The organism is Coriobacteriia bacterium, assembly GCA_034370385.1.
In the GTDB taxonomy this organism is placed as follows: Bacteria; Actinomycetota; Coriobacteriia; order Anaerosomatales; family PHET01; genus JAXMKZ01.
On record JAXMKZ010000005.1, the window covers coordinates 54,850 to 111,187 of the forward strand.

General features: G+C 66.2%; 55 protein-coding genes and 1 pseudogene (2 of these 56 running past the window's edge). 17 read left to right on the plus strand and 39 right to left on the minus strand.

What is annotated here, in order from left to right; genetic code table 11:
* Positions 1-96: the 5' portion of a hypothetical protein gene (locus U1E26_01275; protein ID MDZ4168274.1), read on the minus strand. 558 nt of this gene lie to the left of the window's left edge; 96 of the gene's 654 nt are visible here — the first part of the coding sequence; the start codon lies at positions 94-96; the stop codon falls past the left edge of the window.
* 302 nt (positions 97-398) lie between these two features.
* Here U1E26_01275 and U1E26_01280 point away from each other — a divergent pair, with 302 nt between their 5' ends.
* Both U1E26_01280 and U1E26_01285 read left to right on the plus strand, forming a co-directional pair.
* Positions 399-1,592, plus strand: coding sequence for a radical SAM protein (locus U1E26_01280; protein MDZ4168275.1), 1,194 nt, complete (start codon positions 399-401; stop codon positions 1,590-1,592).
* Between the two features lie 145 nt (positions 1,593-1,737).
* The gene (locus U1E26_01285; protein ID MDZ4168276.1) at positions 1,738-2,145 is read left to right on the plus strand and encodes a hypothetical protein; all 408 of its coding nucleotides are present in this window, start codon (positions 1,738-1,740) and stop codon (positions 2,143-2,145) included.
* Positions 2,146-2,224: 79 nt separating this feature from the next.
* On the opposite strand, the gene U1E26_01290 is transcribed toward U1E26_01285, so the two are convergent.
* Positions 2,225-2,752: a flavodoxin domain-containing protein gene (locus tag U1E26_01290; protein MDZ4168277.1), complete on the minus strand. Its 528-nt coding sequence runs from the start codon at positions 2,750-2,752 to the stop codon at positions 2,225-2,227.
* Positions 2,753-3,080: 328 nt separating this feature from the next.
* Between U1E26_01290 and U1E26_01295 the strand changes: the two genes are divergently transcribed.
* The 3 genes from U1E26_01295 (at position 3,081) to U1E26_01305 (ending at position 8,229) form a co-directional block, all read left to right on the plus strand.
* Positions 3,081-6,611, plus strand: coding sequence for a cell wall-binding repeat-containing protein (locus tag U1E26_01295; protein MDZ4168278.1), 3,531 nt, complete (start codon positions 3,081-3,083; stop codon positions 6,609-6,611).
* Positions 6,612-7,018: 407 nt separating this feature from the next.
* Positions 7,019-7,381, plus strand: coding sequence for a tautomerase family protein (locus U1E26_01300; protein ID MDZ4168279.1), 363 nt, complete (start codon positions 7,019-7,021; stop codon positions 7,379-7,381).
* Positions 7,378-8,229 carry an MBL fold metallo-hydrolase gene (locus U1E26_01305; GenBank protein MDZ4168280.1) on the plus strand — a complete coding sequence of 284 codons (852 nt, stop codon included), beginning with the start codon at positions 7,378-7,380 and terminating at the stop codon, positions 8,227-8,229. Before U1E26_01300 ends, U1E26_01305 begins: the two co-directional genes overlap by 4 nt.
* A 59-nt stretch (positions 8,230-8,288) precedes the next feature.
* Here the strand turns inward: U1E26_01305 and U1E26_01310 are convergent, their stop codons facing one another.
* Both U1E26_01310 and U1E26_01315 read right to left on the minus strand, forming a co-directional pair.
* Positions 8,289-12,275, minus strand: coding sequence for a hypothetical protein (locus U1E26_01310; protein ID MDZ4168281.1), 3,987 nt, complete (start codon positions 12,273-12,275; stop codon positions 8,289-8,291).
* The gene (locus U1E26_01315) at positions 12,272-12,919 is read right to left on the minus strand and encodes a hypothetical protein (protein MDZ4168282.1); all 648 of its coding nucleotides are present in this window, start codon (positions 12,917-12,919) and stop codon (positions 12,272-12,274) included. Before U1E26_01315 ends, U1E26_01310 begins: the two co-directional genes overlap by 4 nt.
* 143 nt (positions 12,920-13,062) lie before the next feature.
* On the opposite strand from U1E26_01315, the gene U1E26_01320 reads away from it, so the two are divergent.
* Complete coding sequence (locus U1E26_01320; GenBank protein ID MDZ4168283.1) at positions 13,063-13,686, plus strand: hypothetical protein; 624 nt, start codon at positions 13,063-13,065, stop codon at positions 13,684-13,686.
* Here the strand turns inward: U1E26_01320 and U1E26_01325 are convergent.
* From U1E26_01325 to U1E26_01370, 10 genes are all read right to left on the minus strand, one after another.
* Positions 13,683-14,306 carry a zinc ribbon domain-containing protein gene (locus U1E26_01325; GenBank protein ID MDZ4168284.1) on the minus strand — a complete coding sequence of 208 codons (624 nt, stop codon included), beginning with the start codon at positions 14,304-14,306 and terminating at the stop codon, positions 13,683-13,685. The genes U1E26_01320 and U1E26_01325 overlap by 4 nt on opposite strands.
* A 16-nt stretch (positions 14,307-14,322) precedes the next feature.
* Positions 14,323-15,426, minus strand: a complete 1,104-nt coding sequence (locus U1E26_01330; protein ID MDZ4168285.1) for an RDD family protein — start codon at positions 15,424-15,426, stop codon at positions 14,323-14,325.
* Positions 15,427-15,714: 288 nt separating this feature from the next.
* Positions 15,715-16,404 (minus strand): CDGSH iron-sulfur domain-containing protein, encoded by a 690-nt coding sequence (locus tag U1E26_01335; protein MDZ4168286.1) that lies wholly within the window; start codon positions 16,402-16,404, stop codon positions 15,715-15,717.
* Between the two features lie 114 nt (positions 16,405-16,518).
* On the minus strand, positions 16,519-16,875 hold the full coding sequence (locus U1E26_01340; GenBank protein ID MDZ4168287.1) for a hypothetical protein: 357 nt from the start codon (positions 16,873-16,875) through the stop codon (positions 16,519-16,521).
* Between the two features lie 31 nt (positions 16,876-16,906).
* Positions 16,907-18,097 (minus strand): ABC transporter permease, encoded by a 1,191-nt coding sequence (locus U1E26_01345; protein MDZ4168288.1) that lies wholly within the window; start codon positions 18,095-18,097, stop codon positions 16,907-16,909.
* A 2-nt stretch (positions 18,098-18,099) separates the two neighbouring features.
* Positions 18,100-18,780, minus strand: a complete 681-nt coding sequence (locus U1E26_01350) for an ABC transporter ATP-binding protein (GenBank protein MDZ4168289.1) — start codon at positions 18,778-18,780, stop codon at positions 18,100-18,102.
* A complete protein-coding gene (locus tag U1E26_01355; protein ID MDZ4168290.1) occupies positions 18,780-20,252 on the minus strand; it encodes an HlyD family efflux transporter periplasmic adaptor subunit in 1,473 nt (490 codons plus the stop codon). Before U1E26_01355 ends, U1E26_01350 begins: the two co-directional genes overlap by 1 nt.
* Before the next feature lie 130 nt (positions 20,253-20,382).
* Complete coding sequence (locus tag U1E26_01360) at positions 20,383-21,054, minus strand: response regulator transcription factor (protein MDZ4168291.1); 672 nt, start codon at positions 21,052-21,054, stop codon at positions 20,383-20,385.
* A gap of 11 nt (positions 21,055-21,065) precedes the next feature.
* Positions 21,066-22,304, minus strand: a complete 1,239-nt coding sequence (locus U1E26_01365) for a sensor histidine kinase (protein MDZ4168292.1) — start codon at positions 22,302-22,304, stop codon at positions 21,066-21,068.
* A gap of 76 nt (positions 22,305-22,380) precedes the next feature.
* Positions 22,381-24,402 carry a CocE/NonD family hydrolase gene (locus U1E26_01370; protein ID MDZ4168293.1) on the minus strand — a complete coding sequence of 674 codons (2,022 nt, stop codon included), beginning with the start codon at positions 24,400-24,402 and terminating at the stop codon, positions 22,381-22,383.
* 98 nt (positions 24,403-24,500) lie between these two features.
* Between U1E26_01370 and U1E26_01375 the strand changes: the two genes are divergently transcribed.
* On the plus strand, positions 24,501-26,726 hold the full coding sequence (locus U1E26_01375; protein ID MDZ4168294.1) for a hypothetical protein: 2,226 nt from the start codon (positions 24,501-24,503) through the stop codon (positions 26,724-26,726).
* Positions 26,727-26,841: 115 nt separating this feature from the next.
* A complete protein-coding gene (locus U1E26_01380) occupies positions 26,842-28,275 on the plus strand; it encodes a DUF2252 domain-containing protein (GenBank protein MDZ4168295.1) in 1,434 nt (477 codons plus the stop codon).
* A gap of 36 nt (positions 28,276-28,311) precedes the next feature.
* On the opposite strand, the gene typA is transcribed toward U1E26_01380, so the two are convergent.
* Positions 28,312-30,126 (minus strand): translational GTPase TypA, encoded by a 1,815-nt coding sequence (gene typA / locus U1E26_01385; GenBank protein ID MDZ4168296.1) that lies wholly within the window; start codon positions 30,124-30,126, stop codon positions 28,312-28,314.
* Between the two features lie 150 nt (positions 30,127-30,276).
* On the opposite strand from typA, the gene U1E26_01390 reads away from it, so the two are divergent.
* The gene (locus U1E26_01390) at positions 30,277-30,600 is read left to right on the plus strand and encodes a hypothetical protein (GenBank protein ID MDZ4168297.1); all 324 of its coding nucleotides are present in this window, start codon (positions 30,277-30,279) and stop codon (positions 30,598-30,600) included.
* A gap of 57 nt (positions 30,601-30,657) precedes the next feature.
* Here the strand turns inward: U1E26_01390 and U1E26_01395 are convergent, their stop codons facing one another.
* The 6 genes from U1E26_01395 to U1E26_01420 all read right to left on the minus strand — a co-directional run bounded on the left by U1E26_01395 (position 30,658) and on the right by U1E26_01420 (position 35,492).
* Positions 30,658-31,494, minus strand: a complete 837-nt coding sequence (locus U1E26_01395; GenBank protein MDZ4168298.1) for a cytochrome b/b6 domain-containing protein — start codon at positions 31,492-31,494, stop codon at positions 30,658-30,660.
* An 83-nt stretch (positions 31,495-31,577) separates the two neighbouring features.
* Complete coding sequence (locus tag U1E26_01400; GenBank protein MDZ4168299.1) at positions 31,578-32,492, minus strand: pseudouridine-5'-phosphate glycosidase; 915 nt, start codon at positions 32,490-32,492, stop codon at positions 31,578-31,580.
* A complete protein-coding gene (locus U1E26_01405) occupies positions 32,489-33,415 on the minus strand; it encodes a carbohydrate kinase family protein (GenBank protein MDZ4168300.1) in 927 nt (308 codons plus the stop codon). Before U1E26_01405 ends, U1E26_01400 begins: the two co-directional genes overlap by 4 nt.
* Before the next feature lie 74 nt (positions 33,416-33,489).
* Entirely contained in the window at positions 33,490-34,548 is a 1,059-nt protein-coding gene (locus U1E26_01410; protein ID MDZ4168301.1) for a methyl-accepting chemotaxis protein, read from the minus strand.
* Entirely contained in the window at positions 34,545-34,754 is a 210-nt protein-coding gene (locus tag U1E26_01415) for a hypothetical protein (protein MDZ4168302.1), read from the minus strand. Before U1E26_01415 ends, U1E26_01410 begins: the two co-directional genes overlap by 4 nt.
* Before the next feature lie 210 nt (positions 34,755-34,964).
* Positions 34,965-35,492, minus strand: coding sequence for an N-acetyltransferase (locus U1E26_01420; GenBank protein ID MDZ4168303.1), 528 nt, complete (start codon positions 35,490-35,492; stop codon positions 34,965-34,967).
* A 60-nt stretch (positions 35,493-35,552) separates the two neighbouring features.
* Here U1E26_01420 and U1E26_01425 point away from each other — a divergent pair, with 60 nt between their 5' ends.
* From U1E26_01425 to U1E26_01435, 3 genes are read left to right on the plus strand one after another with little or no spacing between them, the layout of a single operon-like run.
* Positions 35,553-36,728 carry a glycosyltransferase family 2 protein gene (locus U1E26_01425; protein ID MDZ4168304.1) on the plus strand — a complete coding sequence of 392 codons (1,176 nt, stop codon included), beginning with the start codon at positions 35,553-35,555 and terminating at the stop codon, positions 36,726-36,728.
* 53 nt (positions 36,729-36,781) lie between these two features.
* Positions 36,782-37,615: a methylated-DNA--[protein]-cysteine S-methyltransferase gene (locus U1E26_01430; GenBank protein MDZ4168305.1), complete on the plus strand. Its 834-nt coding sequence runs from the start codon at positions 36,782-36,784 to the stop codon at positions 37,613-37,615.
* A 60-nt stretch (positions 37,616-37,675) separates the two neighbouring features.
* Positions 37,676-38,251: a rubrerythrin family protein gene (locus U1E26_01435; protein MDZ4168306.1), complete on the plus strand. Its 576-nt coding sequence runs from the start codon at positions 37,676-37,678 to the stop codon at positions 38,249-38,251.
* A gap of 8 nt (positions 38,252-38,259) precedes the next feature.
* On the opposite strand, the gene U1E26_01440 is transcribed toward U1E26_01435, so the two are convergent.
* The 6 genes and pseudogenes from U1E26_01440 to U1E26_01465 all read right to left on the minus strand — a co-directional run bounded on the left by U1E26_01440 (position 38,260) and on the right by U1E26_01465 (position 41,641).
* The gene (locus U1E26_01440; GenBank protein MDZ4168307.1) at positions 38,260-39,039 is read right to left on the minus strand and encodes an aldo/keto reductase; all 780 of its coding nucleotides are present in this window, start codon (positions 39,037-39,039) and stop codon (positions 38,260-38,262) included.
* Between the two features lie 60 nt (positions 39,040-39,099).
* On the minus strand, positions 39,100-39,810 hold the full coding sequence (locus tag U1E26_01445) for a hypothetical protein (GenBank protein MDZ4168308.1): 711 nt from the start codon (positions 39,808-39,810) through the stop codon (positions 39,100-39,102).
* A gap of 70 nt (positions 39,811-39,880) precedes the next feature.
* On the minus strand, positions 39,881-40,753 hold the full coding sequence (gene hisG / locus U1E26_01450) for an ATP phosphoribosyltransferase (GenBank protein MDZ4168309.1): 873 nt from the start codon (positions 40,751-40,753) through the stop codon (positions 39,881-39,883).
* An 88-nt stretch (positions 40,754-40,841) separates the two neighbouring features.
* Entirely contained in the window at positions 40,842-41,237 is a 396-nt protein-coding gene (locus tag U1E26_01455; protein ID MDZ4168310.1) for a hypothetical protein, read from the minus strand.
* 60 nt (positions 41,238-41,297) lie between these two features.
* Positions 41,298-41,552: a Txe/YoeB family addiction module toxin gene (locus U1E26_01460; GenBank protein ID MDZ4168311.1), complete on the minus strand. Its 255-nt coding sequence runs from the start codon at positions 41,550-41,552 to the stop codon at positions 41,298-41,300.
* Positions 41,549-41,641: pseudogene (locus U1E26_01465) on the minus strand (type II toxin-antitoxin system prevent-host-death family antitoxin). The gene U1E26_01460 and the pseudogene U1E26_01465 overlap by 4 nt, the downstream one beginning before the upstream one ends.
* Before the next feature lie 325 nt (positions 41,642-41,966).
* Between U1E26_01465 and U1E26_01470 the strand changes: the two are divergent.
* Complete coding sequence (locus U1E26_01470; GenBank protein ID MDZ4168312.1) at positions 41,967-42,899, plus strand: LysR substrate-binding domain-containing protein; 933 nt, start codon at positions 41,967-41,969, stop codon at positions 42,897-42,899.
* 43 nt (positions 42,900-42,942) lie between these two features.
* On the opposite strand, the gene U1E26_01475 is transcribed toward U1E26_01470, so the two are convergent.
* From U1E26_01475 to U1E26_01510, 8 genes are all read right to left on the minus strand, one after another.
* Positions 42,943-43,569: an NAD(P)H-binding protein gene (locus tag U1E26_01475; protein ID MDZ4168313.1), complete on the minus strand. Its 627-nt coding sequence runs from the start codon at positions 43,567-43,569 to the stop codon at positions 42,943-42,945.
* Positions 43,570-43,668: 99 nt separating this feature from the next.
* Entirely contained in the window at positions 43,669-44,505 is an 837-nt protein-coding gene (locus tag U1E26_01480) for a hypothetical protein (GenBank protein ID MDZ4168314.1), read from the minus strand.
* Positions 44,506-44,519: 14 nt separating this feature from the next.
* Entirely contained in the window at positions 44,520-47,447 is a 2,928-nt protein-coding gene (locus U1E26_01485) for a heavy metal translocating P-type ATPase (GenBank protein MDZ4168315.1), read from the minus strand.
* Complete coding sequence (locus tag U1E26_01490) at positions 47,437-47,700, minus strand: hypothetical protein (protein ID MDZ4168316.1); 264 nt, start codon at positions 47,698-47,700, stop codon at positions 47,437-47,439. The genes U1E26_01485 and U1E26_01490 overlap by 11 nt, the downstream gene beginning before the upstream one ends.
* 8 nt (positions 47,701-47,708) lie before the next feature.
* Positions 47,709-48,230 (minus strand): cupredoxin domain-containing protein, encoded by a 522-nt coding sequence (locus U1E26_01495; protein MDZ4168317.1) that lies wholly within the window; start codon positions 48,228-48,230, stop codon positions 47,709-47,711.
* Between the two features lie 26 nt (positions 48,231-48,256).
* Entirely contained in the window at positions 48,257-49,579 is a 1,323-nt protein-coding gene (locus U1E26_01500; protein MDZ4168318.1) for a sulfite exporter TauE/SafE family protein, read from the minus strand.
* 108 nt (positions 49,580-49,687) lie between these two features.
* Complete coding sequence (locus U1E26_01505; GenBank protein MDZ4168319.1) at positions 49,688-50,053, minus strand: hypothetical protein; 366 nt, start codon at positions 50,051-50,053, stop codon at positions 49,688-49,690.
* 49 nt (positions 50,054-50,102) lie between these two features.
* Positions 50,103-51,152: an energy-coupling factor ABC transporter permease gene (locus U1E26_01510; protein MDZ4168320.1), complete on the minus strand. Its 1,050-nt coding sequence runs from the start codon at positions 51,150-51,152 to the stop codon at positions 50,103-50,105.
* Positions 51,153-51,365: 213 nt separating this feature from the next.
* On the opposite strand from U1E26_01510, the gene nikR reads away from it, so the two are divergent.
* Genes nikR through U1E26_01525 form a run of 3 tightly spaced genes read left to right on the plus strand, consistent with a single transcriptional unit; the run spans position 51,366 to position 53,361 of the window.
* Positions 51,366-51,785 (plus strand): nickel-responsive transcriptional regulator NikR, encoded by a 420-nt coding sequence (nikR, locus tag U1E26_01515; GenBank protein ID MDZ4168321.1) that lies wholly within the window; start codon positions 51,366-51,368, stop codon positions 51,783-51,785.
* 11 nt (positions 51,786-51,796) lie between these two features.
* Complete coding sequence (gene cbiQ, locus U1E26_01520; GenBank protein MDZ4168322.1) at positions 51,797-52,609, plus strand: cobalt ECF transporter T component CbiQ; 813 nt, start codon at positions 51,797-51,799, stop codon at positions 52,607-52,609.
* On the plus strand, positions 52,606-53,361 hold the full coding sequence (locus tag U1E26_01525; protein ID MDZ4168323.1) for an ABC transporter ATP-binding protein: 756 nt from the start codon (positions 52,606-52,608) through the stop codon (positions 53,359-53,361). The genes cbiQ and U1E26_01525 overlap by 4 nt, the downstream gene beginning before the upstream one ends.
* 13 nt (positions 53,362-53,374) lie before the next feature.
* Here the strand turns inward: U1E26_01525 and U1E26_01530 are convergent, their stop codons facing one another.
* The gene (locus U1E26_01530) at positions 53,375-53,992 is read right to left on the minus strand and encodes a heme-binding protein (GenBank protein ID MDZ4168324.1); all 618 of its coding nucleotides are present in this window, start codon (positions 53,990-53,992) and stop codon (positions 53,375-53,377) included.
* A 46-nt stretch (positions 53,993-54,038) separates the two neighbouring features.
* Positions 54,039-54,458: a peptide-methionine (R)-S-oxide reductase MsrB gene (gene msrB / locus U1E26_01535; protein ID MDZ4168325.1), complete on the minus strand. Its 420-nt coding sequence runs from the start codon at positions 54,456-54,458 to the stop codon at positions 54,039-54,041.
* 134 nt (positions 54,459-54,592) lie between these two features.
* Here msrB and U1E26_01540 point away from each other — a divergent pair, with 134 nt between their 5' ends.
* Positions 54,593-55,927, plus strand: a complete 1,335-nt coding sequence (locus tag U1E26_01540) for an NAD(P)/FAD-dependent oxidoreductase (GenBank protein MDZ4168326.1) — start codon at positions 54,593-54,595, stop codon at positions 55,925-55,927.
* Between the two features lie 10 nt (positions 55,928-55,937).
* On the opposite strand, the gene crcB is transcribed toward U1E26_01540, so the two are convergent.
* Positions 55,938-56,318, minus strand: a complete 381-nt coding sequence (gene crcB, locus U1E26_01545) for a fluoride efflux transporter CrcB (GenBank protein MDZ4168327.1) — start codon at positions 56,316-56,318, stop codon at positions 55,938-55,940.
* A gap of 2 nt (positions 56,319-56,320) precedes the next feature.
* Positions 56,321-56,338 carry the 3' end of a TIGR00300 family protein gene (locus U1E26_01550; protein ID MDZ4168328.1) on the minus strand. It continues 1,212 nt past the right edge of the window, so 18 of the gene's 1,230 nt are visible here — the last part of the coding sequence; its start codon lies beyond the right edge, outside the window; the stop codon is at positions 56,321-56,323.

The following is a 56,338-nucleotide window of genomic DNA, read 5'->3' on the forward strand; positions in this document are numbered from 1 at the left end:
CAGGAACAGCAGCATGAAGGCATACGAAACAGCGTAGGTGTCGAGGACTCGGGGGGCCTCATCGTCTGGCTTCATCGTGACTTCGGTCTCATCCACGGGCATCTCCGCACTGTGCGCGCCGGGCTGTCATGGCACATCATGATGGCGAGGAGCCTGCCTCGAACATGACTTCAGTCAAGTGGCTCAGGTTTCGGCATGCTCGCTCACATGAGCTCACGCCGCCCGCCGAAGCCTGGACCCCATCCCCCGGGGCGAAGCCACTCGCGCGACCGACCGCCGTTCACCGAGCAGCAGGTCATAGTTGTTACATTCGGTTACATTGGCTATCTGCTTGCGTACACTTGACAGTGTGACGCAGTATCCCACCCGGTGGGGCACCCAGCCCAGGAGGCACTCTGATGGCACATGTACGCTCGCTCTTCTTCGACGGTCCCCTCACCGAGGTCGAGGACAAGGCGCAGTTGGCCGTCCAGCTCGGCCGACCCAGTGAGGTCATCTGGAACATCACCAACCGCTGCAACCTGCTGTGCGACCACTGCTACATGGCCGCCACCGGGCACGCGGCGCCTGAGCAGCTCACCGATGAAGAGGCCATCGCGATAGTCGACCAGATGGTCGACTCGGGCGTGCCGGTCCTGTTCATGAGCGGCGGCGAGCCGATGATGCGCAAGAACTTCTGGGAAATCCTCGAGCACGCGCGCGCGGGAAACATGCATGTCGTCGTCTCCACCAACGCCACGCTGATCGATCGCGAGGCGGCCAAGCGGCTCAAGACCCTCGGTGTGGACTGGATCGCGACCTCGCTCTACGGTCCTCCGCCCTTCCACGACAAGATGGTCGGCGTTCCCGGGACCCACGCCAAGGTCGTCGAGGCCATCAAGATCCTGCGCGAGGAAGGCGTCGGCGTCGCGCTCAAGAGCGCCGTCTCGAAAGACACTCTCCCCTTCATCCCCCACATCATCGCCAAGGCCAAGGAGCTCGACTGCGGCCTCATCTACCTGTGCGATCTCATCACGAGCGGACGCAGCGAGGGCGAAGAGGACGCGCGTGTAAGCGTTGCGCAGTGGAAGGTGATCGCCGAGGGAATCGTCGACGACATGATCGACCCTGACGTGACGCTCGAGTACGACATCGGCGCGCTGCCGTCGATGATCCCCTATCTGGCCCAGCGTTTCGAAGCCCGCGGCATGGACGTGACCAAGGGTCTTGAGCGCCTCAAGATCATCTCGGCGTGCCCCGTCGGCAAGGGTCACATGAACATCAACTCCGAGGGCGGCATCATGCCCTGCCAGTTCGCACAGGATTGGGTGATCGGCAACATCCGCGAGATGACACTGGCCGACGCGGTCAAGGAGCTGTTCGTCTTCGACGCAGCGGACGCCAAGGGCTGGTGTTCTGACGATGAGTGCGAGTACTCCCGCATCTGTCGTGGCTGCCGCACGAAGGCGTTCCACGAGTTCGGCGATCCGCTGGGTGTGGACACCACGTGCATCCTGAAGAGCCGCGACTCCGGTGAGGTGGAGGCGCCTCAGGACTTCGATCCCAGCCAGTCACCCGCTTCCCCCTGCTGCGCCCCGGGCGCCTGCGGCTGACGCTCGCCGCCTGTCTGGTGCTCGCGCTCATGGCGGGCGGTTTAGTGGCGTGCGAGTGATGCGGGGATGTCTTTCGCTGACGCCTATCTGCGCACGCGCTACAATGCGCCCGCACCAAGGATTCCCCCGACAAAGGATACTTGCAATGGCGCTTTTCATGCGGACCGATAAGGATCCTGAGGGCACCGCCGTACGAGTTGAGGCAGGCCTCAAGCACAAGGATGGAACGTGCTTCCTCGTGCTGCATCGACTACCGCCGGAGTACGCGAAGCCGCCGACGTTCGTCGTGCGCCTGTCCGGCGAGCGCATGGAGGTGCGCGGCAGCGGCCAGTCGCAGGCCTACTTCAAGGCATTCGCCTACCAGAAGTTCTCTGCGAAGGAGCTCAAGCTTCTAGTCGGAGCGCGCGAGGGGGAAGACCACCTCCCGTTCTTCAACTTCAGCTACCCGACCGTGATCCGCGTCTTGGGGAAGTCGTACTACAAGATGCGGACGGAAGAACTCCGGCCGCTTGTCGAGGAACGGACCTGGAAGCTCGTCGCGACCACGGAGTAGGGCCGCATATCGCGGCAGACTCGCCCTCGAAGATATCTTCCGGTGACCGGTACGGCGCCACCCGATCGCGTAACCACGCTCAGGTGCCCGCTCCCCTCGAGCTGACACCGAGGGCGTCGGCCGCCTCGACCGCCCACGCTCTTATCGCATCCCAGTCGCGATAATCCCCCGCCGCCATGGCACCATTCGGGTCGGCGGCCGCGCGGTTGAAGGGGAACGACAGCCGCTCGGGGATGATGGCGCCGGCGAACTTGGCCACAATCACCGGTTTCACCGCTTCGACAAGCGGGGCGATGAACTTCGTTGCCTCGGCCTCGGCCTCCGGCGTGTCATCCTTGGGGGCCAGGCCCACCGAGAAGACCGCCACCCGCTTCGAGGTGAGCTCGGAACGGCGCGAACTGACGAACCGTCGCATCTCGCCCAGGGGCTTGAACATGCGGATGGCGGTCCCCAGAACGACCGCGTCGTATCCGGCGAGCTTCGGCGCCTTCGACGCTCGCACCACGTCGACCTCGGCACCCGCCTCGCGAATGATCTTCGCCACTTCCTCGGCTATTTCGCCGCATGTCCCACACTTGGTCGCGTAGACCACGAGAACCTTCGCCACGAAGAACCTCCTCGGTCGGATTCGCCGATACGTCGGGGCGGCTCGCCTGCGCCCTGCACACGGGCTTCTACCCTAGCGGAGTGAAGGCACAACGCGAAGAGGGCCACCCCCGATTGTGGCCTGGAGAGCGGCTGGACCCGACCTGTATCTAGGCGTATCGTTCGCATCGAGGGGAGTCTGGGGAGACTCCCGGTGCGGCGTCCTGCACTTGGGCGCGCTCTCAGCCGCCAGGGGGGCGGCTGTATCACTCCGGGCACTGCCGGCGCAAGCCGATGCGAAGGCCCTAGTGACCATATGGGGGTGCGCTCCTTCCGTGGGAGGAGTTGCGATGCGTTACGCTCGCTGGTTTTCGAGGATAGTCAGCCTGTCCGTCGCGGTCTCGATGCTGGCCACAGGCGTCCCGATAGCACTCGCAACCACCCCAGGAATCGTCTCGGCTTCGACCGTCGAACCCACCACGCTCTCGCAGAACTATGTTCGTCTGACGGGCTCCGGCCCCAGCGGCAGTTCTGTGGCGGTATCGAAGCGCGGCTGGTCGAAGTCCCCGTATGTCGTTATCGCATCTTCATCGTCGGCGCTGGATCAGCTCGTTGCCGCACCGCTCGCAGGCGTGTACTCGGCTCCGCTGCTGCTGACCGACGGGAAGACCCTGTCGCGTTCAGTCAGTGGCGAGATCCGTCGGCTGGGCGCCAGAACCGCCCTCGTGGTAGGTGATACGAAACGCGTCCCGAAGAGCGTGACGACAGCACTCAAGAAGGCGGGAATCCGGACCACGAAGCGCCTGGGTGCGGCCAGCTCCTCAGCAACCGCACGTCTCGTCGCCGAGCAGATCCGCGCCCGGAGAGGAGCAGTCCCGGCGGTATTCGTCGTGAACGCCAAGTCCGTCGCGTGGGGAGCTGCGGCTGTTCCGATGGCGACGAAGTTCGGCATGCCGATTCTCTACTCGGGCACAGCGACCCTAGCCACCGACACTCGGCGCTTCCTCGAGGCTCGGAAACCGAACCAAGCGATTCTGATCGGCGGCCCGTCATCCATCACCACACCTCAGGCTGAGGCGATCAAGTCCGCTGCCGGCATCGACGATTCGAGAGTGATGCGGGTGTCGGGCACCAGCGTCTATGATTCGGCGGCTCAACTGGGCGAGATGGGATTCGCGCAGGGCTTGTCATACGCAAACACGGCTATAGCAGCTGCTTCGAACAACTCGGATCTCTACGTCGCGGCAACACTGGCGGCACGCAAGCGCGGCATGTTGATTCCGTCTGCAGGTTCAGCAGTTCCACAGTCCACCTATGACTTCATCGAGTCCCATTGTTCATCGATGAAATCGGTGTGGCTTGTCGGAAGCAGCAACTCGATTCCGAACGCACAGCTGTCCGACCTGAAGGAGGCAGGGCAGACCCTGTTCAAAGACGACGTGAAGGTCGTGAAGGAGGCGCTGAACAGCGATCTGGCCAGCATCTCACCGGACGCGCGGACGCTTTACTTCAACAGCGGCACGGACCTTTCCGGCATCGAGGTGGCGGACGTTCTGGTCTCGGGCCCGACGGATGCCGCGCCGTACGGCTACCTCAAGCGAGTGGTGAATATCGAGAGCGCGGGGGCTCTGGTATCCGTGGTCACAACGGCCGCAAACCTGGGAGATGTTATCAAGAAAGGTTCCCTCGACGTGAAGATGGGGGAAGCTGGAGAACTGGGTCGCTTGCCGGGTGCCTTCGCTGTCAAAGAGGCGCGGGTCGTGGATGATACACACGTCGATGTCGAGTTCTCTGGACTCGAGGCCATCAGTGGTGAGTCCTCGGATTCAGTAGCTGCGGGAGTGCCTGCGGGTCAGATCGGCGACCCGATGAAGACCAAGATCGGTTGGTCGCGCGGTGTTCCGCTCAATCAGGAGCTCTACAAGAGCACTGCTGCTCGCGTGTGGACTGAAGGCAATCTCACGGTCGGGATTCAGATCGCAGTCAACGCCAGCTGGGGTGTGACCTCATGGAGAACAGAGCGCGTCGGGTACCCCCAGCTCGTACGTTGGCACTGGTGGGGTCCGGAGTTTCGCCAAGCGTTCTACGAAACGCGCATTCCCACAGGATTCGGGCTGGAGAGCGCATCGTTCGTCACGCACTTCAATGAGGCCCTGAACCTCAAGATCCTGTGGACGGGCGCATGGACTATGGAGCGCACGAAGGACCTAGGGCGCATCAAACTGGCAAGTGCGGCCTTCCCAATCGGCTTCGTGCCGGTCGTCATAACGTTCGGCATGACTCCAACCGTCGGAGTCCAGGGCGCTTTGGGGGTGTCGGGCAGCGTTCAAGTCACCCAGAGCTTCAACGCAAGCGCTGGGTATGCTTGGCACTACGAGAGGGGCGGCACATCGCTTTCCTCGAGCACCAACAGCTGCAACTTCCAGCTCCCGACCGGGTCCCTGACCGGATACGCCAAGGGGTGGGCTGGCGTGCGCATGGACGCGATGTTCTACGACGTGGCGGGACCTTACGCGGAGCCTCGCGCGTTCCTGCGCCTAGACGGCAACTCGGCCTGGAGCCCAGCGTTCAAACTGCGCGCCGGGATCGAAATGACATGGGGAGGACAACTCGAATTCTTCGGAATGCGGAAGTCCTGGGGGTTCGGTCCTGCGACGCTGTGGTCAACGCTTCTGTACCCGCGGGTGAAAATATTCCGCTCAATGCCAGCGGGGGCAGCAGCAGCGTCGCCTGCCTTGCTACGCGCTCAGAACGCACCTGAAAGCCAGGCTGAGACCGTCACCATCGACCCGGCAACGGTGCAGCCAACGGACTTCTCACTGGAACCGACCGGCACGCAGGTGCTCGACGCGCAGCTCCTTCCCGACGCCCGTACTGTCCGACTCACGACGACCCCTCTCGTCCAAGGCGTAACTTACGCAGTGAACGTAGCTGACCTGCTCATTCTCGATGTGGAGGGTCAGCCCGTCGTAGCCTCTGGAGCTCCGTTCAGCCTGCGGGAGAGAGTCGCACCCACCACATCGCTCTCTGTTCCGCCACCCGATGGGCTGGAGGGCTGGTATCGAACTCCGCCGCTTGTAACGCTGGCGGCGGATGAGCCGGGCTTCACGAAGCTGGCGTGGGGCACGACGACCCCCACTGTCGACGGCCCGGGGTTCAGTGCAGGCACCACGACAACCGCCCCATCAGGGGAGAACCGCTTGTACTACTACTCAACCGATCTCGCGGGCAACAGCGAGCCGGTCAAGAGCGCACCGTTCAAAGTGGATCCGCTCGCACCCGTGAACCCGCCGTTTACTGCCGGGACCGCTGTTTCCTCTCCAACCAACGCCGCGTCAGTCAGCATGGGCTTCGCGGGGGCAATTGATGGCGCGTCAGGAGTCGCTGGTTACTCCACGTCGTGGACCTCGGGATCCGCGGGTTCTCCAGACGCCACGATAGACACAACGCTCACATCGACCACGCAGGCGCTGAGCGATGGATTCTGGTACTTCAATCTCCGAACCGTGGACAGAGCCGGCAACTGGTCTGCCGCGTCATCGATGGGCCCGTTCGTGATTGACCGAACACCGCCTACAGTGCTCTCCAGCGTTCCCCTAAATGATGCAACGGCCTCGAGCCTTCGCCAGCCGGTCAGTATCACCTTCTCTGAGGCCGTGGAGTTCGAGGACGGCGGGGTCTACGTGCAGTATCCCGATGGCCCGAACTGGCTGAACTACGCGGGTGCTGAGGCATACAATCCCGCGACTCGAACGTGGACCTGGATACCGGATGCCGACTACCCGAGCTGCGAGGTCAGGGTACTGATCGACGGAGTGCGTGACCCGGCGGGGAACTGGATGCCACCCACCACTTGGCGCTTCTGGGCCAACTGTGAGTAGCATCGTCAAGCCAACCGCTTGATAGACCCTTCGCTGCCAAATGCAGTTCCAAATAGTCATTGACATTGAGGACAGATACGCGAAGAGGGCCGCCCCAACTGCAGGGGCGACCCTCTTCCTTCATCGCTGCGGACAGCGACGCGTCACGTACTCGTCGGTGGACCGTCGCATGAGCAGGACCGTCCCTGCCGATGCGCCGCCGTCTAGGCGGTACCGGCCTCCGCTCGACTCGCGGTGGACCGGACTAGCGCAGCGATGGTGTGTTTACTCAACGCTAGATCACCTCCTCAGTCGGCGGTGCGCCCTATCGCGCCCTCGGGCGTGCGCCCGTGGCAAAGCGCGTAGCGACTAGCGTGCCGAGGAGTACCATGGAGCGCAAAGAATCTCCTCGCGCGAAAGGACCTCTCGTGCCCATCGTCCGCATCGATATCACGGGCCCACAGACACCCGAGCACGTCCACGCCATCTTGCGTGGGACGCGAGCCTCGATCACCTCCTCGCTCGGCGTGGCTGACGGTCGCATCCATCTGCGTGTTGTCGAGACTCCCGCAAGTCACGTCGATGCCCCAGCGTGCCGCACCGTGCGCTACACGGTCATCGACATCGCGCTGTACGAGGGCCGCACGCCCGAGCTCAAGGCCGCCTGCGTCGCGGCCATCCGCGCAGCGCTGGCCGCCGACCCGGGCATCGAGCCCTCTGAGGTCGCTGTGGCGTTTCGCGACATGAGCACGCTCGACCTCGACGTGCTGCCCGGCGAGGCCGACGAGTGAAGCCGCAGGGGGCGATTCGGCTCGCCGGTGAGACCTGGTACATCCCCGGGCTGACGAACTCCGGCTACACCGACGGCCTCGTGATCGACACGGGCGCCGAGTGCGAGCCGTACCGGGAAGCCACTCTCGACACGCTTGTCGTGACACACGGACACGCCGACCACTTCTCGACAGGCGCCGTCGTGCGAGGCCTGGGCGCGCGGGTGATAGCCGCACGCGACGACGCCCGGCTCGTGGAAAACCCCGAGGTGAACATTCGGGGCATGTTCTCGTGGGCTCGGCCGGGAGACCAGCTCATCAGCAAGCTGTTCATGGGCACGCCGTGCCCGGTGGATGGGCTCGCAGAAGAGTGGGCGGATGACCGCGCTCGCGTGGTTCCACTTGCGGGACACACGCTAGGGCACATCGGCGTGCTCACCGCAGACGGAGTGCTCTTCAGCGGCGACGCACTCTACCAGCGCGCTTTGTGGGAGCGCCACCCACTCCCCTACGCGATCGACCCGCACATGGTGGCGGAATCGGTTCGCCGCATCGATGCCCTCGACTTCGAAATCCTCGTGCCGGGACACGGCGTGCCGTGCAGCAAACAAGAAGCGTCCGAGCACATCGCCCACCACATCGAGCGCATCACCGAGATCGAACACTTCCTGCTCGCCAAGCTCGCACAGGAGCGCACCACCGAGGAGGCGATCGCGCTGGTCTCGGCGAAGTGCGGCCTGTCAGACAACCCGGCGCAGTACTGGCTGGCGGTCACCACGGTCAAGGGCTTCCTCGGCGAGATGCTCGGCCGCGGCGCGATTGAGTTCTACGTGCGCGACAACGTCGGCTGGTGGCGGGCGAAGGCGTAGCGTTCGTGCGGAGAGCCCCCGCACGTCGCCTCATGTGGCTACGATCCTCGTCGCCCGTACTACGCCTTGCGCGCCCACTTGAAGCTCGCGAACTGTCCGGAGACCTTCTCCATGAAGTCGGGTAGACCGCCCCTGTACTCGAGGTCCTTGAGCCTGGCCTCGGCCGCCTCGGTGGTGAGCTTGCCCGACTGCACGTCCTTGATGACGTCCATGCCCGCCTTGAGATTGGGGGGCGGATCCTTCACGCCGTAGCCCTGCTTGGCGTAGCCGTCGCCCACACCTTCGAGCGAGTGGACGGCCTTGTCGGCTTGCTTGTACGCGTCGAGGACGTTGCCTTCGTTGTAGGAAGCGACGATCTTGGTCTCGTAGGTCTTGCCCAAGCCGTCGGGGTCGAGCAGCGTGGACTTGCCGGCCTTGACCATGTCGACGTTTGGTGTGATCTGCGTCTTCTCCCACTTGCCGGTCTTCTCGTTGTAGACCGTGCCCTGATCGGCCATGTCGACGCTCGCCTCGGCGTGGTACTGGTCGGTCGCGAGCTGCTGGTGGTCCTTGGCCCACTTGGCCGCTCCTTTGGGGTCGGTGGGACCGCCGGTCTCCGCGGCGAAGATGCGGTGTGACTCGGCCGCCCACTTCTCCTTCTTCAGCTCGATGAAGCGGCGCTGTCCGGTCACAGGGTCGGTGGAGACGTAGCCCACGCGGTAGTCGCGGTCCACACCATCAGGGGTGCCGAAGCTCTCGACCTCGATCTTCTTGCCGTTGGCCTCGGGCACGTTCTCAGCCACCCACTGCTCAAGCTTGCGGTCGTGCCCCTCGTAGATCTCCGCGCGGGTCTCGTGCATCTTCTTCCACAGGTCCGGGTGGCGCTTCTTGAGCTCGCGCATCGCGTCGGGGTCGCGCAGGATCTTCTCCACGGTGGCGCGGTCGACCTTGCCGCCATCGGCGGTCTTGGCCGCAAGGTCTTCAGCGAGCTTGGCGGCGCGTTCCGCCGGCGTGCCCTTGGGCTTCTTGGGTGCGGGCTTCTTGGCGTCAGCGTCCGCGGCAGGCTTCTCGGCAGCGGGCTTCTCCGCAGCGGGCTTCTCGGGGCCGTCGGCGCCGGGCTGCTTGGGCGGCGCGTCCGGTGCGGGCTTGGTCGCGTCCGGGCCAGCGGGCTTGGTGGCATCGGGGCCGGCGGGCTTGGTGGCCGCATCCGGCCCGGCCGCAGGCTTCGCACCGTCGGGCGTCTTCGCGCCCTTCATCCCCGCGATCTTTTGCAGGAAGCGGATGAGGCCCTCGTCGCGCAGCTGCTGGCCCACGCGCTTCATCGCGTTGGTGACCGACAGGTTGGGCTCGTTGTAGAGCTCCTTGGCGAAGGCGTAGGCGATGAACAGCGCCCACCCGATGGCCTTCTTCTCGCCCGAGAGCTTGGTGAGGAAGTCCGGATCGGTCAGTGCGCCTTCCAGCGAACCGGTCAGCAGCGAGGACTGCGACCACAGCCAGTCTTCGAGCGAGTCGCCGCGCAGCCACGCCTCCATCGCCGAGACCAGCACCGGCTTGAGCATCCCGATGGCCACTGAGCCCACCACGCCCAGATACGCGCCGCTCGCCACACCCAACGCGATGTCGCCGCACCATGAAACCCATTCGAGCGTGTTCTCGATCTGCTCGTACCACCACGCGGCGTCCAGGTGCTCGTGCTTCTGGAGCATGATCTGGTCGTGCGCGAAGCTCCACAGGCTCGTGCGCATCAGGAACAGGCCCTCGGCGCCCATGGTGAGCGAATGCTCGTTGACCAGTGCGTAGAGCCGCTCGCGGTGCTCCGGCGGCACGAAGGTGCCGATTACATTGAGGCACCCGTCGCGCTCGACCTCCCACGCTGCCGAGAAGGGCTCGGTGTTCACGCCCAGCAAGCGCAGCGGCACGATTGCCGAGAACTGCGTTGCGTCATGACCGGGCACGGTGACGCGCAGCGCGGCGGACAGCGGGTCGGGACCGGTGGGGAGCTCGCGTTCGATGGCTGCTCGGAAGGTCGCGCTGGGAACGTTGGCGGGTCGCACCCCGGCGGGCTCGATCGTGAACCCGCCGGCCTTGAGTGCCGCGTGCCCCGCCGAGGACTCATCGCCGCCGGGCTCGATGACCGCGGACTGTGCGAGGCCAATGTCGGGGGTTATCTCGCCGGTGGCCGCATCGCGCACGAACACCCGCAGGTCGATGTTGACGGGGGTGGCGCTGCCGTCGGCCTTGAGCGCGAACGCGCCCGTGGACGGGTCGATGTTGGCGCGGTCGACGAACACGCCCTCCTGCGTGACGATGACCTGCACCTCTCGGCGGAGCGGTTCGTAACCGTCGGCGGTCGCGACCACGACGAGCGTGGATGCGGTCTGCGGGCGACCCGGATCCAGGCGATCGCCGGCGCTCTCGGTGAGCGTGAGCGTGGCGGTCGCGGAACCGGTCGACACGATGTCGGGGGTGGCGAGCAACCGAGCGCCCTCGCGCCATTCGGTGTCGAAGCGCCACGCGGTGCCGGTGTCCGGCGCGATCCAGACGCTGACCTCGGTCGAGGCGCCCGAGTCCGCGGCGAGCGTGACGCTGTCCGGGCGCGCGTCGATCTCGGGCAGCGGCTCGAGCTCGACGGTGACGAGCTCGGTCAGCATTTGCTCGCCCACCTGCGCGGTCACGCGTACCAGCGCGCTCTCAGGCGGCTTCGCGACGGAGGTGGAGTCGGGCTGGGAGGCAACCACCGTGACGGCGCGACCGCCCTCGTAGTCGACGGGTGCCGAGAGGTCGAGCCACTCGGAATCCTCGGCGAACGCGATGGTGGTGCGCACGGCCGCCGGATCGAGCGCGGGGTTCTCGGCATCGGCGCCCACAAGCTCGACCAGCGCCACCAGCGTGGTGCCCTGGCCGCCCTGGGTGCGCAACGCAGTCGCGGGCTCGAGCCGTGCGACGATGCGGCTCATGCCGGCGACCGCCACGGGAACGGAAGCGGTGGTGCTGCCCAGCGGCGCACGCGCCTCGACGGTGATCGCGGCGCCCGGCGCCACCTCGCCGATCTGCGCGATGGAGGTCGACAGCGTGCCGTAGGCGGTGGGCGGCTGCGCGACGACGCCGGCCGGGACATGCAGGACGACCGCCACGTCACTGGCGGAGCGGTAGCTGCCATCCGGCATCACGGCGAAGGCCTGTGCCGAGAAGGGCGCCGCGTGCTGCGCGCTCACGATGAGCCGGCCCGCCGAAAGCTGCAGCACGTAGCCCACCGGCTGGTCGGGCGCGGGCTCCTCGGCGCCGGACTTGGTCCGCGCGCTCGCGGCAGCACCAGCGAGAGCGATCGCGGCCGCGGCAACCGCAGCGATGCCACCGGTGACCGTGCGCCAGGGCGAGGTGTCGCCGCCTGGCAAGGCCGGACCGGCGGTGGTGCCCGAGGCGTTGAAGCGGAGTGAGGCGAGAACTGACTCGATGTCGTTCACCATCGCGTTGAAGTTGGCGTCAGTCTCATCACTTGCGATGTTGCCACCTCCTGAGACGTAGATGCCGCCGTCTTCGGTGGGAATCCAGTACTGATACGCCGTCTGGAACCAGTTGCTGTAGTTGCCAGCATCGGGATTCGCGTACTCCTTGAATACGCCGATGTTCGACCAGGCTTCAAGACCTCCTAGGGTCGTCTTCTTGGCCCCGGTCCAAACGTAGTCCACCTGGACGGCGACCTGGTCACCGCTCCCGTACAGCGTCACTGATCCCCCCGAACGTGTGGCGAAGTCCTCAAACGAGGTGAAGTAGTTCTCCTCCGGCTTGCCCGTGTACGGATTCTTGGGGGTCTTGAGCCTGACGAAGATGTCTGCCGTGCCGCCCCACTCCATCATGTCGGCGCCTTGGTACTCGCCGCTCACAGAGAAGGAGTCCTCATCGTTGCTGCCCACGGTCCAAAAGTCAGGAGCGTCGTAGCTGGTGACGAGAGTATCGGCCGCAAGCGCGACCGTCGGCATCACGAGGATGGCCGCGATCAAGGCGAGCGTCAGAGCAGCCACAACCCTCCGGGCGGCGGCGTGGCGGCGAGCTCGAATCCGCATCACGACCGCCTCCTCAGCGCCACCGACGCCGTCTTGACCGCCATCGTGAGCGCCGATGCCGTCGCGACGCCCATGGGCACCAAGGACAGGAGCGCCTCTCCGCCGACAAGGCCCCCGATCAGCGTGAACAGCAGAGAACCCGCCTGCACGAGCGCGGTCCCCAGCGCCACCAGCCCGGTGACCGTGCGCAAGGCCCCGCCCTTCGAACCGGTGATCAGGGCCAGCGTCGCAGTGAGCGCACCCGCCAGAACGCGAGGAACTGCAGCAGCGACCGCACTCGAACCGCCGGACAGCGCCGCGACAGCAAGATCAAGAGCCGTGGTGGCCGCCAACCTGAGTCCGGGTTTGCGCAGTGAGGACTGAACCGCCCTGCGCGCGGTCGGCACCGCAGCGCTCGCCAGCATCGCCCGCAGATCAGGCGTCTCGCCGGCGATCACCGTCTGCCACGGGAGCGCCGCAGCCATCGAAGCGGCCGGAGCGACCGTCTGCAGTACCGCGCCGGCCAACACGGCCCGGCTTGGGGCGGAAGCGGGCGTGGAGCTGGGCGCAGGAGCCCTTCTGGGCTCTCCGCAGCTTCTGCAGAATCTATCGGAGCCCACAAAGCGGCCTCCGCATCGTGTGCAGAACACCGCAGCACCCTCAGCCATGAAGCCCCCTTCCCCGTCCCTCCCGCCAACTATACCGTCGACATCCCGAAAGGTCTCCCTGAGCCAGCACTGCCAAGACGGTCGCCCTGGGGACGCACTGCTACCATGGCAAGGATCGGCTTCTACCGCCTGAGGGAGGGCTCGTGCAGGACAGTCGAACGACAGCGGGCACGTCCGGCCAGGAGCCGCGGCCGGACCAGATCGAATGGACCTACAACATTCCGCTGCTGACCAGCAGATTCATGCTGTGGGACTTCCTGCGCGTCATCCTTCTGTCCGTCGTGGCGATGTATGTGATCGTCGCGGTAGGCGGCCTGATCGTCGAACGCGAGCTGATCATCCTGCCGCCCCAGGTCTTCTTCCTCACAGCCGGGATCATGCTGGGCCTCTTCGTGCTCACCAGCCTGCTGCTGGGCAACTATCAGGGTGCGCGGTTCACCGTGGGCCCCAAAGGCGTGGAGTACCGCGCCGAGAAGCGCGAGCGCTCGATGAACAAACTCGTCATCCTGGTGGGACTCCTTGCGCGCAACCCCACCGCCGCCGGCGCCGGGACTCTGGCGATGACGCGTGAGCATCTCTTTTTGCCCTGGGCGAGCATCCAACGCGTGGTGGTCCACCGCCGGGAGCGCGTGATCTCGCTGCACAACTCGTGGAGGACGGTGCTGCGGCTCCACTGCTCGCCCGAGCTCTTCGACCAGGTGGTCGACGCGGTGAGTGTGCACCACGCGGAGCACTCCGTCGCCGCAGACTCCTCGGCCCGAATCTAGATCATGCGCGCGGCCAGGAGAGCCTGCTTGGCCTTACTCTTGCCCGAGCCCAGAATGATCTTGTACTTCTTGCCGGTGGTCTTGATGATGAGCAGATCGGTCGTCGAGGTGTTCTCGTCGTAGCCTTCGCTGGTCTTCAGAGACGCCTTGGTGATGGTGGACCGGTCGATGGCGAAGTTATCGGCCGTCTCGGCCAGCGCCGCATCGGGCGACATCTCGAGATAGCGCTCCGCGAAGGCGGAGTACGAGCTCATTTGCGCCCCCCACTGACCGAAGAAGCCCTTGCCCTCTGCCTTGGCTCCGTCCCGCGCATCGGCCACGAGCTGCTTCATCATCGCCCCGGTGATACGAGCGAACACCACGCGCCGATCAGTGAGAACCATCGTGTACTGCTTGCTCTTCACGCCCATGAACCCTGCCTTGACCGTGGCGCTGGAGATCACGGAGTGAACCTGCTCGCCGCCACCGGTCGACGCGCTGAGCGGCGCGGCCGGGGCAGGCCCCGGGGGCGGGGCCGCGACGGGCGCGGTGGCCACGGGGCCGCCGCACGAGGCGCAGAACTGAGCGCCCTCCGCCAACCCCGTTCCGCACTTCGAGCAGAACCGCGCAGTGTCGTTCATCGGCTTCTCCCTTTCGCTACTGGAGGAACTCCACGCTGTCGACGCGTGGCGTGTTGTCTTCCACGATGATGAAGTACCGCGACTTCTGAGGCCCTGAGTTCCACTCCTCGTTGACCTCGACGACCCAGAGCCCGGCGTCCTCGTAGACCTTGGCGACTTCGAACTGAATGAGCGCACCGCCCGCGGGGACGAAGAACCAGGACTCCTCCTCTTGGAAGTTCCGGGTCGCGTGAGCCCGAGCCGCGTCGACGTCGTTCTCCTTCAGAGAGTTGAGGAGGTTGCCCACGGCATCCACGGCGGTCTCCGGATTGCGCGGGTCCTTCAGGGTTTCGTCCTCGGTCGCGGAGTCGGGCTGGGGTTCGGATTCGGCGGGGGCCTGGGTGCCGGGAGTCTCGGTTGCGGGGATCTCAGTCCCGGGCGTCTCGGCAGGCGCCTGAAGAGGCGTGGCGCCCTCGAGTGCCTCCACCCCACCCGCGGCCGAGCGCGCAAGCACCACGCCGCCGGCCACGCTCCCCGCGATACTCACCAGTAGTGCGGCAACCAGCACGCCGATCGCGGCGCCCTTGCCCGTCTTGAGCGGCACTCCTCGCGCGGCCAAGTCGGCGGCACGTACGACCTGGGTCTTGGCTGCCTTGTCGCCTAGCCGCCTGCCTTCCTTGTTGACGAGCACCAGAGCGGGCTCGATAAGGTTTCCGATGACCGGGATGGTGTTCAGCGCGTAGAGAACGACCTGGCGAAGAACAGTGCTCCCACCGGAAGCCTGAGCTCCCGTTTCCGAGGAGACCACCACGATGCCGGCAAGGCGCTTTCCGAATCCCGCACCTCCAAAGACATCTCTGCCCAGCGAGTACGCAAGCTGCCACAAGCCCGCCACAACGGCGAGCACCGCTCCCACGACGGAGAACTCCTCACGCGCACTTGCAGCAACAAGCAGCAGCACGACCAAGGGCAGCAATGCTCCGGCGATGACCCCGTCCGCGATCCAGGCGAACAGACGAGCTCCGACGGGACCCTTGGCGTAGCCCGAGCCGACCACGCCCAAGGGTGCCTGCGGACTCGACGGTGCAGGGTAGGCTGCAGCGGGTTGCGGTGCAGCGGGTTGCGGTGCAGCGACCGGCATGACCGCTGTCGGCTGAGGCGGCACAGGTGCGGTGGGCGGTTGCGGTGCCGGGGGCGGGGGCGGGGGCCGAGAACTGCTCCGTCTCAGGGCCGCCGATCCGCAGGTCAGCCCCACAGAAGGAGCAGAACGTACTGTCGTCTGGAATCTGCACACCACACTGCGGACAGTACATAAGGTTCCCCACTCGCCGTACCGACTTTCGTGCATTGTAGTGCAACGGTCCGAGCGGTTCGGGTCGAGATAGGGCTTGGTGGTCCGTCGCGAGCCCGCGGTCATTTCGCTGACGTGCTACTCGCGGAACTCCGCCTTCAAGTGGCTGCCATCGCAAAACGGCTTGTTCGTCGAGTGGCCACAGCGACACAGCGTGACGCGGTTGCGGACTTCGTACGGCTCGCCATTCGAGTCGAACACCGGAATGCCGCCGCGCACCCACAGCGGGCCGCTGAAGCCCAATGCGGGGTCTTCGACGATGGCAATCGACGCCTCGAGGTCGGGCTCGTGGGGCTCGTCCTCGCCCTCTTCGCAGAACACGTAGCGGCCCGAGGGGCACAGCATCGCTTCCTCGCGAGCGAGTGCTCGGGTCTCGGCGTCCGCACACTCCCCGACAAGATTCCACAGGCCGCCGGCCCGATCGCAGAAGCGCGCCTCGGCACACAGTTGGCGCGCATCGTGAAGGGTCACGCCCGGTCCGTCGATGTCGGTGGCCGTCTCGGAGAAGGGGAGGTGGCCGGCCGTCTCGGTGCCGTCGAATCCTGCACTCTCGTGGCTGCCGTCGCAAAACGGCTTGCTCGCCGAAGCTCCGCAGCGGCACAGCATGTAGCGGTAGGGTGCGTCGATGCGCTCGACCTCGCGCCAGCCTACGGACTCGCCGGCTTCGTTCGTCGCAATCTCGACCCGGATGAGCGGCACATCGCCGGAGACCAGATACGGCCCGTTCTCGCTCACCGTGACCCTCATGCGTTTCGCCCGCTCGTCCACATGTCCTCCCTTGCGCCAAGCTGATGCCGAAAGACAACAGTGTAGCGCCCGTCGCGAAGGAGCCACCCCGGTGTTTCGGAACGGCCCATGCAAGCGGGACACGGAAATCGGGACTCAGGCGTCGCCTTCAGGGGTCATGTGCGCCGCAGCGATGGCGCGCGCCTCACGAAGCTGCCGGATAACCGGCCATTCGGTGAAGGCGAGCCAGAGCATCGCCGCGATGTTGACGACGGGCACGAACATGAGAAGCCCGAGCGCTCCGGAGTAGCCCGCCTTGCGGTAGATCTGCCAGAACGCGACAACCGTGACGGCGATGCCAACAATGACGACGACGGCCAGGAGCCAAGGCTGCAGCATGAACAAGCCACCGCGCGGACCGCCGAACCCCGGCGGCCCGCCTGACCCGCCGGGGAACGCGCCGCCCGGTGGAGGACCCCCTCCCGGAAACGCAGCACCTGTCTGTCCATTCATTCTCATGCACTCCTTTCTAGGCCGAGGCGCGCTACTGGTAGCGCAGCGCCTCGATGGGGTCGAGCTTGGCGGCGCGGCGCGCCGGGTAGTAGCCGAAGATGATTCCGATGGCGGTCGATACTCCCACCGCCAGCAGGACCGAGCCGCTCGTTACCACGGCGTTGAGGGTCGAAAACGCGGTTATCGCCGCCGCGATACCCCAGCCGAGAAGTATGCCGACGAGCCCGCCCACTACGGTCAGGGCCACCGCCTCGGCCAGGAACTGCGAAGTGATGTCGCCGCGGGTAGCGCCGATCGCCTTGCGAAGCCCGATCTCGCGGATGCGCTCGGTGACCGTGGTCAGCATCATGTTCATGATCCCGATGCCGCCGACCACGAGCGATATCCCCGCTATCGAGCCCAGTAGCATCGTCATCAGAGATGTGATGGTCGAAACCGTCTCGGCGAGATCCTCTTGCGACGAAACCTCGAAATCGGCCTCATCGGGGTTGCTCGTATCGTGGCGGGACAGCATCAGACTCTCGATGGCGCTCTTGGCGGCGCTCATCTGCTCCTGGCTTACCGCCTCCACGTAGATCGAATTGAGGTCGTCCGAACCGGTGAGATAGAGCTGCAGGGTCTTGAGCGGGACGTAGGCGGCATCGTCGCCACCCCCGAAACCACTGCCTTTCGAGGCCGCGACGCCGACGACGGTGAAGGGCATCCCGTTGATGCGTACACGTTGACCCACGGGGATCGAGCCCTCGCCGAAGAGTTCCTCGGACGTTCCTGATCCGAGCACGACCACGCGTTTCGCGCCCACGACATCGTCTTCGCCGAGCCAAGCGCCGTAGCTCGTCTCGATGCTGCGCACTCTCGCATATTCGGGGGTTGTTCCGGTGACGGCAACGTTCGTGTTGTTGGACTCCGCCGCGATGGCGTACTGCCCGGACGCGACCGGAGCGACAGCTGCGACACCCGCGATCTCTTCAGCGATCGAGGTGGCATCTTCGACCGAAAGGGGCCGGGCGCCGACCCCCCCTCCGGTCGACGTGACCGTCAGCAGGTTGGAGCCGATCGCGCTCACTTCGTCGGTGATGGAGGCCTTGGTTCCGTTGCCGATGGAGACGCCTACGATGACGGCTGTGATCCCCACCACGATGCCGAGTATGGTCAGAAGCGACCGGGAACGGTTCGCGGTCAGGGAGCCGAGGGTCTCGGCGGTGAGGTCGGATACGCGCACTTCTACGCCTCCTCGAAGATCAGGCCGTCGCGGATGTGGACCGTGCGGTCGGCGTGCGCGGCGACGGTCGCCTCGTGGGTGATCAGCACGATGGTGCGACCGGCCTGGCGCAGCTGCTCGAATGTGGCGAGGATGAAGTCGCCGGTCGTGGTGTCCAGGTTGCCGGTGGGTTCGTCGGCCAGGATGAGCGTGGGGTCGTTGACCAGCGCGCGCGCGATGGCCACGCGCTGCATCTGTCCGCCCGACAGCTGGTTCGAGCGCTTGTCCCACAGCTCCTCAGGCATACCTGCAGCCTCGAGTGCCGCGGCCACACGCTCTTCACGATCAGCCGGTGGTAGTTCCGAGTAGATCAAGGGCAGACGCACGTTGCGACGCACCGTCGCCCGAGGCAGCAGATTGAACGACTGGAATACGAAGCCGATGGAGCGGCTTCGCGCCTCCGCGAGCTCATCGTCGTCGAGCGTCGAGACATCCACGCCTTCGATCAGGTAGTTGCCGGCGGTGGGCGTGTCGAGCAAGCCCAGCAGGTTCATGAGCGTCGACTTGCCCGATCCGCTTGGTCCCATGATGGCCACGAACTCGCCGGGCTCGACGGTGAAGGTGACGCCGCGAAGCGCGCGCGTCGCCGTATCGCCGGTCACGTAGGTCTTGACGAGGTTTCGCGCCTCGAGAATCGGAGCCATCAGTTGCCGCCCCCTGGGGCTCCGCTAGGCCGGCTGCCGCCCATGCCACCCGGTGCAGGCGGCATGAATCCGTTGCGCTCCTCTGGCGCACTGGATGAGGCCGTCGAGGCAATCTGCTCGCCAGCTCGAAGACCCGTCACGATCTGGACCTGCGTGTCGTCCGACGGACCCGTGGTGACCGTGCGCTTCTCGGTGGATCCTCCTTCCGTCACGACCGTCACGTACTTCGTGGTCCCGTCCACCTTCACCGACGACTTCGGCACGAGGACCGCGTCGGGCACAACCACGGTCACGATGTCCGCAGTCGCCGTCATGCCACTTCTGACCTTTGGGTCCTGCTCGCCGAGCGCAAGCTCGACCGCGTAGGTCGAGACCGTGCCGTCATTCACGGCGTTGGGCGACACCCACGTCACCTTGGCGGGCAGCGTAAGTCCGTTGAGAGCATCGAAGGTTACCGTCGCCTCCTGGCCGGTTTTCACGTCGGCGATGTCGACCTCGTTGACGGCCACCGAGACGATCAGTTCCGAGGTGTCGGTGATGACCACCGCGGCCGACGAGCCCGTGGAGCTGCTGGCGCTACCGCCCGAGCCCGTTGCCGCGGCCGTGGATGCACCGCCGGATGACGACGCCCCGCCACCGGATGTGGAGCCTCCTTCGGACACGTTGACCTGGGTCACGATTCCGTCCGATGGGGCGACCACCACGGCGTTATCGACATCCGCAAGGGCGTCAGCGTGGTTCCGCGAGGCGTTCGACCGTGACGTCTGCGCACTCGTGAGTCCCGCGTGTGCGCTGGTCTGCGATGCTTTGGCACTCTTCTGGCCCGACCTGGCACTCGTGAGTCCCGCGCGCGCGACATCCACGCTCTTCTCCGCTTCATCGATCTCGGCGGTCGTCGCGGACCGAGTCCCCGTGAGGCTCTCGAGTTCATCAAGCTTGTGCTCAGCCTGCATCACCTGGAACTCCGCCTGCTCAACCTGCTGATTGGCCTGGGCGACCTGCTGGTTCGCCTGCGCAACCTGTTGCCTGGCCTGGGAGACCTGCTGATCAGCCTGCGAGAGCTGCGCCTTAGCCGAGCGCACCGCGCTCTGCAGCTCCTCATCATCGATCGTGAACAGCTCATCGCCGACCTTGACGCTGTCGCCGACCGCGACTTCGACCGAAGTGACGGTGCCGCTGACCAGCGGGTAGATCTCTTCAGACTCCGCGGGTTCGGCCTGGCCGTCGGCGGATGCCGTGACCACGAGCTGCCCGGTCTCGACGACGGCCGATGCCACGGGCGCAGGCGCGGGGCTCACAGCCTGCATGATCATCGGAAAGACCGCGAATCCGATGACCACTACGACGAGTGTCACCAGCGCTGCGATCGCCCATCGCGTGCGCCGCTTCTTGGCGGTACGGGGTGCAGCGCTCGCCGCAGGCAGGCTGCGCGCCGGCACATCCGCCAGGCCACCTGTGGAAAGTTCGGACATGGGTCCTCCTCGTTCGGATTCTCTTCCGAGAAGGACACTACCGACCGACCGACGAACGCGCGTCGGCCTGATGGGGTGACTTCGAGCGGGCGACTACTCCGACAGGAGTACGCCCGAGGACGTGCGGCGGCTACTCGGCCGCCGAGCCAGGCTCGACGAGCCCCGACTCGTACGCGGTGACAACGAGCTGCGCGCGGTCTCGCGCGCCCAGCTTGAGCATCACGTGGCTCACGTGGGTCTTCGCCGTGGCGGGGCTGATGAACAGCCGCTCGCCTATCTCAGCGTTGGACAGGCCGCGTCCGGCAAGACCCAACACCTCGAGCTCACGCTCGGTCAGTTGCTCGAGGCCGGATACGTTGGCCGGACGTGACTCGGGCTGACGGGCGAACTCCGCGATGAGACGCCGCGTCACGCTCGGTGCCAGCAGCGCCTCGCCCGCCGCCACCACGCGCACCGCCTCCAGGAGCGCCTCCGGGTCGGCGTCCTTGAGCAGGAAGCCGCTGGCACCGGCACGCAGCGCCTGGAACACGTACTCGTCCAAATCGAAGGTGGTGAGCACGAGAACGCGCACGTGGGCCGTGGAAGAATCGCCCGCAAGCGCAGCCGTCGCCTCGATCCCGTCCATGACCGGCATGCGAATATCCATGAGGACGACGTCCGGATCCAGCGCGCGGACCGCGGCGAGCGCCTCTTCGCCGTTCGCGGCCTCGGCCACGACTTCAAGGTCAGGCGCTGAGTCCACCAGCATCTTCAAACCACTACGCACGAGAGCCTGGTCGTCGACAATCAGCACTCGAATCATGTCGCCCGTGCTCACTTGTCTCTCCCTGCGAGCGGAATCGTGGCCGTCACGCGGAAACCGCCGCCCGGCGCCGGACCTGCGCTGAACGCGCCTCCCAGTGCGGCAACCCGCTCGCGCATCCCCGTGATGCCATGACCCGCCGCATCGGACACCGATGCCCCGACCCCATCGTCCGTCACCACGATCGTCAGCTCATCCTCGGACCGATCCACCGCGACAACCGCCAGCCTCGCCCCCGCGTGTCGCACCACGTTCGTCAGGGCCTCCTGCACGATACGATACGTCGAGACCTCCACGTATGCGGGTACGTCTCCCACGTCGCCGACCTTGAGGTCGACGCTCACTCCGGACTGTTCGACGGAAGCGGTCAGTTCGCCAAGGCGAGTGATGCTACCTGCGGGCGCGAGCGGTGCTTCGTCTTCGCCGCCGCGCATGACGCCCAGAATCGCGCGCAGCTCGTCGAGCGCGGACTTGCTCGTGGCTCGTATCGCCTCAAGGGCTTGGCGCGCACCTTCCGGATCGCTCTCGACCACCTGCGTGGCCGCGCCAGCCTGCACGGCGATGATCGACAGCGAGTGCGCCGTGACGTCATGGAGCTCCCGCGCGATACGCAGCCGCTCCTCCTCCACCCGGCGACGAGCATTCTCTTCGCGCGAACGCTCTGCTTCAAGCGCACGCTGTTCCACTTCGGCAACGTAGGCCCGTCGGTTTCGCGTGGCGTCGCCCACGGCTGCGGCGAAGGCGAACAGTGCGGTGATGCGCACGGCCTCGGCGAAGACGCGTCCCGTCGGCTGACCCGGCAGCGACGTGACAAGCGCGATTGCGATGGCAACCACGGTCAGCGGCACGAGGCGCCGACGCTCCAGAAACGTCCCCGCGGTGTAGAGCGCGATCAGTGGGGCCAGCATCAGAAGGATCGGGGGCTGTCGCGTGAGATCGTAGACGCTCGTCGCCACGACCGAGATGAGTACCACGCTGACCGGAAAGCGACGGCGCCAGACGAGCGGCAGACACGCCACTGCGACTAACACGAACGCCAACATCGTCGGCGCCATGACCCGCGTATTGAAAAGCGGTGCAACCACCACGATGTCGCCGGGACCGGGACCTCCGGGGCCCGGCGGCGCTCCCGCCAAGAAGATCTGGATGACCGCCAGCTGCAGCCAGTTGAAGAGCAAGACCGCCACTGCAAGCGCCCAGTCGGACAGCACCGCCGTGTTCTCACCCGCTGTCACGCTTCGATTCGTCATGGTGCGATGGTACGCCTCATCCAAGCCTTGGCGCATGGGCCCTGCGGAGCGGACGCGACTACTCCCACGGGAGTAGTCAGACCAGCCGCCGCGGGATACGGAACTGCTCGCCACTCTCCAAGACGAGCTCCCCATTCTCGAACGCCTTGATCTCGTCGTCGATCACGAACTCGTCGGCGGTGGAACGCATCTGGGCATCACACTCGACACGAATCGACCAGCCATCTCGCTCCAACGTGGCAACGCGACGCGTCACGACGCGAGCGGACAGCGGGTCGCTCTCGGCGATCTCGAGCACGTCATCGACCTCGGTGGCGAAGCGCGTCTCCGTGGCGGGCATCAACTCTTCGGCGACCTCACGGTCCTCCACCCTGTGCACGCCGGTGACCGGGTCGTCCACGCGGCGACGCTCGCGCTCATCGCGCTCGTGCAGCCACGCGTCGGCCGCCTGCTCGGGCGCCTCGAAGGGAGCCGCCAGTGTGGGCCCGGGGTGCTCCAGAATCGGCAACTCCAGCGCGCTCGGCCCGGCGACGAACGCCGTGACGGTAGCCGCTTCGGGTGCCGGCCATGCATGCGGCCAGTGCGTGGTGGACAGTGCGAGCCGCAGGCGCTGGCCCGCCGCCACTCGCTGTCCGATGGCATTGAGTTGCAGTCGCACGCTGAACCGCTCACCCGGCACGAGCGGGGCGGGGAACTCATCACTGTCGCGATGGGTGAGGTTGAGCTGACCCCACGTGAGCAGGGTGACGGCGCCATCGGGCCCGATCTCGGACAGCCGGGCAGCCACGAGCGCCACCGGACGGTCACAGGCCAGCTCCAAATGCACGATCGGGAAGCCGAGCACCTCGATTTCGGAGTCAAACCGCGTCGTTTCGAACACCAGCGAGTACTCATCGTCCGGGCGCTGATCCGAGGCGAGCTCATGGTCGCGGCCGTTGGCGCACCACACGCCCGCAGTCCGGCCCACGTGCTGCGGCGTGCTGATGGCCACCCCCACGCCGGCTGCCCCAGCATCCGGCGCTGCCTCCGTGAGCCGCGATTCCTCGCCAAACACCCAGCTTCGAGCCGTTGCGCCTGCGGGCGGCCACGCATTCTCGGCCACCCAGCGGCCCGGGCGCTCCTGATAGGTATCCGAGGGCGGTAGCGATTCCTGCATCCACACGCGCAGAAGCGGATCGCGTTCCACGCCGGTGTCCATGTCCTTGAGCCACCGGTCGAACCAGCGCAGACACTCCTGGAGGAACCCTATGAGCGGACCGGGCTTGCCCCGATACGGCGCGACGTGCGCCCACGGTCCGATGATGCCGCGCCGCTCGCAGGTCAGATGCTCGAGCAGGCGAGGAACCGCGTTCGTGTACGCGTCGGTCCAGCCGCCAACGACGAGCGTGGCCGCCTCGATGGCGGCGTAGTCCTCGCACACCGAGCCCTGCCGCCAGTAGTCGTCGCGCACCTGATGCGACACCCACGGCTCGATGAACGCGGGCGTCCTCGCCAGTCGATCGAGCCACACATCGCGCCAGTCATCACGGTGGCGAGGATCGGGCGGGAGCGCGTTGTACATGCGCATCCACGACGCCCACTTGAGCATGTCGCTGCCGAGCAGACAGCCGCCCACGTAGTGGCAGTCGTCGCGGTAGCGGTCATCGGTCGAGTACATCGTGACAACCGCCTTGAGCGCGGGCGGACGACGTGCAGCGATCTGCAACCCGTTGAAGCCGCCCCACGAGTAGCCGATCATGCCCACAGCCCCCGAGCACCACGGCTGCGCAGCGAGCCACGCGATCACCTCGACCGCGTCGTCCTGCTCCTGGGCGAGGTACTCGTCGCAGATGATGCCGTCCGAGTCGCCGGTCCCGCGCAAGTCCACCCGCACGCCCGCGTAGCCGAACCCGGCGAAGTACGGATGGCGGGTGGAGTCCTGGCTCGCATTCGCATCGTCCTTGCGGTACGGCAGGTACTCGAGAATGGCGGGCACGGGGGTGTCATCGGCATCGACCGGCAGCCAGATGCGAGCGGCCAGCCGCGTCCCGTCCGAAAGTGGTATCCAGGTGTTCTCTATCTCCCGAACGATGTGCGGGAACGCGCTGCGGATGCTCATGGGCTAGTTGTTCCCCGTTTCGCGCGGAACTCCTACTCCCGCGTCCTTGCCGCATACTGGCAGTAGCAACTTCGACCGGTGCCACTTGGGAGCCACACGTGTCCGACCCCCCGCCCATCGCCAGGCGAACTCCGCTCTACCTCGCGGCCATCGGGCTGTCGGCCTTCCTGCTGTTCACGCTCGAGCTCTATGCTGGGCGCGTCGTGCTGCCCGCGTTCGGCGGGACACCTGCGGTGTGGACGACCGCCCTGTGCTTCTTCTCGGCCACGGTGTTTCTGGGCTACCTCTACGCACACACACTCACCCAGCGCCTCTCCCGCCACACGGGCAGCGCGGTCCATGTCGGCCTGGCGATCCTCGCAGCGGCGGCGGCGGTTCTCGCGCCCCCCGTGGTGGGCCTCGGGGCTGCCGGCGGGATCCCTCCGGTGCTCAGCGTGCTTGCGGCTCTCGCCCTGATCTCAGGTGCGCCGGTGCTGCTGTTCTCCACGACCACGCCGCTGTTGTCCGCGTGGTACTCCCAGGACAGTTCGGACCCCTGGTGGCTCTACGCTGTCTCGAACGCAGCTAGTCTCGCCGCGCTGCTCGCCTACCCGTTCCTGATCGAACCCTTCGTGCCGCTCTCGTCGCAGCGTGTCGCCATCACTGCGGGGCTTGCGGTGCTGACGGTACTGCTTGCGACCATCGTGGCGCTGAGACCACGGGCCGCCGCCCTCGCGCGCACCGCAGCGGAGCAGCCGGCGGCACCGATGCCGGCGCGGCGCACGATGGCTTGGTGGGTGTTCGCAGCCGCAGTCCCCGCAGGACTGCTCTTGGCGACGACGACGCATATCGCCACCGACCAGGTCTCGGCCCCGCTCCTGTGGATTGGTCCGCTCAGCGTCTACCTCGCGAGCTTCGTGGTCGCCTTCTCTCGGGTGGGCCCTCGCGCCACCCGCGTGGCTGAGCGCCTGGTCCCTGCCGCCGCCACGCTGATGTGGCTGCCCTACGTTGCCCGCATCAGCTGGCCGCCGCTCCTGCTGATCGGCCTGATGCTCGCGACGTATGCGGTGCTGGCCGTGGCGATCCACGGGCGCCTCGCTGCGGAGCGGCCGGCCGAAGCGCATCTCACGCGGTTCTACCTGCTCGTTTCGGCGGGCGGGTTGCTGGCCACCACGCTCGTGGCGCTCGTTGCGCCGATCGTCTTTGACGCGGTCTACGAGTTTCCGCTGCTCATCGTCGCGGGCCTGAGCGTGCTCGCCACGATTCCGGGGGCGGCGGCACCGACACGTTCCTCGGACGTGCGCACGATACTGCGCGAGACCGGCGGCCGCCTGGCGCCCTACGCTGCGGTCGCTGCCGTGCTGCTCGCCGCCGCGGCGATGGACTCGGTCGCGTCCATCATGCTCGTGGTCGTCGTGGTCGTAGTCGGCGTTCAGGTGATCGCACTGGGCCGCACGCCTCGAGGTCTCGCGATCGCGACGGCCGTGGCGCTGGCCGCCCTCATGCTCGCCTTCATGCCCTCGCATGTCCTGCGCGTCCGCACGTTTTTCGGCATCACCGAGGTCCGCTCCGCTTTCGGGGGCGAGGCCTACGAGGAGATTCACGGCACGACGCTGCACGGGCTCCAGTTCCGCGACGCTCGCGGCACCGAGCCGACATCCTACTTCGTGAGGTCGGGCCCCTTAGGCGAGGTGTTCGCCGACGTGGAGCGCCGCAAGCCCGCCGGGGCTTCGATCGGGGTCGTGGGCCTGGGTGTGGGAACGATGGCGGCCTACGCACGAGACGCCGACCGGCTCTCGTTCTTCGAAGTCGACCCGGCCGTGATCGCCATCGCCCGCGACGAGCGCTACTTCACCTACCTGTCGCAGGCCGCAGCCAAGCCCCGAGTGGTGGTGGGCGATGGGCGCCTGTCGCTTGACGGCGAACCGTACGGCGCCTTCGACGTGCTGCTTCTGGACGCGTTCTCGTCGGATGCCATCCCGGCGCACCTGCTCACGCGCGAGGCGATGCAGACCTACGCGCGAACCGTTCAGCCCGACGGCGTCATCGCGTTCCAGCTGACCAACCGCCACTTCGACCTGGCCCCGGCGGTGGCTGCAACCGCCCGCTCTATCGGCCTTGGAGCCCTCTTGGGCGAGTACCCGCCCGATCCGGCCGACCGAGAGCGGCTGGCAGCCCAGAGTTCCCGCTGGCTGCTCGTGGGCCGACCCGCGGCGCTATCGACGTTCGCAGCCAAGGGTTGGACGGAGCCGACGGACGGGCCCGTCCTCACCGACGACTACTCCGACGTACTGCGGCTGCTGCGTTGGCGGCGAGCGCCCGCTCCCCCAGCCGAGAACGAGTAGCGCATCACCCGGCGCCCGTCGCTACCGTGGCGCCGTTGCTGTTTGACGCCCCGCGCGAAACGGGAATCCTCACGGCACACCCCGGGCGGACTCCCCCGACGAGAGGCGCGCACCCATGACTGGTCCTTCGATTCCGCGCTCGAAGATCCGCGATATCGAGCACCTCTCACCTGAAGAGCGTGCCGCCGTAGGAAAAGCGGCCCGGGGTCGGGTGCCGCGCAGCAGCCACGCCGCATGGGTACCGCGCGATGACCGCACGGATCCGATTCAGCAGCTGCGGACGCAAGAAGCCACCCGCATGACCGAACTGCTGCCCATCCGCTACGGGCGCATGCTGCGTTCACCTTTCGCCTTCTACCGTGGCAGCGCCGTCATCATGGCGTCAGATCTGGCCACCACGCCCACGTCCGGACTCAGGGCGCAGCTGTGCGGCGACGCGCACCTCGCCAACTTCGGCATCTATCGGTCACCGGAGCGCGCCCAGGTCTTCGACATCAACGACTTCGACGAGACCGTGCCCGGGCCCTGGGAGTTCGACATCAAGCGTCTTGCGGCGAGCTTCGAGATCGCACTGCGCGAGCGCGACGTCTCTGCCCGGTGGCGACGCGACATCGTCCTGACCGCTGTGCGGGCATACCGCGAGGCGATGACCGAGTTCGCGGCCATGCGCAACATCGACGTCTGGTACGCCCGCCTCGACGTGGAGCACCTGATCACCGGCGTTGCCACCACAGGGACCGGCAAAGCCGTAGTCAAGACCACGCGCGCCAATCTGGAGAAGGCCGCCAGCAAGGACAGCCTGCGCGCGCTATCGAAGCTCACTCATCTCGTTGACGGCGAGCCACGAATTGCCAGCAACCCTCCGCTTGTCGTTCGCGCGGAGGAGCTCCTGACCGGCGAACAACTCGAGCGGTTCCAGCCGGTCATCGAGGAGTTCTTGCGCAACTACCGAGCCAGTCTGCCTGAGGACCGTCGCCGCCTCCTCGACAGCTACCGATTCGCAGACATCGCGCGAAAGGTCGTGGGCGTCGGATCGGTCGGGGCTCGCGCTTGGATCGTCCTCATGCTGGGTCGCGATACGTGTGATCCACTGTTCCTCCAGATGAAGGAGGCGACTTCATCGGTACTGGAGCCCATCGTGGGGCGGAGCCGGTTCCGTCACCATGGACGTCGCGTCGTCGAAGGACAACGCCTCATGCAGGCATCGAGCGATGTGACGTTGGGCTGGTATCGCATCCGCGGGTTCGACGGCCTTCCGCACGACTACTACGTTCGGCAGCTCTGGGACGGGAAGGGCAGCCTCGACCACACGAAGATGAATCCGGTGATGTGGGCGCCGTACGCCCGCGTCTGCGGCTGGACGCTCGCCCGCGCCCATGCCCGGTCGGGCCATCGCATAGCGATCTCGGCGTACCTCGGTCGAGGCGATACGCTTGACCGGGCGCTGGCGGATTTCTCCGTGGCCTACGCGAATCAGAACGAGCGCGACTACGAGGCACTCAAGGCCGCTGCGGGGCGCGACGAGATCGCCGTGGAGTACGGCATCTGAGAAGCGACGGGCCCGGCAGCTGGCACGAGTGTTCGGCTACCCCGCGTTGCGCTGGCGCTTGCGGTCCTTCTCGATCAGTAGCCGCTTACGCAGGCGGATGGACTTCGGCGTCACTTCGACGAGTTCGTCGTCCTCGATGTACTCGAGCGCCTCTTCCAGGGTGAAGGTAAGTGGCGGCGCGAGCGCGATGCCTTTGTCTGCGCTCGACGCGCGCATGTTGGTGAGCTGCTTGGACTTGGCGACGTTGACCACCAAGTCGCCGCTCTTGGCGCTCTCGCCCACGATCATGCCTTCGTAGCACATGACGCCGGGGCCCACGAACAGCTTGCCGCGCTGCTGCAGCGGCTCGAGACCGAAGGCAACCGACTTGTCAGTCGACATCGCAATGAGCGAGCCGTTCTGGCGCCCGCCCAGATCTCCACGGTAGGGACCGTAATCGGCAAAGTGGTGGAACAGCGTGGCCTCGCCACGTGTCGCGTTGAGGATCCGCGTGCGCAGGCCCATGACGCCACGCGACGGGATCTTGAACTCGAGGTGCACATGCTCGTCGCGCTGCACCATGTCGGTCATCTCGCCCGAAGCGGAACCGAAGATCTCGATGACCTTGCCCGCGTACTCAGCAGGTACATCCACAACCGCCTGCTCGATGGGCTCAAGCTTCTTGCCGTGATCATCCGTCTTGATGATCACGCGTGGACGGCCCACCTGAAACTCATAGCCTTCACGGCGCATCGTCTCCATGAGTACTGAGAGGTGCAACACGCCGCGACCGGCGACCTCCATGCCGGTCTTGTCCTCGGTCTCGGAGATGTTCATTGAGATATTGGACTCGGCCTCGCGCATGAGACGCTCTTTGATCTGGCGACCACCGACTATGTCGCCTTCCTGCCCGACGAGCGGACTCGTGGACGCCTCAAACACGATCGACATCGTGGGCTCTTCGACGTGTATGGGGGCAAGCGTGATGGGATCGATACGGCAGGTGAACATGTCACCTATGTCGGCATCCTCAACGCCGACCACCGCGACGATATCCCCAGCGTGCGCGGACTCCGCGGCAAGCCGGCCCATGCCCTCAAAGGTGTAGAGCTCCTTGACGTTGGCCTGGAAACGGCGGCCGTCATTCTTGATGACCATGATCCGCTCGCCCGAGCGCAGGGTCCCGGAGAAGATTCGGCCGATGCCGATACGGCCGACGAAGTTCGAGTAGTCGATGGTGCAGACCTGCATGGCCACCGGGCCTTCGGCGTCGACGTCGGGGGCCGGGATGTGGTCGATGATGGCGTCAAGCAGCGGCAACATGTCCATGTTGCCGTCATCGGGCTCAAGCCGTGCATAGCCGTTGACAGCGCTCGTGTAGATGACGGGGAAGTCGAGCTGCTCATCGTCGGCACCTAGGTCCAACATCAGCTCGAACACCTCGTCGATCACTTCGTGCGGCCGCGAACCGGGCCTGTCGATCTTGTTCACGACGACCATCGGCTTGAGGCCGTGCTCAAGCGCGTGGCGCAGCACGAAACGAGTCTGCGGCATAGCGCCCTCGAACGCGTCGACGATGAGCAGGCAACCGTCGGCCATCTTCAACACGCGTTCTACCTCCCCGCCGAAGTCGGCGTGGCCGGGCGTGTCGATGACGTTGATCTTGGTGTCGCGATGCCGCACCGAGATGTTCTTCGCGAGGATGGTGATGCCGCGCTCGCGCTCCTGGTCGTTGGAGTCCAGCACGCGCTCGGCCACCTCCTGGTTCTCTCGGAACACGTGGGTGGTCTGCAGCAGCCGGTCCACGAGCGTGGTCTTGCCGTGGTCGACGTGGGCGATGATGGCGATGTTTCTGACGTCGTTCGCGCGCATGCGCTTCTCAACTCCATGAAGGTCGTGGGTGACGCATACGAACGTACGCGCGGGTGTGAAGGGTAGCACGCCGCGCGCCATTTCGTGGTATCGGGCCGCCACCAAAGACGTCGAGGGCGTCGAGACCCTGATGAAGGAACCCAACAGACGGTGTCGAATCTCCCGCTCATGACCGCCCAAGTACACCGAGCTCCCGGCGCCGCTCAAGATCCGGAAAGCCACCCCAGCGTTCGCAACCTGCTGGGCCTGCCCACGGTGATCGTCGGCTGGGGCGTCGGCGTGGCGCTGAGCGCGTACACGACCTACTTTCTGGTGCTGTGCTACCCGCCCCTGCTCGCCAACGACACCGAAACTCTGCACGCGGTCGTCGCGGAGCACGGAACGGTGCTCGTGACCGGCGTACTCGTCGGGACAGTGATCGTTGTGCTCACGCTGAGCGTGACCATCATGGTGCGCCTCTACAACAACCGCTAGGCTCGCGCTCGAGCTCGGCACATCGCGCCCGGAACCACGCACCACTCCTGGACGCTGTCAGATCGACGGCTCCGCCACCGGCTCAAACGCGCCGTGATCGTCGCCGTGGGCATCTCCTTCGTCGCCGTGGCCATGCGCTCCCTCGACGACCTCAAGCTCCTTGAGACCGAAGAAGTCCAGCGCGCACGGCACGTCCACGCTGAACGCCAGGTAGAAGTGCACGGTGGTCATGATGATGAATCCCCAGTTGAGCACGTAGTGGAGCATGCGGGTCACCCAGATGCCGGTCGCCCCGGCGAGCGACGCGGTCAGGCTGTAGAAGCTCCCGTCGATGATCGGGAACTGGTAGCGCCAGATCAACAGCCCGGTTATCGCCTGCATGACCATCATGACGAGAAAGAGGCTGTATGACATCTTCTGCATGACGTTGTACTTCGCGACATGGGGCTTCTGGTCGCTCAGGTACCCGTAGTACTTCAGCACACCCCCCGCGGTGGCGAGGTCCTTCTTGCCGATGGCGAACTCACGCCAGTCCGCATTGGTCTTGGAGTAGAACGCGTACCACAGCCGCCAGATGAGCACCGCGATGACGATGATCATGAAGAGGTAGTGCACGTTCGTCATGAACGTGCGCCCCCCATAGGTGAACGGGAACCGAATATACATCCCCGTGAATCCTAGGATGATCATCGAGACCATGTGGACCGCGTGCAGCACCTTCGGCGTGGCAGGCGGTCGCGAATCATGCTCGGGCCACTTCCCCTCGATGAAGGACTTGCGGAAGCGCCCCTTGATCACGAACATCGAGAAGTGCCACACGAGAAACAGCAGCACTAACAGGTACAACGCGCTGAACACCGTATCCAGCCACACGTTGATCTCGGTCAGCGACATGAAGCGCCCCCCTTGTCGTCCTCCGGGCACCCGCAAGGCGCCCGGCACAAAAACCCGCAGGGGTTCATTTCAACGCCGAGGGCTCAGTCCCTCTTCGGAAAAGCCGCCGCAATCCGTGCCGCCAGACGAGCGTTGCTCCACACGAGGCGCTTGTTGGCTTCCTCGGTCACCCCTCCCGACAGCTCATGAAGCCTCGCGAGAAGGAACGGTGTCACCTCTTTTCCGTGCACACCGGCGGCCTGCGCCTCAGCTAGAGCAGTCGAGGTCCAACCGTCCAGCACGTCCGCGTCGATAGCATCCGCCTCATCGATGGGGTTCGCGATGACCGTTCCGCCCGTCATGCCGATATCTGCGCGAGCGCGCAAGACCGCCGCGATCTCCTCAGGAGAATCGAAGCGCGCGTCCACGCCGTACTCGCTCGCTCGCTTGTAGAAGGCGGGAAACTCGTCGGTGCGATAGCCGAGCACGGGAACACCGTGCGTCTCGAGCACCTCAAGCGTGAGAGCGAGATCCAGGACCGACTTCGCTCCTGCGCAGACGACGGCAACGTCGGTCCTAGCCAGTTCAAGCAGGTCAGCACTGATGTCGAAGGTGCGCTCAGCGCCACGGTGCACGCCTCCGATGCCCCCGGTGGTAAAGACGCGGATGCCGGCCAGTGCGGCGATCACCATCGTCCCCGCGACCGTCGTGGCTCCGTCTGCGCCTCGCGCCGCAAGCACGGGCAGGTCACGGCGAGACGCCTTCACGATGCCGTCGGGTCCCGCCTCGGCAAGGCGCTCGATCTGCTCGCGGGACAGGCCCGCCGTCAGACGGCCTGCAAGCACCGCGACCGTGGCGGGCACAGCGCCGTTCTCGCGGACGACCCGCTCGCTTTCCAGGGCGCACTCGAGGTTGGCCGGGTACGGAAACCCGTGGGAGATGATCGTCGACTCGAGGGCCACCACGGGCATCCCCTCGTCAATCGCCGTACGAACCTCCGGTGACAGAACGACGCTCATGACAGCTCCTCCAGCATCTTCATCAGCGCGACACGGCTCACGCGCTCGCTCACGGTCGTTTCGCTTCGCAGCGCCAACTCGCTCATGGCGCGTCCCCACTGCGCTGCCTGTGTGGTCGTGGCTCCTTCGCACAACGCCAGCGCCACGCCCGCGGCAAACGCATCCCCCGCTCCGGTCGCGTTGAGCACGGGCACGGGACGCGCCTCCAGGCACACAGCGCCGCCCGCGTCGGCGGCAGCTACACCGCGCGCGCCATCCGTCACGAACGCGCGGCGACAGCCCAAGGACAGCAGGGCTTGGGCCAGAACCTGCGCCGACGGCTCATCGCGCAGCCCGGTGATCGTCTGCGCCTCGGCGATGTTGCATTTCAGGCCGTCAAGCCGCTCGAGCGCAGCGTGCGCTCGCCCTGCCTTGGCGGTCGAGACGGGGTCCAGCAGCAGCGGAGCAGCCGCCATCTCGGCAAGCCACACGAGCGACTCCTCGGAGAGGTTCGTGTCGCAGACCACCAGATCGGCGGCTGCCAGAACGCCGGAGGCGCGCTCCAGCACCTCCGGCGTCAACCGCTCCAGCGGACGCATGTCCGATAGCGCCAGCGCCATGTCGCCGTCGGCATCGAGGATGGCCAGATAGACGGACCCGGGCAGCTCGTCGCAGACGAGCGACGCGGACGTGTCCACGCCGACCGCTCGAGCGTGGCGTTGGAGCTCACGCGCATTGTGGTCGCCCCCGAACGCCGTCACGAGCGCGACGTCGGCTCCAAGGCGCGCCAGGTTCTCGGCGATGTTGCGCCCCACGCCACCCGCGCTCACGGACGCGTGCCCCGGATTGGAGTCGTGCGCGATGAGCGGGTTGACGCTGTGACCGACGACGTCGGTGTTGGCGCCCCCCACGACGACGATGCGAACGGGCCGGTCGGTGCTCATGGGTCTCGGGTCCTCCAGGGCTCGGGTAGTCTCTCCCCTTCTACCCTAGTTGCCCGCGCGCCACCGCCCCGACCTCAGGCTTCGAGCATGCCGGAGGCGAGCTCCGAGAGCGTTGCCGTCGTGGCTCGCGCCTCGGTGAGCGAAGCCGCCGCACGCTCCGACTCCCCTTCGGCGAGGGCCTTCTCGGCCTCAGCGAGCGTGGCGGTGGAACTCTCCGTCAGAACAAGCACGACGCCCGCCAGCTCGCGAATGTTATCGAGCCGACGTACCACGGCGTCGCGCATGTTCTCTACCGACAGGGTCAACGCGCCGATCTCGTCCCCGGTGCGATGCACGATGCTCGCCTCAAGATGCCCCGCAGCCACCTCGTCAGAGAAGTGCTTGGCGGCGGTCAACGGCGTCGCGATCGAGCGATAGAGCCACACGCTCATGGCGAGGGCCACGAAGAGCGCCACGCCGATCGAGACGAGGATCGCTGCCCGCGCCAGTTCGCTCGCTTGCTTCTCTGCTCGCGTCGCCAGCAGCGCCTCGGCCTCGGCATCACGCACCAAGCCGCGCAGGAGCCCGTCGCGGAACGCCTCCTCCTTCACGTGCACGGCGCGCCTCATCTCGGACGCGGGAGTGCCTTCTTCCGCGTAGAGGTCCGTCTCGACGCTGGCGCGGAACGAGCCGTTCTCCATGCGGCGAAGCCGGATGGGCGTGCCCCCCGAGAGAGCCTCGGTGTTCACCCACTTGGCCACATCGATCCTCAGGTCCTCCCAGGTGCGCGACATGCGTTCGTAGTCCTCGGAAGGCAGACCGGCCTCAAGCCGACCGAGCGCCATGAACACCGACTGATCCACCCCGATGAAGCCGCCGTACTCGGTCGAGATCTCTTCGGAACTAGTAGACGCCTTCATGCTCAGGGCGAGGTTAGTCGCCTCCGAGAAGTACTCCGTGAGCCGCTGACTCGCCTGAGCCAGAAGTCCCGCGCGCGCTTGGGCCTCTGCAGCGGCCGACGCCGACGCAGCAGCCTGCGCGTACTGGTAGCTGGCGAAGCCGCCTACCACTAGGTTCGCGAGGACGACGATGAACATAGCCAAGACGATGCGCAGGCGTACGGTCGTGCGTACGCGGCGGTGGCGTTCGGTCACAGTTGGATGCCCATCTGCGTTGCGGCGATCACGAGGCGCTCGCGCTTCTGCAGGTCGTCCACGTCGTTCGGAGAGACCATCGTGACGAGGAAGCCGGACTTGGCCGCCAGCTCGCCCTTGGCCCTGACGAGCCCGATCGGGTCGCCACCGTAGCGCGACTCAAGTTCCTTGCCTGCGCGAACGCACAGGTCGTAGAGAGTACCCACGGCAGGTCGACCTTTCCGGCATGTGCGAGCAGTGTCGTCGGATTCGGAGCCCGAGCGTATCGGGACGAGTACGCCCATTGGGCCACACCGACAAGCCGCCGTGGTTACAGCCGGGTAATCCTTGCGTGAGTTTCTCGTGGCTTTGTGACGCCGGTCACTGCCCAGCACGCGGGGAGTGTCCGGGACGTTTCCGCAAGCCGGTCCCGACCGTCACTCACGCCACAGCTCGGGCGCGCCCAGAGCCTCGGCCACCTTCACGACTCCGGCGGCATCGACCAGCGCACCCTCGACAAGCTCGATGACCATCCACGCCTCAGGGGGATTGATAGGATACGGGGCGAGAATCCCGTGCGGCATGGCCGGCTCGAAGCCCCCCTTGGGGTAGTAGTCGGGGTGCCCCAGAACCAGCGAAAGCTCCGCGCCCTCTGCGCGTGCCGCTGAAAGACCCGCTTCTATGAGAGCCTGACCCACGCCGGTGTTCTGGTTCACCGGGCTGACGGCGAGCGGTGCGAGCAGGGCAGCAAGCTTCGACCCCGCCCACGCCCGTGTAAACAGGATGTGGCCGGCCAGCTCACCGTCGATGTAGGCCCCAAGCGACCATTCCGGGACCCAGACGTCCTCCTCCGCGCGTAGCGCCTCGACGAGCTCGTACTCGACCTCAGAGCCGAACGCAGCGCAGACGACATCCTTGATCGCCGGCTCCTGTAGGGGGTCGACCGGTCGTATCTGCATGGGCATACAGCATCTCCTCTCGCCCACCACTGTCGTACGGGTAGCAGATTCCCGATACTTCAGGATATGAACACCGCAATCGCCCTTGTTCTGGGATTCGCCTGCGTCCTCGTGTTGGTCGAGTGCGCCTTGTTCGCCCGCAACGTCTCGCGCCTGCCCTTGCTGCTGGGCGCGCAGACGGCCGGACCGGCAGCGTGGCCCCGGGTCTCCGTGATCATCGCAGCGCGCGACGAGATCGGCTCGGCTGGCGCTGCCCTGGCGACGCGGCTCACCGATGACTACCCCAACCTCGAGATCGTCTTCGTCGACGACCGCTCGACGGACGGGACGGGGGATGCAGTCCGAGAGGCGGGCGCTGGTGACGCACGCCTCACGGTCATCCGGGTCGACGAGCTGCCGGCAGGCTGGCTCGGAAAGGTGCACGCCCTCGACACGGGCATGCGAACCGCCACGGGTGAGTGGCTGCTGTTCTCCGACGCCGATGTATCCATCGAGCGCGGAGCCCTGCGCAAGGCCGTCGCCTACGCGCTGGGCGAGAAGCTCGACATGATCGCTCTCGTGCCCGAGTTTCGGATGGGGAGTCCGCTCGTCGACGCGGTGTGGGCCGACTTCATGCGCGCGCTGGCACTCATCGTCGACCCTCGAGCGGTGCGCGACCCCCGCCGCCGCACGGTGATCGGCTCGGGTTCGTTCAACCTCGTGCGTCGCGAGGCGCTCGAGCGCACGCCCGGCTTCGAGCACCTGAGGCTCGAGACCGGCGATGACGTGGCACTGGCGCAGATGGTCAAGCAGGCCGGAGGTAGCGTGGCGATGGTCAACGGACGCGGGTGCGCCTCGGTGCCGATGTACGCCTCGATCGGCGAACTCATGCGAGGCGTAGAGAAGAACGGCTCCTCGCTGGCCCATCGGCCCTTCGCACTCGTGATGCTCGCGTTCGCCGCCCTGCTCGCCATCGAGTACTCCCCTATCGCAGCGACACTCGCCGGCGCGATGTACGGTCCGGACTGGCTCCTTGCGCTTGGGGGCGTCTCGCTGGCCGCCACAACCGCGGTCTTCTGCGCCGCGCTGTGGGTGAACACCCGCACCTGGGCGGCGGGGCTGCTGTGGCCCATCGGCATCGCGCTCATGGTCTTCGCCCTGGCGCGTGCGACCTACCTCACGCATCGGCGTGGCGGCGTCGTGTGGCGCGACACGTTCCACTCTCTGGAAGAACTTGAGGCCGGCCGCCGAGTCACCCTGTAGGCGGTGGCGAAAGCGGATAGTCCCGCCCAGTTGCGCGCGGCTACACTGACGCCATGAGCAACCCCACCGACACCGCAGTGGCCCGTGCCGTCGTCCTGATCGACGAGGCGGTCACGCTCGGCGAGCCCACGCCCACCCTCGCCCAGCTGGCGACCGCGGTCGGCCTGGTCCCCTCCGCGCTCAAGGAGCGCTTCACCGCGGCTGTCGGGCTCTCGCCCAAGCGCTACGCCGATGCGGCCCGCGCGAGGAACCTGCGAGACGGGCTCGCGGCGGGGATGCCCGTGGCCGACGCCGTGCACACTGCGGGGTACGGGTCGCAAAGCCGCGTCTACGAGCGCCACGGCGAGCTGCTGGGGATGACGCCGGCCGCCTTCCGGCGCGGTGCGCCCGGCGAGATCGTGCGCTACACGCTGGCGGACTGCTCGCTGGGCCGCCTCATCGTGGGCCTGACCGAGCGCGGCGTGTGCTACATCGCGTTCGGCGAGGACGACGCCGCTCTTCTCGCCGACCTGAAGGCCCGCTTCAGCCGCGCGGAGGTGCGCTCCGATGGCGGCGAAGGGGCGGCTCTCGCCGGCGCGGTCGTGCGCCTCGTCGACGACCCGGCGCACGGTGCCGACCTGCCGCTCGATGTTCGCGGCACCGCGTTTCAGCAGCGGGTCTGGCTCGCACTCACCCGCATCGCTCCCGGCGAGACGGTCACCTACGGCCAGCTGGCGCGGCGCATCGGCAGCCCCACGGCCGTGCGCGCGGTCGCACAGGCGTGCGGCGCTAACCCGCTCGCCGTAGCCGTTCCGTGTCACCGCGTGATCGGCGCTGACGGCTCGCTCACCGGCTACCGCTGGGGCGTCTCGCGCAAGGAGTCGCTGCTGGCGCGCGAGCGCGCGTAGGCGCGCGCCGCTTCGGGTATCACCTAGGAACCGATTCCCGAGACCCCGAAAGGAGCATTCATGCCGAGCATCAAGGGCACCCGCACCGAGCAGAATCTGCTGAAATCATTCGCTGGTGAGAGCCAGGCGCGCATGCGCTACAACTACTTCGCAAGCGCAGCGAAGAAGGAGGGCTTCGAGCAGATCAGCGCGCTGTTCACCGAGACGGCGGACAACGAGAAGGAGCACGCCAAGGTCTTCTTCAAGCACCTGGAGGGCGGTCCGGTCGAGATTACCGCGACCTACCCCGCCGGCGTCATCGGCACCACCGCCGAGAACCTGCTTGCCTCAGCCAACGGCGAGCTCGAGGAGTGGAGCGAGCTCTACCCCGACTTCGCCTCAGTCGCTGACGAGGAGGGCTTCCCCGCCGTCGCGGCGTCGTTCCGCGAGATCGCGAAGGTCGAGAGCTGGCACGAGAAGCGGTACCGCAAGCTACTGGAGAACGTCGAGAACCGCCGCGTTTTCGCGCGCGAGACGCTCGTCAAGTGGAAGTGCCGAAACTGCGGCTACGTGCACGAGGGCCCGCACGCCCCCAACGAGTGTCCAGCGTGCCACCACGCGCAGTCCTACTTCGAGATTCACTGCGACTGCTACTAGGCGAAAGCTCACCAGGCGTACACGTCGGGATCCGGGCCGAGGCGAAAGCCCCGGTCCGCCCCGGCGATTGCCACCATGTCATCGTCGGTGAGCTCGAATCCGAAGACGTCGCGATTCGTCTGGATCCGCTCGTCGTGCACGGACTTCGGAATCGTGACGTAGCCGAGCTGAAGAATCCATCGCACCGCGACTTGGGCCGGAGAGACGCCATGCCGCGCGGCGATGTCGACGATGATCGGCTCCTCGCCGATGCGGCCCTTCATCAGCGGCGCCCACGCCTCGAGAGTCATGTCGTGCTCTGTGAGGTACGCCTGTAGTCCCGGCTGCTGGAGCCACGGGTGGAACTCGACCTGGTCGACGGCCGGCGGGACCTCAGCAATGGCGAGCAGTGCATCCAGGTGGTGCGGCAGGAAGTTGCACACGCCGATGGCCCGGGTGCGCCCCTCAGCCAGCAGCGACTCCATCGCGCGCCAGGTCCCCGCAAGGTGCTGCTGGACGGGCCAGTGCACGAGGTAGAGGTCCAGGTACCCGAGCCCCAGACGCTCAAGCGAGCGTGCCAGCGCCTCACGCGTCCCGTCGAAACCCTGCTCGTCGTTCCAGACCTTCGTGGTCACGAAGAGCTCGTCGCGCGGCACCCCGCTTGCCCGGATTCCCGCGCCTACACCCTCCTCGTTGCCGTAGAGCGACGCGGTGTCCACGCTGCGATAGCCGCCGCGCAGGGCGAACTCCACCGCGTGCTCGACTTCGCCCATCGGGGACTTATAGGTGCCGAAGCCGAGTCGCGGCATCTCGACGCCGTGGGCGATGGTGGCGGTGGCTTCGGCCGTGAGCTCTCTGTGCGACACGGGTCAGACGCCCTCGGGTGCCGCTACGTCGCCCGCCCGCATCTTCCGGGCCAGCCAGACAGCAAGGGCGATCTCCGCGAACGTCCATACGGCCGCCACCATGACCTCGTTGGTGGTGATGCCCCACTGCTCACGCGTAGCGACCGCCGTCGCTTCACCCGACAGCCCCAGAATTGCGAGCCCTAGCAGCGATAGCACCGTGAACGTCGCCCCGGCAGCAAGCCAGCGCACCTGCTTGGCGAGGAACTCAGTGGTCCTGAATCGAGGTTTGGCGTCGGGAACCGCTGCAAGCCGGAGCTTCTCCTTGTTCCACAGCCAACGGTACGCATTCATTCCCACCCACAGTTGGATGCCGATCTGGACCACCGACGATATCGACGATGAGGCGGCGATAGCGGCGGGGTTCCCGCCGCTGGAGAAGACGGACACTATAAGGAGCGTGGTCGCCAGGGTAAGCGCCCACCAGCCCAGTACCATGCTCGACCCGTAGACGATGCCCCACAGGGGCATGAGCAGATACGCACCCCAGCTGAACCTCTCGAAGTCGGGCGGCACGTCACCCACGCCCACGCTCGCAATGGTCGCGGTGCCCGAAGAACCCGTGTCCGTGTGTACCGCATCCACGCACTCGGGCCCATGCCCATTCGGACACGAGCCGTCATCTTGAACATACACCCAGTCGCCGCAGTCGCGACACCATCCGGTCTGTGGCATGCGTCACGCCCCTTTCGCATCCCAGTCTAGCGCGGACGCGGGGCGAAGATGTGACCAGGTGATGGAACCGCTACCTGACGATCTTGCTGATGGGCATCTCAAGGATGTCCTCGGCGCCGGCGGCCTTCAGGCGCGGGATGAGGACGTTGACGTCGCACTTGTCGGCAACCGTCGTGATCTCGTAGTCCTCGGAGCCGTAGAGCTTGCTCACGGTGGGGCGCTTCATCGCCGGCAGCACCGCGATGACGTCCTCGAGCTTCTCGTGTGCCACGTTGAGCGAGAGCAGCACGCGCCCACGCGCCTCGATCACACCCAGCAGCAGCGTGCGGATCTCCTCGATCTCGCGGCGCCTCACCGGATCCGCCCACGCCTCGTGACTGGCAACGAGACGCGTCGTCGACGTGAGAATCGTGTCGACGATCTTGAGCCCGTTACGGCGCAGCGTCGAGCCGGTCTCGGTCAGGTCGACGAGCGCATCCATCATCTCGGGGACCTTGGCCTCGGTAGCCCCGTAGCTGAAGTGCACCTCGACATCGATGCCCAGGTCGTCGAAGAACTCCTTCGTGGCCTTGGGAAACTCGGTGGTGATGCGACTTCCTGCGGGGATGTCACGCGCCGTGGCGATGGCCGACTCCTGGGGGACGGCCAACACCATGTTCACCACGCCGGTCCCCGTCTTGGCGTACGGCAGCTCGGCCACCTCGACCACGTCGGCGCCGCTCTCGCGCACCCAGTCGTGCCCGGAGATGCCGAGGTCGAAGAAACCCTGCTGCACGTAGACAGGGATCTCCTGCGGCCGCAGGATCTTCACGCGGTCGATGCGCGGATCCTCGCAGGTGGGGTTGTACTCGCGGCTGGACTTCTTGATGGCGATGTCGGCCTGGCTGAACAACAGCAGCGTCTGCTCTTCAAGCGAGCCCTTCGGCAGGGCGAGTGACAGCATCGTGGTTGCTCCTTCATCCCGAGAGGCCGCGCGGACGGCGCAGCGCGCACCACCACTCTACTGTGCTAGAGCGCAGAAGGGAACTCCGTCAGCGTAGGAAGACGGTTTCGGCCCCCGAGAACCCCGTGATCAGAAGCACGAACGCACCGAGCATGTACAGCAGCGGCGGGACGAACAGCAGGCCGAGCCAGTAGCGACGCGATGCCCCGACGAAGACCGCGAAGATGAGGGCGTCGATGACACCCAGGAGCACGATGATGCCGGCGGGACCCAGTGTGTCGGCCATGGCGAACAGCTGGGGCAGCTCGGTCCCGGCTTCCCCATATGCGAAGAGCATCACCGGCACGAAGACGACCGCGAAGGCGATCTGGACCGCTGCGCACAGCATCGAGATGGCCAACGCGATCCAGAAGACCGGGTCGTGCGTCGCGCTGGCTCGAAGCAGCCCCGCGCGCGGCATCCCTACTCGTGTCCGCTCGTCCACGTCCTCGCCTCCATGGGTCTTAGTACCCCGACGCCCGGCGCCAGAATCCGCGGGGCCGCATCAGTAATGGTAGCGCAGCTGAGCGACCAGAATCGCGTCATCCTGGATCCGGTACACGATGCGGTGCTCAGCGGTGATACGGCGCGACCAGTAGCCTGACAGCGCATGCCTGAGCGCCTCCGGCTTACCCACCCCCTGAAACGGCGTACGCCGGATATCCTCGATAAGTGCATTGATGCGTCGGACGATCGCTCGATCGGTCTTCTGCCAGAAGAGATAGTCCTCCCACGCGGAATCGTCGAAGACGACCTTCACTCGACAAGCTCCCGCTGGGTACCGCCGCCGGATTCAAGCCTTTCAATGGACTCGAGCAGCCGACGAGCGTTCTTCGGAGCGCGCAGCAGGCAACACCGCCAACGCAAACGGCGCCCCGCGGGTTCGCGGAGCGCCGATTGGTGTCGCTAGCCACCGCCGGGGGATGCCGACAGCGGCGCAAGGGGGTGAGCTAGATCAACCCGGTTATGAGCGCGAGTGCGATGGCACTCGCCACCAGCAGGAAGGTTCGGCCGAAATACACGGAACCTTCGCTGAAGCTGTCAACCATCGTGGCCTCCTTCGTCGAATCGGTGCGGGACGCGAATGTGTTTTCATTTCCCTAGCTATTATCGGTCCTCGAATACAGAAGATACATTGCAGATTTCTTACTTATATCGTAAGTTCTACTTACTTATGCTGAATGTGAACCGTCTCAAGATGCTGCGTGATGTGGCGGCTCGCGGCACGATCGCTGCTGCCGCCGAGGGTCTGCTCATGTCCTCATCAGCCGTCTCACAGCAGATGGCCGTCTTGGAGCGTGAGGCCGGCGTCCCCCTGCTCGAGCGCCACGGCCGCGGTGTACGCCTGACCGATGCGGGCGTTCGCCTCGTCCACAACACCGAGCGGGTACTCGCCGCACTTGAGCAGGCCGAAGCCGATCTGGTGGACTCTTCACGGGGCATCGTCGGTCACCTGCGCGTGTCGGCCTTCCCCAGCGCGGCGCGTACGGTCCTCGTGCCGGCGCTCGTCGAGATCGGTGCCGCGCACCCCAACCTGCGCATCTCGATGGTCGACCTCGAGCCTGAGGAGGCCATCCCTGCCCTCAAGTCACGCGCCGTGGACGTGGCGCTGACCTACGAATGGGACCTGCTCCCCACACTCGAAGACGAGGGGGTCGAGCGCGAGCAGCTCTTCGGAGAGCGCGTCTACCTTGCCCTGCCTGTGGCCCATCCGGCCGCCGCCTCCAGCCAACCGGTGGCCCTTGCGACCCTGGCGGAAACCGAGTGGATCGTCGGCCGCGACTCCACCTCGATGCTCGAGTTCGTGCAGTCGGCCACGCGGCGCGTCGGGTTCGAGCCGCGCACCGATTTCCACTCGATGGACTTCGATGTCATCCTCGCGGCCGTCGAAGCCGGGCTGGGGGTAGCGCTGGTGCCTCCCCTCGCGTTCGCCTACGACCTGCCCGGGGTGGCTATTCGCGAGGTCGCCGACTTGGAGCTGAACCGCCTCACGTGGGCGGCCATCAGGAGAGGTTCCGGCGAGACACCGGGCATCCACGCCGTGCTGGCATCACTGCGCACGCATTCGGCCGCCGTGGTCGCACGGCTACCGGGACCAAGGAACTGAGCGCGGAATCCGGGCCGGGGACGGAGGGCGGACGCTCTCTCGCTCAGTCCGCGATCACGAGCGTTGAGCGCGAGAACGAACCCGTCTCGACCGCCTTGAGCGCGAGCGCCGCGACGTCGGCCCGAGCCACGCGCGTCGACTTGGGCAGCAGCGAGCCGTCCAGCGACAGCCGGTAGCGCCCGGTCAGTGAACCGTCGCTCAGGCCCACAGGGCGCACGACCGTCCAGTCGACCCCGCTTGCCGCGATGCGCTGCTCCATGCGCTCCATGTCGTCGTACACGGGCTTGAGCACCGTGGCGATCATGAGCCGGAAGCCGGCTGACATGCGCCGGTCCGTTCGAGCGAACGCGCCGGCCGCACTCACCGCGACCAGCCGGTCCACCTCGTGGCTGGCCATCGCGTGCAGCACGTTGGCGATACCCTCAGAGTAGACGCGCACGTCTCGTCCACCGCCCGAGCCCACCGCGAAGACCACTGCGTCACAGCCCGCGACTGCGGGTTCGATCTCGTCGAAGGACCTGGCGTCGCCGGTCACGACTTGGAGCCTCGGGTGCACGATGTCGAGGGGCGCGGAGTGCGTGAATGCCCGGACCTCGTGCCCGTGACCGAGTGCCTGCTCAACGACGTGCCGTCCGGTGCGGCCTGCCGCACCAACCACAAGGATACGCATGGAGTCCCCTTCCTTCTGCCGCGAGCGTAGCGCATCGTAGCGCTGCAGGCCGCCCCGGAAGCCGGGGCGGCCTGCGTATCCGTTCCATCGGATCGAGCGCTACCTGACCTTGACGGGCACAGCCACTTCCGTGCCGTCCACGAAGTACGGCTGATCGGGGCTGTTGACCTTGTTCATCATGTCGAACTCGAAGATGCCCGCTGTGCCCAGGTCCGCGTGTACCGCTGCGAACAGGGTATCGGTGAGCGGCAGGGGGTAAAGCTCAACGGCGACGTCGGTGCTCTCGCCAGCAGGAATCTGCTGAAGGCCCACGCGAGCGCCAGGCGCACCATCCTCGTCCAGATGCATGACGATCCACGCCCCGCCGGGAGCCAGAACGCGCTTCACGGTGAGAGACTCCGTCTCTCCAGGCTGGTCCTCGACCTCGATCGCCGCAGTGCCCGCGTCGGCCTTCACGCCGAACTCGCGCACGGTGACCATCTTGGCGAGCTCCTTCTCGTCGACAAAGTACGGCCGATCAGGACTCATCGTCGGCGCCATCATGTCGAAGTCGAACTCGCCCTTCTCACCTCGGTCGGCGTGTATCGCAACGATGACCTTCTCGGTGCCGATCTCGTCGAGCTTGACCTTCACGTTGGTGGATTCGCCCTTCTTCACAGGCGCGATTCCCACCCGCATACCAGGCTTGCCGTTGTCGTCGAGGTGGACGACGATCCACGCGGCGCCGGGCGCAAGCACCCGGTCGATCGTCAGCTCAGTGGCACCTTGCTGCACCTCGGTCACCTCGAGTTGCGCACTGTCTGCCGATGCGACGTAACCCCACACGTCGGGGTTCTCGCTCATCTCGGCGTCGGCCGGGTTTGAGACACAGCCGACAGCGAGAAGCATCAGAGCCAGTAGGGCAACCGCCGTAGCGGCAGTTCGAATACGGTTCATCTCATGCCTCGTTTCTAGTTAGTGGTCTTGGTCAGGCTGGGCTTGAAGCGGCGCAGGAGCAGTGAGCTCGTCACGACGCTGACGCTGGAAAGCGCCATCGCCGCACCCGCAAGCTCGGGCTTAAGGAGCCCCAAGGCCGCTACGGGGATGCCCAGCGTGTTGTAGCCAAGCGCCCACACGAAGTTCTGCTTGATCTTGCGCATCGTCGCGCGCGACAGCTCGATCGCCGTCACCACGTCACGAAGGTCGTTCTTGATGAGCACGATGCCGCCGGTCTCCATGGCGACGTCGGTACCGGCACCCATGGCGATGCCGACATCGGCAGCCGCAAGTGCAGGAGTGTCATTGATGCCGTCGCCCACCATGGCGACCGTCTTTCCGGCCGCCTGCAGCTTGGTGACCTCGTCGGCTTTGTGCTCCGGGAGCACCTCGGCCAGCACGTGGTCGGGTGCGATGCCGGCCTGAGCGGCGATCGCTTCGGCGGTCCGGCGGTTGTCTCCGGTGATCATGTAGACGTCGACGCCGATCTTGCCCAGGCGCGCGACCGCTTCGGCCGAACTCTCCTTCAGCGTGTCTGCCACGGCCACCATTCCGGCGAGCTTCGCGCCCTCGACCCCAACGAGCATGACGGTCTTGCCCTCGCCCTCCAGCGCGTGGATGCGCGACTCGAAGGCGGCGATGTCGATGCCCTCGCGAACCATGAGCTTGCGGTTGCCGAACGCCACACGTCGGTCCATCACGGTGCCGACGACCCCGTGACCGGGAACAGCCTCGAACCCTTCGACTGCGGGCACGTCAATCCCGTCGGCCTTCGCCCGTGCGACGACAGCCTCGGCAAGCGGGTGCTCGGAGTTGCGCTCGAGCGCGGCGGCCAGCGTGAACATCCGCGTGGCGTCGTGCCCTTCGGCGAGCTCGATGTCGGTGACCACGGGCTTACCGTGAGTCAGCGTTCCGGTCTTGTCGAACACGATCGCATCGATCTTGTAGGCGGTCTCGAGTGCTTCGCCGCTCTTGATGAGGATGCCGTTCTCAGCACCCTTGCCGGTGCCGACCATGATCGCCGTCGGTGTTGCCAGACCCAACGCGCACGGGCAGGCGATGACGACGACCGAGACACCGGTCAGCAGTGCCTTCACGAACGGGGTGATCATCATGTAGAAGTCAGGGTCCACGAAGTTCGGGACGACGAACAGCCATGCGAGGAACGTCGCGAGCGCCACGGCGAGCACGGCGGGCACGAAGACAGCGCTTATGCGGTCGGCGAAACGCTGTACGGGCGCCTTGGAGCCCTGTGCGTCCTCGACCAGCTTCACGATCTGAGCCAGCGCGGTGTCCGAACCGACCTTGGTTGCTCGGAACCGGAAGCTGCCGAGCTTGTTCATCGTGGCGCCGATGACGGTGTCTCCGACGCCCTTCTCAACCGGAATAGACTCGCCGGTGAGCATCGACTCGTCCACAGCGGAGGTGCCTGTGACCACGACACCGTCAACCGGAACCTTCTCGCCGGGGCGCACCACGATGAGGTCGCCGACGACCACCTGCTCGATGGCCACATCGATCTCTTCGCCGCCACGCACCACGCGCGCCGTCTTGGCCGCGAGGCCCATGAGCTTCTTGATGGCGTCGCCGGTGCGACCCTTCGCCCTGGCCTCGAGCAACTTGCCCAAGAGCACGAAGGTGATGAGCAGCGCCGACGTCTCGTAGAAGACGGGCTCCATCGCAAGCGACGGCACGAACGTCGCCGCAAGCGAGTAGAAGTATGCGGCCGACGTGCCCACCGCGATGAGTGTGTCCATGTTGCCGGACTTCTGCTTCAAGGCGCCCCAGGCGCCGCGGTAGAAGCGCGCTCCGGCGATGAACTGAACCGGGGTGGCCAGCAGGAACATCAGGTACTTGCCGACCATCATCGGATCCCAGGCGCCGCCGACGGTGTTGGCCAGGAACTCAGAGACCGCGAGCGGCACCGCCATCATGAACGGCGGCACCATGGCGATGAAGAGCAGCGGGAGCGACAGTGCGAGCGAGAAGATGAACATGCGCTTCTCGGCAGCGTAGGCGCTGGCATGCGCCTCGGCGGCGACATCCTCGCCGGACGAGCCAGGAATCGTGTCGACCTTGACGGTGGCGCTGTAGCCCGCGAGCTTGACCGCCGCGATCAGATCGTCGATTCCGATGACGGTAGGGTCGAACTCGACCGTGCCCGTCTCGATGGCCAGGTTCACGTTGGCGCCCTGGACTCCGGGCATCGCCATGAGCGCCTTCTCGATCAGCGCTGAACAGCTGGCGCAGTGCATGCCCGTGAGCGACAGCGTGACCTTGCCGGTCACCGTCCCGGACGCGGACTTCTTCGCGGTGAGCGGCGTGGCCGTGTACCCCAGCTTCGCCACCGCTTCAGCGATCGCCACCGCATCGACCTTCGCGGGGTCGAAGCGGGCGACGAGCTTCTCCGTGGCGAGGTTCACGTTCGCGCTCTCGACGCCGTCGGTCTTGGGCAGCGCCTTCTCGATGAGCGCCGAGCAGCTGGCGCAGGTCATGCCGCCGACTGCGAAGGTGAGCTCTTCGAACTCCGGTTCGGCCGAAGCGGCCGGCACCACCGCGGGCTGCGCCGCCGATTCGATGACGGGCGTATAGGGCGCATCGAGCACAGGGGTCACGGGGACCGGTGCCTCGATGGCATCCGCCCGAGGTGCCTGCTCCGCGCCCTCTTCGAGGACCAGCGGGTCGCCGGGCGTGAACCCCGCAGCCACGATGGCATCGACGAGCGCGTCAGGGGACACGTCATGGTCGAGCGTCACGGTGAGCGTTCCTGCTTCGGCGTCGGCCGAGGCGTCGATGACACCCTCGATCGCACGCGCGTTGCCGGTCACGAGCTTTTCGCACGCGCCGCAGTGCATGCCCTGAACGGACAGCGTACGGACGCGATAGGTGGTATCAGCAGGCACGGGGGCCTCCAAACCCGGGGTCCTCGTCGTAGGCGATCTCCAGCGGATAGACGCCGGAGGCCTCGAGGGCCCTGACGAACGCTGCTTCGCCTGAGGTCGGCGCGAGGAACGCGGTCAGGTAACCCCGATCGTTGATGTCGTGGGCGATCACGTCGTCGCTGTCATCGAGCAGTAGGCCCAGCATGCTGAACGATCCCTGCCCTCCGGCGAGTCGTGCCCGCACCACATGTCCATTGAACTGTTCTGCGCACATGTTGGTATCTACCTCACAACGATCTTGCCGAACACCATCTCCATGCCGCACGCGAAGGTGTACTCGCCCGCATCGAGGGCGGCGAGCTTCACGGTGACCGGTCCGGCGGTGAGGTCCTCGAAGAAGTTGAGGTCCTTGCTCATAACCTGTGCGGTGCAGCCGGACGACTGCCCAAAGGTGATCTCGGCAGGCACGCCCGCTTCGAGCACGATGACGTTCGGGTCGTAGTAGCCCTTGGACAGGTCGATCTCGATGCGCTGGACGGATCCGTCAACGGTAGCGACGCCCTCGACGGGGTCGCCGGTGATGCCGTTGGCCGTCGGTGCGGTCGAGCCGCAGCAGGCGCATCCGGGCGTGGCCGAGGGGTCCGTCGCCGTCGCCGCAGGGGTCAATCCTTGAGAAGAAGCTGCATCCGCGGCCTGGACCGACCGGGCCGACGCGAACCGGTAGGCACCGAAGAACGCGGTCACGATGACGATCGCGATGATGACGTAGCGAGCGGTTCCGCTGGTGGTGGTTTGGCTTGCCATGGTCTGAGTGCTCCTTAGTCCGTTGGTTAGTTGAACATTCCGCCGAGCGCCATGCCGGCGAAGATGGCCGCCCCGATGGCGACAGCGATGATGATCACTTCAGTCGGGTTGAATCCGAGAAAGCCCGAGGGCTGCTCGGTCTGAGCCGGAGCCGATCGTGCGTGCTGAGCGGATCCGTTAGGGCCGATCGATGCACCCGACGGGGAGGCGAGACGCCGGTCGCGACGGTTCGCGACCCACAGCGCAGCTCCGGCGGCGATGCCGGCCGCGAGCAGCCACAGCAACGGAGAGGCGCCGCTTGCGCCACCGCCACCGCCGCCAACGATGAGCTGGCCCGACATCATGCCCATACCGCAGGTGAGTGTGTAGGTTCCCGCCTTGGCAGCCGGAAGCTCGACGGCCGTGACCGCGAACGGAGCGACGTCAACAAGCACGCCGAGCTGCGGCAACGCGACTTGATCGGAGCACGCCGAGTCCTCGCGCCGATCGACCATGATCCGCACGGGGGTGTCTGCCGGAATCTGTATGGCCGCCGGCACGAACTGGACGTTCTCGATGACGAGCGGTATCTCGACGACGCCGTCGGCGCCCTTCGTATACTCGCCCGCGTCAGCGATGGGCCCACCGAGCACCGCGGCCTTCACGCTGTTGAAGTTCACCGGCGCCCCCGTGAGCATGAGCCCACGGTTGATGAAGACGAGCCCGAAGATGATGACGCCGACGGCGAGCACCATCATCATGCGTTCCTTCCACACCCGCGGGATCATCGATCCGGCGGTGCCGAAGGCGATCATCAGCGGTGCGGTGCCCAGTCCGAAGGCCGCCATTCCGAGCGCTCCGGTGGCGGCGCTGCCCGACGCGGCAGCGGTGACTTGGGCGGCCATGAGCGGGCCACACGGCAGCAGTCCGGTCAGCAGACCGAACATGACCGGAGTGGCCAGGGTGCCCTCGCCGGCCTCAGCGTCCGAGTTGGCCTTGCGGCGCAGCTTCATGAGCGCGGTCATCACGAACCTGGGCGGACGCGGATTGAAGCGGGCTGCCCACCGGACCTTGCCGGTCATCCCCAGGCCGAGCACGATCATGAACGCGCCCGCCAGGTACATGACGTAGGGACGCAGAGCATCAAAGTTGATGAATGCGCCCAGGGCGCCGAGCAACAGACCGACGAGCATGTAGCTCACGATCTTCGCGCCTTGGTAGGCGAAGTTCGGGGTCAGCCGGCGGTACCACGGACCATCCTCATCAGCCTTGACGGCATAGGTGAGAACGAGCGGGCCGCACATCGACACACAGTGAAGACTGGTGCCAAGGCCAAGCACGAGCATCGAAACGATGTAGGGAAACTCCACGTGGATTCTCCTCGGGAATCGGAATCAGCGGCGCGCACGCCCACGAGGGCAGGTGCCACGCCAAGTCCAGTACCGTCCACGTCTGAGCGGACGGCATCCGAGGAGCGATCAGAGCCTGAGGCGTTGTCCGAGCGGTGGCTCGGGGGGCGGTGGTGGCGCGAGCTCCACCACGAACACCGGCTTCGAAGCGAAGGCCGGCATCATCAAAGCTACGGCCGCGACGAGCGCGCCGAGTAGCGAGAGTGTGAGCGAGTCGGCCCCGGCCGGGACCACTGCTGCAGGCGAGGAGCTGAACACGTACTCGCCGCCACAATCCGAGAACAGACCCGCGCTCATCTGCATCCCGAACGGCCGGGCGCCACCCATGTCCATCGAACAGCCGACCATGCGACAGGTCGGCACCGCAACAGCGAGCACCGCCAGAACCACGGCGAGCGCGATGAGGGCCTTTCGGCTTGTGAGTAGCGCGTTCATGCCGCCCGTACTGCAAGACGTGTGCCGAACGAGTTGCACCTTCGTGATACTAGGACGCCGCCGGGTCCGCAGGTGGCCCGCCCTTGCGTCGGCGCAGGGCGAACCCGGCGCCGACGGCGATCAGCAGCACGGCCCCGGCACCCACCAGACCCGACGTAGTGGTGCCCACATCCACGGCCGACCCGCTCGCAGCGCCCACTTCTTCGGTCTGCGCGCCGTCGGTGGGAAACGCGTAGTCCGGCAGCACGGCGGTGAGCCCTTGGAACTCAGCGAGGGCGGCGTGGACACCGGCCGGCGCCTCAAGCTCTGCGGTTCCGGCAACCTTCTCGATCGACCACTCAAGACCGTCCGAGTACGGCGATGCGAACCACGAGAGAAGGCCGCCGGCTACCACGGCCGCGATCGCCAGGCCGACGATCACCGTCCGAAGTCTCAGTCCGGCCACGGAGTCGCGATTCGACGTGCGGGTAAGTAGCTCAGGCTGAGCAATCGACACGAAGAACACGACCGCGCCGGTGACGAACCCCTCAACGATACCGATCGCGAGATGGATGGGCTGCATGAGCGCGAGAAACGCCGTGAACGGTAGCGCGCTGATCCCCGAAAACAGCGTCTGAAGGACCACGGCGAACGACCCGAGCTGCAGCGCCGCGACCGCCGCGATGATGGCGCCGCTGACCACGCGGAACTTGCTCGTCGCATCCCCCGCGATGGGCTTGTAGATGAACGGGTAGGCGACGAACGCCGGGAAGAACCCGAGGTTGAAGATGTTGGACCCGAGAGCGAGCAACCCGCCGTCACCGAAGAAGAGCGCTTGGACGGTGAGTACCGAAGCCATCACGATGAACGCTGCGTGGGGTCCCAGCAGAATGGCCAGTATCAGTCCGCCCCCGAGATGCCCGCTCGACCCCGTGCCCGGAATCGTGAAGTTCAACATCTGCGATGCGAAGATGAAGGCGCCGGCGACTCCCATGAGCGGGATGCGGGCCGCGTCGTTCTCCTCCCTCACTTTCTTGGCGCAGTAGACCGTCGTGACGGCGGTGGCGGCCCACATGGTGGCGCCGACAGCGGGTGAAAGCAGTGCGTCTGCCATGTGCATCTGTGGACTCTCCATTCCGCGCGTTCTTGTCGAAGTCGTATCCCATGGGTGTCACGCATCACCAATGCGTGCTACGCTCGAGCTCAGGTTCACCTCCCCGCGGCATGCTGTCAAGCATCCTGGGGCAGTTCGCACGAATTCGTGACCGCATGTTCCCGTCATGGCACGCAGCCGATGGACCGTGCCATGACCTGCGCGAAAGGAGCGTCTCTGATGTCGGAGATAGTGCGTTTCGGAGTTTCGACCGATGAGCGGCTGTTGGAGCGATTCGACGCGCTCATCGCCCAGAAGGGATACGTCAACCGCTCTGAAGCGGTGCGCGACCTGATTCGCAATGCGCTCGTCGAGGAGCAGTGGAGCGGCGGCGAGGGTGAGGCGGTCGGAACGGTGACGTTGGTCTACGACCACCACTCCACCGATCTGGCCGACAAGCTCACCGAGCACCAACACTCACACCACGAAGAGGTCATCTCCACGCTCCACATCCACCTCGACTCCCACAACTGCTTGGAGGTCGCGGTGCTTCGGGGCTCCGTGGATGTCATCAAGCACATCGCTGACGGGTTGATCGGTACCAAGGGTGTCAAGCACGGCAAGTTCGTGGCCACCACCACCGGCGACGACCTGGTCTAGGGCGAGAGGCCATGTCCGCCATCGAATCCGGCATGTACCAACTGGGCTGGCTCGACCAGTTCTCACGCGGCGACACCCCACTGCACCGGATAGACCCGCGAGCGAAAGTGCTCGCCACCTTCGTCTTCTTGGTCTGCGTCGTCTCGTTCGACCAGTACGACCTGCTGGCCTTGGCCCCGTTCGCGCTCTTCCCGATAGCTTTGGCCAGCCAGAGCGGCATGCCCGGACGCGAGCTGTGGAAGCGCCTTGCGGCCGTGGCTCCGTTCGCCGTGCTCGTCGGTGCGCTCAACCCGTTCTTCGACACCGAGGCCGTCGTCCAAATCGGGTCGGTGGTGATATCGGGCGGGGTCTTGAGCTGGATGACGATCATCGCCCGCTTCCTGCTGACAACGAGCGTGGCGCTGATCCTCATCGCCACGACGGGGATGGCCGGGGTCTGCGCCGGCCTTGAGAAGCTCGGGCTGCCCGATGTCCTATCGACCCAGTTGCTGCTCCTCTACCGCTACCTCTTCGTCCTGGCTGAGGAGATCATGCGCATGGCGCGTGCCCGGTCGCTGCGCTCCTTCGGCAGCAAGGGCATGGGGCCGACCGTGTACGCGAGCATGCTCGGTCACCTGCTCATTCGCACGGTTGCCCGCGCACAACGCGTCTACAACGCGATGAGCTGCCGGGGCTTCGATGGCCGCGTCCGAACCATGCGCGTGCTCAAGATGCGCCGCGCTGACTGGGTCTTCCTCGCAGGATGGTCTGCGGCGTTCGTCGTCTTCCGCACGGTGAACATCTCCGTGCTGCTTGGCAACCTGATCACGGGAGTCCTCTCATGAGCCATCACTCCATCTCCGTGTGCGCCCTCGGCTTCGCCTATCCGGACGGCACCCGCGCGTTGACCGACGTCTCCTTCGAGGTGGGGCACGGCGAATCGATTGCCCTGGTCGGTGCGAACGGCGCAGGCAAGTCGACACTGCTCGCCCATCTCAACGGCTTGCACGAAGCGCAGGAAGGGTCCGTGCGAATCGGCGAGGTTCCGCTGGCCAAGGAGACGCTCGCTGATGTCCGCAAGACCGTGGGGATGGTGTTCCAAGACCCCGACGACCAGCTGTTCATGCCGACGGTGCGCGAGGACGTCGCGTTCGGACCGATGAACCTCGGGCTACCGACCGAGTGCATCGTGGAGCGCGTCGACGACGCACTGGCCCGCGTGGGCGCTTCCGACCTCGCCGAGCGCCCACCCTATCGCCTGTCAGGCGGCGAGAAGCGCGCGGTCGCGATCGCCACCGTGCTTGCGATGAAGCCCAGCATTCTCGTCTTGGACGAGCCGTCGAGTGACCTCGATCCGCGCGCGCGCAGGCGACTCATCGAGCTGCTCAAGTCGTTCGAGCACACGAAGATCATCGCGACACACGACCTCGATCTGGCCGTCGAACTGTGCGAGCGCACCATCGTGATGCGCGATGGCGCGCTCGTGGCCGATGGTCCCACGAGCGAGGTCTTCGCAGACGAGCCACTACTCGAACAGTCCGGGCTGGAACAGCCGTGGTCGTTGCGCGGGTGCGCGGCTTGCGGGGCCACACGATGACTCCGCCGGTGGGCTAACCCTCCGTCACCGCCACCAGCACCTCGTTGTGCCGGGCGAACCAGGGCTTCCAGGGAGAATCGAACTGCGCCGCCACCGGCTCACCTGCGGCAACCAGTCCCTGGTCCGCTATCCACTCGCTGATGCGGGCGATCGACTGGGCAACAGCGTCGTCGTTGAGGTAGCCCGAGAAACGCAGGGCGACTGCGAGATGCTCAGGTACCGCCTCCAGCGTCACCCGTGCGTCGCCCGGCCGAGGAAGCTCGTCCAACGAGGAGAACCTTGACGGCATGGTGAAACTCACGACGTACTCATCGGCACAGCGCACCGTGCACAGCGGCTCTGCGGCCTCAAGCTGCTCGTCTCGGGCGCGCTCGGCGGTGACGGGAACCGTCATCTCGATCTTCTCGCCGCGCGCCGCGGCTGCGGTCACCGGAGCGGTCATGGGAATCGAGACCGAGGAGGTGTTGTTGCCGAAGATGTAGTCCGCAAGCGCATTGAACGCGACGTTCGCTGCCTGGCCGTAGCCGTCGGCGTGCACGCGAGCGTTCGCCGTCAGGTACGGCGCGTAGCGGCGCAGCTCTATCCCGTCGGCGGACTGCAGTACTTCGTAACGGGGGCTCTCAACAGACATCGCGTTCCTTCCCTGAACTCCGTGAATCCGTGTGCGAACGACTGCTCTAGTCCGCTCCCCCGCCGCCGGAAGCAGGTTCGAACGCGATCGACACCGAGTTGATGCAGTAGCGCAGCCCGGTCGGCGGCGGGCCATCGGTGAAGACGTGGCCAAGATGGCCGTCGCACACGGCACAGCGCACCTCGACGCGCTCCATTCCAAAGCTCCGGTCGCGATGCTCGACGACGGCGTCAGGCTCCACCGGTGCGAAGAAGCTCGGCCACCCGCAGCCGGAATGAAACTTCGTCTCGCTCGCGAACAGTATCGAGCCACAGCCCGCGCAGCGATACGCGCCCGCCTCCGACATGTCCGTCAGCGCGCCCGAGAACGCCGGCTCGGTACCCGCCCGCCTCAGCACGCGGAACTGCTCGGGTTCGAGCAGCGCTCGCCACTCATCATCTGTCCGGACGACCTTTTCGCGCGTCACTGTGGTGGACCTCCCTTGTCGAGCGCATCCGCCGGCGACTACCGTCGCCCGACGACAGGGTATGTACCCCGAGCAACCCGCACAGGTTGGCGCGTGCGGCCAAGTAGAGTCGAACGTGAGGAGTCGGGCCCACCATGGAGCACTTCGATGTGATCGTGATCGGAACCGGCCCCGCCGGCCAGACGGCGGCGAGCGAGTTGATCGCGGCGGGCAAACAGGTCGCCGTGACCGATGGGCGCGCGTACGGCGGCACCTGCAGTCTGCGCGGGTGCGAGCCGAAGAAGGTGCTGTTCGCAGCGGCCGAGGTGGCCGAGCGAGCGGCCGCTCAGACAGGCAATGGCATCGCCGGTTCGCTTCGCGTGGACTGGCCGGATCTCGTGGAGTTCAAGCGCACGTTCACCGACCCGGTGTCCGCCTCCGTCGAAGGCTGGCTCACCGGCTTGGGCGTGACGACGTTGCACGGCCGTGCGCGCTTCATCGCGCCCGATGCGGTGGAGGTTGCCGGGGCACCGTACTCCGCGGATCACTTCGTTGTGGCCGTAGGGGCGCTGCCGATCGATCTCGGCATCCCGGGCGCTGAGCACGTCGTCGATAGCGAGGGGTTCATGGCGCGCGACCGGCTCGCCGATCGAATCGTCTTCATCGGCGGTGGCTTCATCTCCTTCGAGTTCGCTCACATCGCCGCCGCTGCCGGGGCGGCCTGCACCATCCTTCACCGCAGCGCGCAGGTACTCAAGGGCTTCGATCCTGAACTGGCGAACATGCTGGCGGATGGGTACCGGGCCCGTGGCATCGATGTCCGCACCGACGCACCCGTGATCGAGGTGCGCCGTCGAGGCGCCGCCTACGAAGTCGTGTGCGGCGACGGCACGATCACCGAGTGCGACCTGGTGGTCCACGGAGCGGGCCGCGTGCCGGATACGGCCGGGCTCGATCTGGAGGCGGCCGACGTCGCGTTCGGACCACATGGCATCCTGGTGGACTCCGCAATGCGCTCGACGAGCAACCCGCGTGTGTTCGCGGCCGGCGATGCCGCTTCGAGCGGCGCCCCACTGACGCCGGTCGCGATCGCCCAGGCTCGAGTCGCGGTTGCCAGAATCGCGCAGACCGGCCCGGCGGAGTTCAACCCGGTGATCGCACCCTCTGTCGTCTTCTCGGACCCACCGCTCGCGGCCGTCGGCCTTACCGAGGACGAGGCGCGCAAGCGTGGTCTCGATGTCGAGGTCAAGCTCACCGAGACGGGCACCTGGGCATCCTCGCGCCGCGTCGGTCAACGAGTCTCGGGCGCCAAGACCATCGTCGAGATCTCCAGCGGACGCATCGTCGGCGCACACCTGCTCGGGCATGGGGCAGAGGAGGTCGTCAACGTGTTCGCCACCGCGATGCTGGGCGGGTTGAGCGCCGAAACGCTCAAGTCAGCTGTCTGGGCGTACCCGACCAGCGGCTCAGAGATCGTCTACCTGCTCTAGGGGGGGCTCGCTAGACGGCCTGACCTACCAACAGGCCGGCAATGACCGCTACCGCACCGAGCACGACGCTGCCTAAGAGGTTGGCCGACCCCTGGACAAGGAGCCCCCGCTCGAAGAGGACGATGCTCTCGTATGCCAGAGCCGAGAATGTCGTGAACCCTCCGAGCACGCCGACGCCGAGGAAGAGGCGGGTCGAAGCCGACACGAGACCGCGATCGACCGACAGAGCCATGAGAAGTCCCAGCAGAAACGCTCCGGCCACGTTGATGACGAGCGTGTGCCACGGGAACGAGGCGCCCCAGCGGTCGGTGATCCATTCGCCCAGCGCGTAGCGCAGCGCACCACCGATGCCTGCGCCGATGAACACCGCTACCGCTCCAGCCAGCTTCATCTTCACCCCCGGGGTTCGAG

Excerpts from the sequence above, each read along its gene's own strand:
- U1E26_01280 (MDZ4168275.1), top strand. The coding sequence starts at position 399 with ATGGCACATGTACGCTCGCTCTTCTTCGACGGTCCCCTCACCGAGGTC.
- U1E26_01285 (MDZ4168276.1), top strand. The coding sequence starts at position 1,738 with ATGGCGCTTTTCATGCGGACCGATAAGGATCCTGAGGGCACCGCCGTA.
- U1E26_01295 (MDZ4168278.1), top strand. The coding sequence starts at position 3,081 with ATGCGTTACGCTCGCTGGTTTTCGAGGATAGTCAGCCTGTCCGTCGCG.
- U1E26_01315 (MDZ4168282.1), bottom strand. The coding sequence starts at position 12,919 with ATGGCTGAGGGTGCTGCGGTGTTCTGCACACGATGCGGAGGCCGCTTT.
- U1E26_01325 (MDZ4168284.1), bottom strand. The coding sequence starts at position 14,306 with ATGAACGACACTGCGCGGTTCTGCTCGAAGTGCGGAACGGGGTTGGCG.
- U1E26_01330 (MDZ4168285.1), bottom strand. The coding sequence starts at position 15,426 with ATGCCGGTCGCTGCACCGCAACCCGCTGCACCGCAACCCGCTGCAGCC.
- U1E26_01340 (MDZ4168287.1), bottom strand. The coding sequence starts at position 16,875 with ATGAATGGACAGACAGGTGCTGCGTTTCCGGGAGGGGGTCCTCCACCG.
- U1E26_01350 (MDZ4168289.1), bottom strand. The coding sequence starts at position 18,780 with ATGGCTCCGATTCTCGAGGCGCGAAACCTCGTCAAGACCTACGTGACC.
- U1E26_01355 (MDZ4168290.1), bottom strand. The coding sequence starts at position 20,252 with ATGTCCGAACTTTCCACAGGTGGCCTGGCGGATGTGCCGGCGCGCAGC.
- U1E26_01360 (MDZ4168291.1), bottom strand. The coding sequence starts at position 21,054 with ATGATTCGAGTGCTGATTGTCGACGACCAGGCTCTCGTGCGTAGTGGT.
- U1E26_01365 (MDZ4168292.1), bottom strand. The coding sequence starts at position 22,304 with ATGACGAATCGAAGCGTGACAGCGGGTGAGAACACGGCGGTGCTGTCC.
- U1E26_01370 (MDZ4168293.1), bottom strand. The coding sequence starts at position 24,402 with ATGAGCATCCGCAGCGCGTTCCCGCACATCGTTCGGGAGATAGAGAAC.
- U1E26_01380 (MDZ4168295.1), top strand. The coding sequence starts at position 26,842 with ATGACTGGTCCTTCGATTCCGCGCTCGAAGATCCGCGATATCGAGCAC.
- typA (MDZ4168296.1), bottom strand. The coding sequence starts at position 30,126 with ATGCGCGCGAACGACGTCAGAAACATCGCCATCATCGCCCACGTCGAC.
- U1E26_01395 (MDZ4168298.1), bottom strand. The coding sequence starts at position 31,494 with ATGTCGCTGACCGAGATCAACGTGTGGCTGGATACGGTGTTCAGCGCG.
- U1E26_01400 (MDZ4168299.1), bottom strand. The coding sequence starts at position 32,492 with ATGAGCGTCGTTCTGTCACCGGAGGTTCGTACGGCGATTGACGAGGGG.
- U1E26_01405 (MDZ4168300.1), bottom strand. The coding sequence starts at position 33,415 with ATGAGCACCGACCGGCCCGTTCGCATCGTCGTCGTGGGGGGCGCCAAC.
- U1E26_01420 (MDZ4168303.1), bottom strand. The coding sequence starts at position 35,492 with ATGCCCATGCAGATACGACCGGTCGACCCCCTACAGGAGCCGGCGATC.
- U1E26_01425 (MDZ4168304.1), top strand. The coding sequence starts at position 35,553 with ATGAACACCGCAATCGCCCTTGTTCTGGGATTCGCCTGCGTCCTCGTG.
- U1E26_01430 (MDZ4168305.1), top strand. The coding sequence starts at position 36,782 with ATGAGCAACCCCACCGACACCGCAGTGGCCCGTGCCGTCGTCCTGATC.
- U1E26_01435 (MDZ4168306.1), top strand. The coding sequence starts at position 37,676 with ATGCCGAGCATCAAGGGCACCCGCACCGAGCAGAATCTGCTGAAATCA.
- U1E26_01440 (MDZ4168307.1), bottom strand. The coding sequence starts at position 39,039 with ATGCCGCGACTCGGCTTCGGCACCTATAAGTCCCCGATGGGCGAAGTC.
- U1E26_01445 (MDZ4168308.1), bottom strand. The coding sequence starts at position 39,810 with ATGCCACAGACCGGATGGTGTCGCGACTGCGGCGACTGGGTGTATGTT.
- hisG (MDZ4168309.1), bottom strand. The coding sequence starts at position 40,753 with ATGCTGTCACTCGCCCTGCCGAAGGGCTCGCTTGAAGAGCAGACGCTG.
- U1E26_01470 (MDZ4168312.1), top strand. The coding sequence starts at position 41,967 with ATGCTGAATGTGAACCGTCTCAAGATGCTGCGTGATGTGGCGGCTCGC.
- U1E26_01475 (MDZ4168313.1), bottom strand. The coding sequence starts at position 43,569 with ATGCGTATCCTTGTGGTTGGTGCGGCAGGCCGCACCGGACGGCACGTC.
- U1E26_01480 (MDZ4168314.1), bottom strand. The coding sequence starts at position 44,505 with ATGAACCGTATTCGAACTGCCGCTACGGCGGTTGCCCTACTGGCTCTG.
- U1E26_01490 (MDZ4168316.1), bottom strand. The coding sequence starts at position 47,700 with ATGTGCGCAGAACAGTTCAATGGACATGTGGTGCGGGCACGACTCGCC.
- U1E26_01495 (MDZ4168317.1), bottom strand. The coding sequence starts at position 48,230 with ATGGCAAGCCAAACCACCACCAGCGGAACCGCTCGCTACGTCATCATC.
- U1E26_01505 (MDZ4168319.1), bottom strand. The coding sequence starts at position 50,053 with ATGAACGCGCTACTCACAAGCCGAAAGGCCCTCATCGCGCTCGCCGTG.
- U1E26_01510 (MDZ4168320.1), bottom strand. The coding sequence starts at position 51,152 with ATGCACATGGCAGACGCACTGCTTTCACCCGCTGTCGGCGCCACCATG.
- nikR (MDZ4168321.1), top strand. The coding sequence starts at position 51,366 with ATGTCGGAGATAGTGCGTTTCGGAGTTTCGACCGATGAGCGGCTGTTG.
- cbiQ (MDZ4168322.1), top strand. The coding sequence starts at position 51,797 with ATGTCCGCCATCGAATCCGGCATGTACCAACTGGGCTGGCTCGACCAG.
- U1E26_01525 (MDZ4168323.1), top strand. The coding sequence starts at position 52,606 with ATGAGCCATCACTCCATCTCCGTGTGCGCCCTCGGCTTCGCCTATCCG.
- U1E26_01530 (MDZ4168324.1), bottom strand. The coding sequence starts at position 53,992 with ATGTCTGTTGAGAGCCCCCGTTACGAAGTACTGCAGTCCGCCGACGGG.
- U1E26_01540 (MDZ4168326.1), top strand. The coding sequence starts at position 54,593 with ATGGAGCACTTCGATGTGATCGTGATCGGAACCGGCCCCGCCGGCCAG.
- crcB (MDZ4168327.1), bottom strand. The coding sequence starts at position 56,318 with ATGAAGCTGGCTGGAGCGGTAGCGGTGTTCATCGGCGCAGGCATCGGT.